We start from the raw sequence: 54579 nt of genomic DNA on the forward strand, positions 1-54579 counted from the left end.
TGCCGTGGTCGACGTGACCGATGGTGCCGATGTTGCAGTGCGGCTTGCTACGCGTAAATTTTTCCTTGGCCATGGCCAATCTCCTTAATGGTTGTCAGATGCCTCAGGCGTATTTCGCCTGAACCTTGGCGGCCTCGTTGGCCGGCACCTGCTCGTAGTGGTCGAACTGCATGGTGAAGTTGGCGCGCCCTTGCGTGAAGGACCGCAGCTGGTTGACGTAGCCGAACATATTGGCGAGCGGCACCATGGCGTTGATGACATTGGCGTTGCCGCGCATGTCCTGGCCCTGGATCTGACCGCGCCGCGAGTTCAGGTCGCCGATGACCGAGCCGGTATAGTCTTCCGGGGTCACCACTTCGACCTTCATGATCGGCTCGAGCAGCACGGAGCCGCCCTTCTGGAGCGCTTCGCGCATAGCGGCGCGCGAGGCGATTTCGAAGGCGAGCACCGAGGAGTCGACGTCATGGAAGGCGCCGTCGATCAGCGTGGCCTTGACGTCCACGACGGGGAAGCCCGCGAGGATGCCGGCGCCCATCACCGACTGGATGCCCTTGTCGACGCCGGGGATATATTCCTTCGGCACCGCGCCGCCGACGATCTGGCTCTCGAACGAATTGCCGGCGCCCTGCTCATTCGGCTCGAAGATGATCTTGACGCGGGCGAACTGGCCCGTGCCGCCGGTCTGCTTCTTGTGGGTGTAGTCGATCTCGACGCGCTTGGTCAGCTTCTCGCGATAAGCCACCTGCGGCGCGCCGATATTGGCGTCGACCATGTAGGTGCGCTTGAGAATGTCGACCTTGATGTCGAGATGGAGTTCGCCCATGCCCTTGAGAATGGTCTGGCCGGATTCCTGATCGGTCGACACGCGGAAGGACGGATCCTCCGCCGCAAGCTTCTGCAGGGCGATGCCGAGCTTCTCCTGGTCGGCCTTGGACTTCGGCTCGATCGCGATCTCGATGACCGGATCGGGGAATTCCATGCGCTCCAGGATGACGGGCTTCAGCGTGTCGCACAGCGTGTCGCCGGTGCGGGTGTCCTTCAGGCCGGCCAGCGCGACGATGTCGCCGGCATAGGCTTCCTTGATGTCTTCGCGGTCGTTGGCGTGCATGAGCAACATGCGACCGACGCGCTCTTTCTTGTCCTTGGTCGAGTTCAGGACGGTCGTGCCGGATTCCACCTTGCCCGAATAAACACGGCAGAAGGTGATGGTGCCGACGAACTTGTCGTCCATGATCTTGAACGCGAGCATGGAGAAGGGTTCGGAATCCACGGGATTGCGGACCATTTCCTCGCCGGTGTCCATGTTGACGCCCTTGATCGCCTCGCGGTCGATCGGGGACGGCAGGTAGTGCACCACGGCGTCGAGCAGGGGCTGCACGCCCTTGTTCTTGAAGGCGGAGCCGCAGAACACCGGATGGAAGGCGATCTTGCGCACGGCCGCGCGGATCAGACGATGCAGCGTGGCCTCGTCAGGCTCTTCGCCGTCGAGATAGGCCGCCATCACGTCGTCGTCCATTTCGACGGCGGCTTCGATCAGCAGCTGGCGGTATTCGAGCGCCTTGTCCTTGAGATCCTCGGGAATCTCTTCGTCATGATATTTGGCGCCGAGACCTTCGTTGTCCCAAACCACCGCCTTCATGCGGACGAGATCGATGATGCCCTGGAAGTTGGATTCCGAACCGATCGGCAGTTGCACGCAGACCGGACGGCCGCCGACGCGGGTCTTGATGTCATCGACGCATTTGTAGAAATCGGCGCCGATCTTGTCCATCTTGTTGACGAAGCAGATGCGCGGCACGGCGTATTTGTCGGCCTGACGCCAGACGGTTTCCGTCTGCGGCTCCACGCCCTGGTTGCCGTCGAGCACGCAGACCGCGCCGTCGAGCACGCGCAGGGAGCGTTCGACTTCAATGGTGAAGTCGACGTGCCCGGGGGTGTCGATGATGTTCAGGCGCTTGCCGTTCCAGAAGGTGGTGGTCGCAGCCGAGGTGATCGTGATCCCGCGTTCCTGCTCCTGCTCCATCCAGTCCATGGTGGCGGCGCCCTCGTGGACTTCGCCAATCTTGTGCGACTTTCCGGAGTAGTACAGGATACGTTCGGTCGTCGTGGTCTTGCCCGCATCGATGTGGGCCATGATGCCGAAGTTACGGTAGTCTTCGATCGGATGACTGCGCGGCATGGTCGAGCTTTCCTAAACTTTGGCTTACCAGCGGTAATGCGAGAAGGCGCGGTTGGCTTCCGCCATCCGGTGCGTGTCTTCACGCTTCTTCACGGCGGCGCCGCGGTTGTTCGAGGCGTCGAGCAATTCGGCCGAAAGGCGCTCGATCATGGTCTTGTCGTTACGGCCGCGCGCGGCCGTGATCAGCCAGCGGATGGCGAGGGCCTGGCGGCGCTCCATGCGGACTTCGACGGGCACCTGGTAGGTGGCGCCGCCGACGCGGCGGGAGCGCACCTCGATGGCCGGAGCGACGTTTTCAAGCGCCTGCTTGAACACGCCGAGCGGCTCGACCTTGGCCTTGGCTTCGATGATGTCGAAGGCGCCATAGACGATCTGTTCGGCGGCCGACTTCTTGCCGTCGTACATGATCGAGTTCATGAACTTGGCGACGATGACGTCGCCGAACTTGGCGTCCGGGATGACTTCGCGCTTTTCCGCGCTGTGACGACGAGACATATCCGCTCCTAAATCTTACTTCGGACGCTTCGCGCCGTATTTCGAACGACGCTGCTTGCGGTCCTTGACGCCCTGGGTGTCGAGCACGCCGCGCAGGATGTGGTAGCGCACGCCGGGAAGATCCTTGACGCGGCCGCCGCGGATCATCACCACGGAGTGTTCCTGAAGGTTGTGGCCTTCGCCCGGAATGTAGCCGATGACCTCAAAACCGTTGGTCAGGCGAACCTTGGCCACCTTGCGGAGCGCCGAGTTCGGCTTCTTCGGCGTGGTGGTGTAGACGCGGGTGCACACGCCACGCTTCTGCGGCGAGGCCTGCAGATGGCGGGCCTTTTCGCGATAGGTTTTCGGTTGCCGCGGCTTGCGGATCAACTGGGAAATAGTGGGCATCCTTCGCCTTTCCGGACGAAATAGTTGAACTGGTGAACAAGGCGAAACTTGCGCTCCGCCTCGCCCCGCGACCGACCTTGGACTCCTCGAAGGACTCTTCAGCCAATAGCGAAACGCATAAACGCCTTCGGCCATGATCCGGCCTCCGGCGCTTCCGAAGACAGAGGACCAACGCGGATAAACGCCAGTCGTGTCGATGGACGATCTCGCGTGAGATCGATTGACTCTTCAGTCGAAAAGCTGGTCCGACAGCGTTTAGTCCGCCTGGGTCTCCAGCGCGGCGCCGGAGACATGCTGGGCTACAGCCTGTCTGAGTGGCCGTCGTATAGGCGGCGGAGTCGCAAACGTCAAATGAAATTTGCGTTTTTCGCTGCAAAACTCGGGATCTCCCCCCGTTCCGCTTGCGCCGCTCGCCTTGAATCGAACCTGTGACTGGACTAATTTTGTTGTGTTGGGAGAAAAGACATGCGCATTGCCGTGTCGGAAGCCAAGGCGCAACTGACGGAACTGGTGCGTCGCGCGGAATCGGGCGAGGAAATCATCCTGACCCGCCACGGCGCGCCCGCCGTGCGACTCACGCCGGTGCGCCCCCTGCCCGACGCCGCGGAGACGCGCGCAGCGCGACTGAAGGACTTGCAACGCCGCGCCGCCGCGAAGGCGCTCCCTGGCCCCAGCGCCGCGCGCAGCCAGGATTTTCTTTACGGCGACGACGGTCTGCCGGAATGATCGCGGTCGATACGTCCGCTCTTGTCGCCATAGTTTTGAACGAACCCGAATCGGAGCGATGCGCGTCGATTCTCACGTGCGCGCCGCGCCGCCTGATCTCGGCGGCCAATGTCGCGGAGGCGCTGATCGTCGCTAACCGCCGCGCGGTGGTCGATGAGATGCAAGAGATGTTCGAACTCTGGACGTTCGACATTGTCGATGTCACGGCCTCCGTCGCGCATCGCGCGGCTGAAGCCTATCGGCTTTGGGGCAAGGGGTTCCACGCCGCCGCGCTCAATTATGGAGATTGTTTCGCCTATGACTTGGCGAAAAACCACGCCTGCGCCCTCCTCTACGTGGGCAAGGATTTTGCCCTGACCGACGTGTTGCGCGCACAGGAGAGCACGCCATGAAATCGTTTCGAAAAGAACTCTGGTTCGAGGTCCGGGGCCGCCGGGGTTTTGTCAACATCACCCCGCAGGTCGAATCGGCGCTGCGCGAATCCGGCGTGCGCGAGGGGCTGTGCCTCGTCAACGCCATGCACATCACCGCGAGCGTGTTCATCAACGACGACGAGAGCGGCCTGCACCACGACTACGAGCTCTGGCTGGAGAAACTGGCGCCGCATGAGCCGGTCTCCGGCTACCACCACAACCGCACCGGCGAGGACAACGCCGACGCCCACATGAAGCGCCAGGTGATGGGCCGCGAGGTCGTGGTCGCCATCACCAATGGCAAGCTCGACTTCGGCCCGTGGGAGCAGATTTTTTACGGCGAGTTCGACGGCGGCCGCCGCAAGCGCGCGCTGATCAAGATCATCGGCGAATGAGCGCGAGGGGACTGGATCGCATTGCGCGCCCGGTCTTTCCGGCTTGTCGCGCCCCAGGGGACGCGATGCGTTCCTGTCCCCGCTTGACATCACAGGGCCGGGGACAGGAACGCATTGCGCGTCCACATGTCGCCTCCGTCGGCGCACGACTCACGCGCAATTCGATCCAGTTCCCTTCTCACCCGAATCGATTGTTCCGTGGAAAATTCTTCGGCGGCAGGCGGCCGGCGTCGGCGCGGGTTCCCAGCCACTCGGTCAGCGCGTCCTTCGCCACATTATAGACGCGCCCCGAGGAATCGGTCCACGACAGCCCCGCGTCCAGCGCAAACGTTTTGATGTCCGAGAGGCCGCCATCCTTGTAGCGTTGCAGGCGCACGCCTTTGCCGCGCGTCATTTCCGGAATTTCGACGAGCGGAAAACACAGCAATTTGCGATTCTCGCCGATCGCCGCCACCGTGTCGCCCTCGACCGGCACGATGAAGCGCGCCTTGCCCGGCCCTTCGACATTGAGCAACATTTTGCCTTTTCGCGTGTTGGCGATCATGTCGTTTTCGGTGGCGACAAATCCGCGCCCGTCGCTCGACGCCACCAGCATTTTGCCATTGGGCCGATGCACGAACACGCTCGCGACATCCTCGCCGTCGTCGATTTCCGCCAGCAGACGAATCGGCTCGCCCGCCCCGCGCCCGCCCGGCAGTTTTGAGGCGTCGAGCGTAAAAATCTTGCCGTCGGTCGCCAGCACCATGATTTTCGATGTCGTCTCGGCGAAGAACGCCACATGCAGCGCATCGTCGCCCTTGTATTGCAGGTTGGCGAGGTCCGACACCTGCCCTTTGAGCGCCCGAATCCATCCCTTTTGCGTCACCACAACCGTAATGGGCTCGCGCTCGACCAACACATCGGTGAGATCGAAATTTTCGGACACCGCCGGCGGCGCCTCAAAGGTGGTGCGCCGTTTTCCCAGCGCGGTGAGCGGCCCCCATTTCTTCTTCATCTCGCGAATCTGCGCGACGATCGCCTTCCACTGCCGCGCCTCCTCACCGACCAGCAGTTCCAGCTCGCCCTTTTCGCGCGTCAGTTCCGCATGTTCGCCACGCAGCTGCATTTCTTCCAGGCGGCGCAGCGACCGCAGCCGCGTGTCCAAAATATAGTTCGCCTGGTTGTCGGTGAGTTCGAAGCGCGCCTTGAGCACGTCCTTGGGCTCGTCCTCCTCGCGGATGATGCGGATCACCTCGTCGAGATTGAGGAAGGCGATGATCATGCCGGCGAGCACTTCGAGCCGGCGCTCGATCTCCGCCAACCTGTAGCGCGAACGGCGCAGCAGCACGTCGCGACGATGGTCGAGCCATTGCCGCAAAGCCTCCGGCAGCGACAGCACTTTGGGCACCACGCCGTCAGCGAGCACGTTCATGTTCATCGCAAAGCGGCTTTCCAGCTCGCTCATGCGGAACAGGCTCTCCATCATCACGGAAGCATCGACGTTGCGCGCCCGAGGCTCCAGCACGATGCGCACGTCATCAGTGGATTCGTCGCGCACGTCGGCGAGCAGCGGCAGCTTCTTCTCATTGACCAGTTCGGCGAGCTTTTCGATCAGCCGCGATTTTTGCACCCCATAGGGAATCTCGGTGACGACCGCGTTCCAGGCGCCCCTCGCCCCCTCCTCCTTGGTCCAGCGCGAGCGGATGCGGAACGAGCCGCGCCCGCTCGCATAAGTCTCGATGATCGCGTCGCGCGAATCGACAACGATGCCGCCGGTGGGAAAATCCGGCCCCTGCACGAAGGTGCACAAATCCCGCGCCGACGCCTTGGGATTGGAGATGAGGTAGAGCGCGGCATCCAGGAGTTCGGAGACATTGTGCGGCGGGATCGAGGTCGCCATGCCGACCGCAATGCCCTGCGCGCCATTGGCGAGCAGGTTTGGGAAAGCGGCCGGCAGCACCACCGGCTCCTTCAGGTCGCCGGAATAATTGTCGCGAAAATCGACGGCGTCTTCGTCGATGCCTTCGAGCAGCGCCCGGGCGACCTCCGTCATGCGCGCTTCTGTGTAGCGATAGGCGGCGGCGCCGTCGCCGTCGATATTGCCGAAATTGCCCTGCCCGTCGACCAGAGGAAAACGCGAGGAGAAATCCTGCGCGAGCCGCACCAGGGCGTCGTAGATCGACTGGTCGCCATGGGGATGGAACGAGCCCATGACGTCGCCGACGATCTTCGCACATTTCTTGAAGGACGCGCCGGGGTCCAGCCGCAGAATGTGCATGCCGTAGAGAATGCGGCGATGCACGGGTTTCAAGCCGTCGCGGGCGTCCGGCAGGGCGCGGCCCATGATGGTGGACAGCGCATAGGCGAGATAGCGTTCTTCCAGCGCGTCGCGCAGGTTGACGGGCTGGTTGATCTCGTCCGGAGGCGGAAGATGAGCGCGGGCCATAGGCTCCAGAATTCATGTAAGGTTTGGGTTCGCGCCGCCCATGCGGACGCGGTTTTGCGTTCTTGACCTGTAGAGCAGGCGCCGACTCAGTTCAAGTTCGTGCTTCGTTCCTTTGCAGGAATTTTCCCGGATTGTGGCGATTTCGCACTAGCCTCGCCGACGCGCGGCGATTAGAAAACGGATGCTTCGCAGTTGCGAAGCGTTTTGAGCATCGCTTCAAGGCGATAAAGCCAGACCGTATGCGTATCGGCAGAGGCCCAGATGAAAATTTCGCAAGCGCTTGCGCCGGCAGTTGTGCTGCTGGCGTTTGGCGTCGGAGTCGGCGCGGCGTTCCTCGTGCAACGCACGGCGACCGCTGAACCCAACGCGCAGCAAACTGTCCAGATCGACTCCTCCAGCGTCTCCTCGATCTGCGAGGACCGCGAGGTGGAGATGGACGAAGGCTACGCGCTCACGCGCAAGGAAAAGCGCCGCGTTTGCCATTGAGGCGCGCGACGACAGTCAAGAGCGGCCCTCCGGGGCCGCTTTTGATTCGCCGGGTCATCCGCGCTTCGCCTGAAGGATTTCCGCGCGATTTCGTTTTCGCGGATCGCGAAGCGATCTTGCGGAAACCGTATCAGAGCGTCGCGAGATAGGCGGCGCGCGAATCGGGCGGCGTCAGCCCGCGCGGCGCGAAAACATCGCGGTCGAGGAAAAAGCCGGTGAGACGCAGGGCGGCGCGCACATCCTCGACGGACGCCGGCGCCTCCACGCCCCCGCGCAAGAAACCCGGCAGCGGCAGCAGTTTTGTCGCCCACGGCGCGCCGGCCTCGCGACAGACCGCGCGGCCGCTTTTCGGCGAGACATAGATCAGGTCGGCGGTCGCGCCCGTCGCCGCGCAGGTTTCCAGATCGAGCCCGAATCCCAGTTCCGCCAGCAAAGCGAGTTCGAAGCGCACGAAAAGGCTCGGCGCCAGCGGATCGCCCAAATGGACGAGCAGCGCCGAGGCCATCTCGAACAGGTTTGGATGCGGATCGCGCTCGGGCAGCAGCCGCAGCAACCCGCCCAGCCAGTTCACCCCATGCAGGGCGCGCACATCGCCCAACAGCAGATGCGTGCGCAGGGTGAGCGGCTCCACGGCGAAGGCGCCGATATGCTCCTCCAGCCGCGCGCGCCAGGTGACGGCGACTTCATTGCCGGCCTGCAGCACCGGCTGCATGGTTTTCGAACGGCCCGAGCGGACGACGCCGACATGGCGGCCATGGCCGCGCGTCATCACCTCAAGGATGACGCTGGTCTCGCCATGTTTCTTCACGCCCAGGACAAGGGCGCGTTCGGACCATTCCATGTTGCCGCCGCCGTCCCCGCCCCTCTTTGTGAGGCCGAAAAACTGAAGCCGTCATGGCCGGGCTTGTCCCGGCCATCCACGCGGCGCCGCAACGCGAGCTGTCGCAGAAACTTGCCCTCGCGGGTCGGCGTGGATGCCCGGGACAAGCCCGGGCATGACGTGCGTGGGCGCCTATTTCTTCGGAAACTCCAGCCCCATTTCCCGGTAACGCTCGGGGTCGTCGCCCCAGTTCTCGCGCACTTTGACAAACAGGAACAGGTGGACCTTCTGTTCCGCCGCTTCCATGATCTCTTTGCGCGCGGCGGACCCGATGCTCTTGATGGTCTTGCCGCCCTCGCCGATGACGATCTTCTTCTGGCCCTCGCGGGTCACATAAATCGTCTGCTCCACGCGCGCGGAGCCGTCCGGCTGATCCTTCCACAGCTCGGTCTCGACCGTGGACTGGTACGGCAGTTCGTCATGCAGGCGCTCGAACAGTTTTTCGCGGGTGATTTCCGCCGCCAGCGACCGCAGCGGCGCGTCCGAAACCTGATCTTCGGGATAGAGCCACGGCCCCTCCGGCATCAGCGCCGTCAGCTTGCGCAAAAACGTCTCGCAGCCGTGGCCCTTGAGCGCTGAAATCATGAAGGTTTCGATGAATTCGGCCTTGGCGTTCAGATCGGCGGCCAATCCCAACAACTTTTCATGGGCGATGGTGTCGATCTTGTTCAGCACCAGGATTTTCGGCGCCTTGATCTGCGCGAGACGGGCAAAGATCGCCTCGTTCTCCTCGTCAAAACCCTTTCGCGCGTCGATGAGCAGGCAGACGACATCGGCATCCCCCGCGCCGCCCCAGGCGGACGTCACCATGGCGCGGTCGAGCCGCCGCTTGGGCGCGAAAATGCCGGGCGTATCGACAAAGATGATTTGCGTCTGCTCCTGCAGCGCGATGCCGCGCACCAGCGCCCGCGTCGTCTGCACTTTTCGCGAGACGATCGACACCTTGGCGCCGACCAGCTGGTTCAACAGGGTCGATTTTCCGGCGTTGGGAGCGCCGATCAGCGCGGCGAAGCCGCAACGTGTTTCCGTCATGTCGGGTCCGTCACGCCTTCGCGGGCGAGGAAAGATTGGGCCGCCGCCTGTTCGGCGGCGCGTTTCGATCCGCCCCGCGCCTCGACGGAGTCGAAACCGGGGATGACCACTTCAATGATGAACTGCGGCGCGTGATCCGGCCCAGAGCGCGCCGAGAGCTTGTAAAGCGGCGGCGTCAGGCCGCGCGCCTGTGCCCATTCCTGCAACATGGTCTTGGGGTCGCGCAAGGGGCGCGTGGGGTTGCGCATCTTTTCGAGAAACGCCCGCTCCACCAGCGCCTGCGCGGCGTCAAAACCGCCGTCGAGATAGACCGCGCCGATGATGGACTCGCAGATGTCGCCAAGCAGCGCCGACTTCTTCTTGCCGCCGCTTTGCGCCTCGCCGTCGCCCAACCGCAGGAAATCGCCGGCGCCCCATTCGCGGGCGATGTCGGCGCAGGTCTCCTTGCGCACCAGCACGGCGAGGCGGCGCGACAGCTCCCCCTCCTCCGCGTCGGGAAAGTTCGCGCAGAGCATCCCGGCGACGGCGAGGCCGAGAACGCGATCGCCCAAAAACTCCAGCCGCTGGTAAGAATCGGTGCGGCGCACCGACGGCGACGGCGCCAAGGCGCTGATGTGGGTGAGGGCGCGGGTGAGATGCGACGCATCGGCGAATTCATAGCCGATGCGCGCCTCAAGTTCGGACAAATCCTTGCCTTTGCTCATCTGACCGCGTGGAACATCCGGTTCACCCGCAGGGTCCAAGGCCAGCGCCAGAATTCATAAGCCGCGGCCCCGTCGCCCACCGAGAAGAAGGTCACTTCGGCGCGGCCCTCGAGATTTTCGAATGGCACATAGCCGACGCCGCCCTGGTCCGGCGGCACGCGCGAATCCGTGGAATTGTCGCGATTGTCGCCCATCATGAAATAGTGGTTCGGCGGCACCACGAACGGGCCGGCGTTGTCGTTAAAACCGTCGTCGCCCTGGATTTCGATGATCGTATGCGAGACGCCGCCGGGCAGCGTCTCCTTGTAGGTCGGCACGGGGCCGAAATGGCCATAGAGGTCTTCGGTCTGCACCTTGTCGACCGGCTCGCGCGGCACGAGTTCGTCGTTGATGTAGAGCCGCCCCTTCTTGATCTCGATCTTTTCGCCGGGCAGGCCGATCACGCGCTTGATGTAGTCGGTCTCATTGTCGCGCGGCAGTTTGAACACCACGACATCGCCGCGCTTGGGCGGCGACGAGAGCACGCGGCCATTGAACAGCGGCGGACCGAAGGGCACGGAATAGCGGGAATAGCCATAGGCGTATTTCGACACGAACAGGTAGTCGCCGATCTCCAGGGTCGGAATCATCGAGCCCGAGGGAATGTTGAAGGGCTGGAACAGGAAGGTGCGCACCACCAGCGCGATGGCCAGCGCCTCCAGGATCACGACGATGGTTTCGCCGAGTCCCTCTTTCTTCTTTGCGTCAGTCATGGCTCCGCCCGTATTGATGCTTTCTCGCCGGTATTGCGGGTTTTCGTGCGGAAACGCAAGCGCCCATGGCGCCGCGCAAGCCGGCTCAGCGCGCCTCGATCAGAACCTGCGCCTGCGCGTATGGGTATTCGTCGGTCAGCGTCAGATGGATATAGGGCGTCGCGCCGGGCGGCGCCAGCCGCGCGCACATATCGGCGAGCAGCGCCGCCGCCGCGCCGGTGAGCACCACCCCGGGCTTGCCGGCCGCGTCATTGACGACGCCGATGTCATGGAACCAGACGCCGCGCGCGAGTCCCGTGCCCAAAGCCTTGGCGCAGGCCTCCTTGGCGGCGAATCGCTTGGCGTAGGTTTCCGCGCGCCGCGCCCGCCCGTCGGCTTTTTCGCGTTCGATCTCGGTGAAGCAGCGGCGGGCGAAGCGATCGCCGTATTTTTCCAGCGTGCGCTCGATCCGCCTGATGTCGCAGAGATCGACGCCCAGTCCCAAAATCATACGCCCCGCGCTCCTTCAACCCCTTGCGCGATGGCCGCGATCATCCGCCGGATCGAGGCGTCGAGCCCGATGAACACCGCTTCGCCGATCAGGAAATGGCCGATGTTCAGTTCGGCGATCTGCGGCAAAGCGGCGATGGTTCTGGCGCTGTCGAAATCGAGTCCGTGGCCGGCGTGGCATTCCAGGCCCAGCCTTTCGCAGGCCGCGGCGGCCGCGCGCAGCCGGTCAAATTCGGCTTGCGCCTTGTCGGTTTCCCCCAGCATCAGCGCATGACACCAGGCGCCGGTGTGCAGCTCCACCACGGGCGCCCTGATCTCGACAGCCGCCTCCAGCGCCGCGATCGAGGGCTCGACGAACAGGGACACGCGCACGCCCTCGCGATTCAGCTCGTCGACGAAGGGAATCAGATGCTTTTTGCCGCCGATGACGTCGAGCCCGCCCTCGGTGGTGCGCTCCGTGCGCTTTTCCGGCACCAGGCAGCAGGCGTGCGGTTTTGTGCGCAAAGCGATGTCGAGCATCTGCTCGGTCGCCGCCATCTCGAAATTGAGCGGCGCCGGGAGTTCGCGCAGCCGGCGCATGTCCTCGTCGACAATGTGGCGGCGATCCTCGCGCAGATGCGCCGTGATCCCGTCGGCGCCGGCCGCCAGCGCCATTTCGGCCGCGCGAACCGGATCGGGAACGAAACCGCCCCTCGCGTTGCGCAAGGTGGCGACGTGATCGACATTCACGCCCAGCCGAATTTTTCGCGCGCTCATCGCCACCCCTTTCACCCCTGGTCCATATCGCGTTGTCATAGGACGGACCGAGCGGATCGACAACGCGCCAGGCGCGATTCCCGCACGCGGCCTTCACACCTCGAGCCTCCCCGGACCCGCACGGGCGGCCATCGCTCTTGAAGACGCGCTATCGAGCTGGCGCCGGTTGGAGTACGGACGCATTCAATTACGTAAAGTACGCACTTGCCGATCAGCAAAGCTAATATATAATGAAAGCGCAATTTCATTTTAGTCGACGCGGCGAAATAGACGCGCCAATATTTGGACTGGCGACCGGCCAGAATTGTCTGCTAACTCGGTCTCCCCGAAGGATCGCTGCGTCATTCATTCCGCGCCGTCGCTCTAGCCATTGAGTGCGAGACGATGAACTCTATTGATTTGCACGTCGGCGCCCGAGTGAGGGCGGCGCGGTTTCAGGCGGGCTTGACGCTCGGATCTGTCGCTTCTCTCATCGACACGAACGCCGCCCAACTTCTTCTATACGAGAGCGGCAAAGAGCGAATTCCGGCTAAAACCGTCAATCAACTTTGCCGCATCCTCAACGTGTCCCCTCACTATCTCTTCGAACTCCCGTTGAGCAGCGACGGCCCTGGGCGTCGCGGCGCGCGCGACGCGGATGCTCACGCGCCCGCAACAGCCAAGGCGGGATCGCCTGAACACCTCGCCCGCGCGGAAGACATGGTCATGCGGCATGACAGGCTTGCCGCGATCCAGGTGGACATTGGCGAAAGGCTTGAGCGTTTGGGTATCTGTTTAAATCGGTGGAAATGCGATCATGAATGATTGATCCATCCCCGCCCAAGTTGCGGAGCCGCTCCATGCAAGAAAGGCAAACAGCCATGTTGCTTGGCGGCGGCATGTAGCCATCTTCGAACGGAAGATCCAGGCTCGGGGCGCCCGGAGATAACATGCCGAGGCAATTGTCGCATGCGATCCTCTTGCGCAATTTGCTCTCTCTTGCCGATTTTCATCTGCAACGCCTTCGCCGCTGGTGGGCGCGGGCTGCGCTACCCGATCACCCGCTCGACCCGGTTGACCATGGGCAGCGCCCGAATGCGCGCGATGATGTCGCTCAGATGCTTAAGGTCGAACACTTCGACCTTAAACGTCATCTCTCGGCTTAATCCCTGTCTACGTCGCCCACGTCCGCCGCGTGGCGCCAGCCGCCGGTGTGGTGTGCAGCTCCACCACCGGCGCCCTGATCTCGACAGCCGCCTCCAGCGCCGCGATTGACGGCTCAACGAACAGCGACACGCGCACGCCCTCGCGATTCAGCTCGTTGACGAAGGGAATCAGAGGCTTCTTGCCGCCGATGACGTCGAGCCGCCCTCGGTGATGCGCTCCGTGCGCTTTTCCGGCGCCAGGCAGCAGGCGTGCGGTTTCGTGCGCAAAGCGATGTCGAGCATCTGCTCGGTCGCCGCCATCTCGAAATTGAGCGGCGCCGGCAATTCGCGCAAACGGCGCATGTCCTCGTCGACAATGTGGCGGCGATCCTCGCGCCGATGCGCCGTGATCCCGTCGGCGACGGCCGCCAGCGCCATTTCGGCCGCGCGCAGCGGATCGGGGACGAAACCGCCCCTCGCGTTGCGCAAGGTGGCGACGTGATCGACATTCACGCCCAGCGGAATTTTTCGCGCCGTCATCGTGCCTTGCTTTCCTGGATGCGCCTCCCTCGTCATAAGACGACCCGGCCGGATCGACACCGCGCCATTTCGCGACGGCGGATGCAAGGGTCTTGTGGCGCGCGCGGACGCAGACTTAACCTTAGGTAATGACCGCAAGTTGACGTTTTATATGAACTCCTCCACGTTCAGCAGCCGTTCAGGTATAAACGTGTTTAATTGCTTCAAATTCAAGCAATCCATTGAGTTGAGCCCAGCCATGAGCGATATCGATCTTCTTGTTGGCGCAAGATTGAGAGAAAAACGGTTTCAAGCCCGGTTGAGCCTTTCCGAGCTCGCCGCCCGCATCGGCGCGCCCCCCGCCCGCCTGCTGCGCTTCGAGGACGGGCAGGAACGCGTTCCAGCTCAGATCCTGGCCGCATTCTGCCGCGCCCTGGAGGTGAAACCCGCCGAGATTTTTGCGCTGAAGACCAACAAGCCGGAGCAAGCCGCTGTCGTCGACGACGACGGGCGCGTCGCCCGGGGCTTGAGCGCCCTCTCGGCTCTGAGGACGCAAGCCAACGCCCGCCGCGCCCCGGAGACTTGATCGCTAGAGCATTTTCAAGCGAAGCGGATGCCGGTTCGCGTGAAGAAAATGCGTCAAAACAAGACTCTAGAGCTTTTTCATATTTCCATGAAACGTGAAAAAGCTCTAGCCGATCACCCGCTCGACCCGGTTGACCATGGGCAGCGCCCGAATGCGCGTGATGATGTCGGTCAGATGTTTGAGGTCGAACACCTCGACTTCAAACGTCATCTCGCGGAAATCCGGGGAGATCTTGTTGAAGGTGACCTCGTCGATATTGGCGCCGGTCTCGCCGATCAGATTGGCGACCGCGCCGAGACTCCCCGGCTCGTTGATGGCGGCGACGACGATTTTCGCCGGGAACAGCTCCGGCGCCCCCTCCATGTCCCAGCGCACGTCGAGCCAGCGCTCCGGCTGATCGTCGAATTGCTCCAGCGCCGAGGCCTGGATCGGATAGATGGTCACGCCCTCGCCCGGCGTGAGGATGCCGACGATGCGGTCGCCGGGCACCGCGCCGCCATCGGGCGCGAAACTCACCGGCAGGTCGCCGCGCAGGCCCCGGATCGGCAGCGCCGAACCGCCCGCGCCCGGCGACTTGAACTGCATGCCCGAAGCCTTCTGCATCTTGAACCAGCCTGGATCGGGCCGGCGCCCCGCCGCCGCCTTGCGCTCCTCCTTGAAGTCGGGATGGACCGCCTTGACCACGTCGCCCGAAAACATTTCGCCGCGTCCGACCGCCGCCAGCACATCCTCGATGTTTTGCCGCGCAAGCCGAGGCAGCGCCAACTTGAGCTTGTCGTCGGAGAACGGCTTTCCGGCCCTTTCGAAAGCGCGTAAAACGATCTGGCGGCCGAGCCCGGCATATTGCGCGCGCACCGCCTCGCGCGAGGCGCGGCGAATGGCGGCTCGCGCCTTGCCGGTCACGGCTATGCTCTCCCAGGCGGCCGGAGGGGTCTGGCTTTCGGCGCGGATGATCTCGACCTCGTCGCCATTGGACAAAGGCGCGAGCAGCGGCGCCAGCCGTCCGTTGATCTTCACGCCCACGGCCGAATTGCCGACGCTGGTGTGGACCGCATAGGCGAAATCGATCGGCGTCGCCCCACGCGGCAAAGCGATCAGGCGGCCGTTGGGGGTGAAGCAGAACACCTGGTCATGGAACAGCTCCAGGCGCGTGTGCTCCAGAAACTCCTCGGGACTGTCGCCTTCCGCCAGCATGTCGATGGTGCGCTTCAGCCACTGGTAGGCGCTGCTCTCCTGCGACAGCGCCGGGGCCACCCCGTCCTTGTAAAGCGCATGGGCCGCGATGCCGTTGCGGGCGATGTTGTGCATTCCGTGGGTGCGCACCTGCAATTCGACGCGCTGGCGCCCGGGGCCGACCACGGTGGTGTGGATCGAGCGGTAATCGTTCTGCTTCGGCGTCGAAATATAGTCCTTGAAGCGGCCGGGCACCATCGGCCACTTGGTGTGAACCACGCCGATCACCCGATAGCAGTCCTCGACTTCGTCGACGACGACGCGAAAGCCGAAAATGTCGGACAATTGCTCGAAGGCGACGGACTTGCGCTCCATCTTCGACCACACGGAATAGGGCTGTTTCTGCCGTCCGCGCACCACCGCCTTGATGCCGCGCTTGCGCAATTCCTCGGACAGCTCCGCCTCGATGGCGCCGATCAGCTCGCTGTGTTCGCTGCGCAAATCCGCGAGCCGGGTCGAGACCAGGGCGAAGGCTTCGGGGTTGAGATGCTTGAACGACAGGTTTTCCAGCTCGTCGCGCATCACCTGCATGCCCATGCGGCCCGCGAGCGGCGCATAGATGTCCAGCGTCTCCTGGGCGATGCGCGCGCGCTTCTCCGGCTTGACGAAATGCAGCGTGCGCATGTTGTGCAGCCGGTCCGCGAGCTTGACCAGCAGCACGCGCACGTCCTCGGCGATCGCCAGCAGCAGTTTTCGAAAATTTTCCGCCTGCTCGGCTTTTTTCGACACGAGGTCGAGTTTTTTGAGCTTGGTCAGGCCATCGACCAGCGCGCCGATTTCCGGGCCGAAAATATCGTCGATCTCGGCGCGCGTGGCGGCGGTGTCCTCGATCGTGTCATGCAGCACGGCGGCGACGATGGTGGCGTCGTCGAGCTTCATCTCCGTGAGGATGGCCGCGACTTCGAGGGGATGGGTGAAATAGGGGTCGCCGGAGGCGCGGGTCTGCGCGCCATGGGCGCGCATGGCGTAAACATAGGCGCGATTCAGCAGATCCTCGTTGGCGCCGGGATTGTATTTGCGCACGCGGTCGACGAGTTCGTACTGACGCATCATTTCGGGGAAATTCTCCGGGAATTCCCAAATGGTAGCGACCGCAATGCGGTGGGCGCAACAAAAAAGCGGAGACCGCGCGCGATCTCCGCCAAATCTGTCCGTTCCCGACGAAAGCCTATTCCGAGTCGTCGTCGGTTTCGGCGGGCGGCACCAGGCCTTCGAGTCCGCGCAAAAGATCTTCCTCGGTCATGCGGTCGAACTGCACGTCGCCGGCGAGATCGCTCGACGGCGTGACCAGCGCCGGCACCACCTCCGCCTCGGGCTCGTCGACTTCGACGTGCTTCTGCAACGAGTGGATGAAGTCTTCCTTCAAATCTTCGGGAGCTATGGTCGAATCCGCAATTTCCCGAAGCGCGACGACCGGATTTTTGTCATTATCCCTGGGCACGCTGATCTGCGCGCCGGACGAGATCATCCGGGCGCGGTGGCTGGCGAGCAAAACGAGATCAAATCGGTTGTCGACCTTGTCGATACAGTCCTCGACAGTGACGCGAGCCATGCTGGCGCTCCTAAGGCAAAGGTAAAATGGGGACTCATCGTTCCTGTTAGTGTGGGAAGGACGGGAAAGCAAGTTTTATCGAAGCCCGGTGCGACGCCCCGCCGCAACCGACGGCTTCATGGAGCAAATGCTACAAATATGTCGAATTTGTAACAATTCCTCTTGCCATGGAACCACAATTCGGACTTTTTTGTTCCTTATCGCACTCAACAGGTCTGGCGCAGACGCCGTGCTTGCGCCAGATTGCATCAATAGCTGGAATGGGCCGCGTCGGCGCGAACGACGATGCCGCTTGTGGCCTCAAGCCCTTCGATTCTTTGGCGCTGAGGATCTTTTGACAGTTTGCTTTTTTCGCGATTTGCAGTAGTCACGGCCCAGCAGGTGACGATCTCCTGCCGGCAACGGCACAAACTTATGAATAGGAAACGGAATTCTATAATGGCTGACCCAGAACGCATCGCCCTGTTTATTGACGGCGCGAATCTGTACGCGACCGCAAAATCCTTGGGGTTTGACATAGATTACAAACGCCTGCTGAAGGAGTTCCAGGGCAAGGGTCGCCTGTTGCGCGCCTTCTACTACACCGCCTTGGTGGAGGATCAGGAATATTCCTCCATTCGCCCGCTGATCGACTGGCTCGACTACAACGGCTACGCCGTGGTGACCAAGCCCGCGAAGGAATTCGTAGATGCTCTGGGCCGCCGCAAGGTCAAGGGCAACATGGACATCGAGCTCGCCGTCGACGCCATGGAAATGGCCGACCACATCGACCACATGGTGCTGTTCTCCGGCGACGGCGACTTCCGCTCGCTGGTCGAGGCCGTGCAGCGCAAGGGCGTGCGCGTCTCCGTGCACTCCACCATCACCACGCAGCCGCCGATGGTCGCTGACGAGCTGCGCCGCCAGGCCGACGAATTCGTCGATCTCGTCCATCTCGCCAACAAGATCGGCCGCGACCCCACCGAACGCACCGACCGCATGCAGCGCTTCCAGGAGCGCCGTCCGGCCGCGCCGATTCCGACGCACGCGCACCAGGAAGAGACGACCGAAGAATGATCGGTCGTTTTTGAGCCACATCTTGCGAAGGCGGGCCCATGTCCCTGACTCCGCCCGCCTCGCCAAATTTCGATTGTCCGCTTTGCCCGCGCCTCGCGGGATTTCGTTTTGAAAACAAGCGTCTGCTGCCGGACGGTTTTAACGCGCCCGTGCCCAGTTTTGGCGACCTCGCCGCCCCCCTGCTCATCATCGGTCTCGCGCCCGGATTGCGTGGCGCCAATTTCACCGGACGCCCGTTCACCGGAGACTACGCTGGCGATCTGCTTTACGCGGCGCTGCTGAAATTCGGCTTCGCGTCGGGCGTTTATGGCGCGAATTCGCGGGACGGATTGCAACTGTCTCATTGCAGGATTTCAAACGCGGTTCGCTGCGTTCCCCCTCAAAACAAGCCGACGCCGCAGGAGATTGCAACCTGCCGTTGCTTCCTGTCGCAGGAAATCGCCGCCATGCCCGCCCTGCGCGCCCTGCTCTGCCTCGGCCGCATTTCGCATGACAGCGCGGTGAAGGCCCTGGGCCTGCGCGCCAAGGACGCCCCCTTCGCCCATGGCGCGGCGCATCCTCTCGCCAACGGGCTGACGCTCTACGACAGCTATCACTGCTCCCGCTACAATACCAATACGGGCGTGCTGACGTCACAGATGTTCGATGCGGTGTTCCAGCAGATCGTCACGGATTTGAAGATTTCGTCCTGTCGGTCTGAACCCGCGCAGACTTGAACCCGCGCCATTCCACCGTCACTGCGAGCAAAGCGAAGCAATCCAGGACTCACGCAAGCGACGAATGCATGACGCGCTTGCTCGTTTCGAGAGACTCGGCCTCGCCTTACTGGCTTGACGCCACCTTCTGCCGCAGGTCGGCGCTGTAAAGATGGGCGCGCTCGCCGAGCAGAGCGCGGTACATGTGCAGGTTCTCCACCACGCGCTGCACGTAATTGCGCGTTTCCGTGAACGGGATGCGCTCGACCCAGTCCACCGGATCGACATTGTCCGCGCGAGGGTCGCCATAGGCGCTCATCCATTGCGCGACATTGCCGCCGCCGGCGTTATAGGCGGCAAACGCCAGAATATGCGAGCCCTTGTACTCCGCCAGCAGCTCGCCGAGGTGAAAGGCGCCGAGCTGGGCGCTGAACGTGGCGTCGCCGCGCAGTTTGCCTTCGTCATAGGTGATTCCGGCGCGCTTGGCGGCGCCGCGCGCGGTCGGCTCCATCATCTGCATCAGACCCATGGCGCCGACGCCGGAACGGGCGGTGGCCTTGAAGGCGCTCTCCTGCCGCGCGATGGCGAGCACGGTGGCGCGCGGCGCGGATTTTTCCGCCAGCGGTCGAAAATCGGGCGCGCCATTGGTCGGCCACGCCAGCGTCGGCAGCTTGACGCCCCGGCTCAGGGCGGACTTTCCGGCGAGCAGGGCCAAGTTCGGGTCGACCTGCGCGTCCAGGATTTTGGCCAGGGCGGCCATCTGCTCGGCAGGCAGGCTGGCGCTGGCTTCAAGGGCGAGCTGCCGCGCCGCGTCCTTTTCGCCGATGGCGAACAGCAGTTCGGCGGCGCGCACCGGCTCGGCGCGGGCCTCGCCGACCGGCGGCTCGAGCGGGATCGCCAGCGCGAGCGGCTCCTCGCCGAAACGGGCGCGCGCCAGCTGGCCGTAATAGGTCTCGCTCTCGCCGGCCGCGCGGGCGAACAGCGGCCGGGCGTCGCCGCCGCGCGCCTCTTCGACGCGGCCGCGCCAATAGGCGGCGCGGGCGATGCTCGAGGGCGTGCGGGCGATTTTCGCCATGGCGTCGAAATGCGGCGCCGCCAGCGCGGGATCGTCAAGGAAGCGCAAAGCGATCCAGCCGGCGTGGAATTCGGCCTCCAGCCGCGCCTCGTCGCCGCTGGCGGCATGCGCCGCCGCGATCTCGTAGGCGCCCCTGAAATCCTTGGCGTCCAAAAATTTTCGCGACAACAGCCGGCGTTCGATCCACCAGTCGTCGCCGCTGCGCGCCTCGGCGTCGCGGGGAACGGCGCGCAGCAGCTTTGAGGCCTCGGTGATTTTCTCCGCTTTCCGCAAAGCATGGACGCGCGCGAACAGCAGAATGGGATCGTTGCGGTCGCTTTCGGCGATTTTCGCGGCGGCCTTCGACGACGCCGCCCCGCCCGCAATGTCGGCGGCCGCGTGTAAAACCGCCTCGCCCGACTTGCCGGAGAGAACGGCCGCGCGGCTCGCCGCGGCCTTTTGGTCGCGCAGCCACATGCGTCCGGCGCGGTAGAGATGATCCTCGTGGGTCAGCGCCGCTCCAAAACGCTTCAACAAACGCTTCTCCAGCGCCGGCGTCAGATCGGCGGTGCGCCAGAGTTTTCGCCCAAGCTCCGCCCCGCCCTGGTCCTGAAGCAGCGCCATGGCGAGATCGCCCACTGGGCCGGTGGAGGGATAAGCGGCGAGATAGGCCCTGGCCCGCTCTGGATTGATGTCTTCCGCGCCGGCCAGCTCCTCGGCATGGCGGCGCAAAGCGGCGGAAGGCCAGTCGGGATGGGCATTGAGAAAATCGCGGTGACGGGTCAGCCCGGCCTCGGCGGGTTTCGTGCGCAGGAAAACCCATTCGACGGCGGCGCGGACCAGCGGATCGCGGGTGGCGAGCGCGGCGTCGCCGGCGACGCGGTCGCCGTCATGATAGGCGCGCAAGGCCGGGGTCACGCCGGCGAGATCATGGCTCGGCTCGCCCGCGGCGGCTGGAATGACCTGGATCGGCGCGGCGTCCGAGGCAGACGCCTCCACCACGGCCGGCGCGTTTTGTTCGGGCGCGGCGACAGGGGCGTTCGAGGGCGTCGCACTTTGAGGCGCGTGGGCGACCTGCGCCGGCTTGCGCAGCACGATGGTCAGCAGAGAGGGAACAGCCGCGCCCACCAAAAAGGCCGCCGTCGACAGAGCCGTCAATTTCCAGACTTGCGCGTTTCGCATGGGTTGCGCCGCTCCTTGTGGCGCAGCCTGCGCGCGCGAGGTTAACGAAGTCTTAAGACGGCGCGCCCCCTTTTCGCCGGGACGCTCACGGTCTATGACAAGCCTTTAACGACGAAAAGCGGCGCGGATGAGGCGCCGTTCACAGGGACGTGATCATGACCAAGGCGAGTGTTCTGCGTGGATGGATGACGGCGCTGGTGACGCCCTTCAAGGACGGCGCCTTCGACGAAGCCGCCTTTCGCGCCCTGATCGACTGGCAGATCGACAGCGGCATCCACGGCCTCGTCCCGGTCGGCACCACCGGGGAGTCGCCGACGCTCTCGCACGAGGAGCACAAGCAGGTGGTGGAAGTGGCGGTGGCGCAGGCGGCGGGCCGCGTTCCCGTGATCGCCGGCGCCGGCTCCAACAATACGGCGGAAGCCGTCGATCTCGCCCGCCATGCGGAAAAGGCCGGCGCCGACGCCATCCTGGTCGTCACGCCCTATTACAACAAGCCCAACCAGGAGGGCTTGTTCCAGCATTTCAAGGCGATCGACGACGCGGTGGGCCTGCCGATCGTGATCTACAACATTCCGCCGCGCTCGGTGATCGACATGTCCGTCGACACGATGAAGCGCTGCCGCGACGAGTTGCGCAACATTGTCGCCGTCAAGGACGCCACCGGCAATCTCGCCCGCGTCTCGCTCCAGCGCGCCGCGCTCGGACCGGATTTCATCCAGTTCTCCGCCGAGGACATGACGGCGCTCGCCAGCCTCGCCGCCGGCGGCCATGGCTGCATCTCGGTCGTCTCCAACATCGCCCCGGCTTTATGCGCGCAATTGATGAACGCGGCGGCGGCGGGCGACTTCGCCAAGGCGCTGTCGATCCAGGACAGGCTCGTGCCGCTGCACGGCGCCACGTTCATGGAAGCCGGCGTCACCGGCGCCAAGACCGGCCTGTCCTTCCTCGGCAAGGCGCGCGAAGAGGTGCGGTTGCCGCTCGTTCCCTCCACCGACAAGACCCGCGAGGCGATCAAGGCGGCGATGCATTTCGCCGGTTTGCTGGACGGCTGAAACATTGGCAGAGAAACCCCACAGCAATTTCAAGGTGGTGGCCGACAACCGCAAGGCCCGCTACCACTATGAAATCGGCGAAGTTTTCGAGGCGGGGCTTGTCCTCACCGGCACGGAGGTGAAGAGCCTGCGCACCGGGCGCTCGACCATCGCCGAGTCCTATGCGAGCGTGGACACCCACGGCGAGATCTGGCTGATCAACGCCAACATTCCCGAATATCATTCGGGCAACCGTTTCAATCACGAGCCCAAGCGCCATCGCAAGCTGCTGTTGAAGCAGCGCGAAATCGCCAAGCTGTCGCAGGGCGTGGCGCGCGAGGGCATGACCATCGTGCCCCTCAAACTGTTTTTCAACAACAAGGGCCGGGCCAAGATCGAAATCGCGCTGGCCAAGGGCAAACAGGTCCACGACAAGCGCGAAACCGAGAAGCAGCGCGACTGGAATCGCGAAAAAAGCCGGCTGATGAAACAACGCGATTAAACTTTCGCGTTTTCGGGCGCATACTCGGCCCGACCGGACACGGGAGGTTTGAGTGGACGGCGAATTGCGCAGCCATTTCATTGCATCCGCCGACGGCTTGCAGCTTCACGCCCTGACGCTGGGCGCGGCCAATGCCCTGACGCCCGTGGTCTGCCTGCCCGGCCTGTCGCGCCCCGCGCGCGATTTCGTCGTTCTGGCGCGGCATCTGAACCGCTCGGGCGGCCGGCGCATCGTCTTAATGGACTATCGCGGGCGCGGCGGCTCCGACTGGGACCCCGACTGGACCCATTACACCATGGCCGTCGAGCACGGCGACCTCGTGCGCGTGCTCGACGCGCTGGAAATTGCGAAGGCGATCTTCATCGGCCTGTCGCGCGGCGGCTTGCATGCGCTGACGCTGAGCGCCGCCCAGCCGCATCGCGTCGCCGGGATCGTCCTCAACGACGTCGGCCCGCAGCTTGAGGCGCAGGGCCTCGCCCACATCAAGAATTACATCGGCAAGCTGCCGCTGCTGCGCGACATCGACGCGGCCATCGCCCATTATAAACGCGCGATGGGCGCGCGCTTCCCCGCCGTTTCAGACGAGGACTGGCGTTTTTACGCCAGCAATTCGCTCAACATCACGCCGGAGCGCCTGCGGCTGTCCTACGATCCGCAACTGGCGCGCACGCTGGACTCCTTCGATCCCAGCGCCCCCCTGCCCGACATGTGGCCGTTGTTCGAGGCGATCGAGGCGCCGATTCTGGCGCTGCGCGGCGAGAACTCGGACCTGCTGTCGCCGAAAGCGCATGAGCAGATGGCCAGACGCAATCCGAGGTGTGAACTGCATGTTGTGCCCGGCCAGGGCCACGCGCCGCTGCTGCTGGACGCGCCGACGCTCAACCGCATCGGCGCGTTTATCTCAGGAATAGCGGGTTAGAGCGTTTTCGAGCGAAGTGGATACCGGTTCGCGTGAAGAAAACGCGTAGAAACAAAAGACTAGAGCCCGTTCGGTGAACGGGCTCTAGGCCTGGCGCACGCCGGTCAGCGGCGTCGAGCCGAGCGGCGTCTTGAATTTGCCGCTGAGCGCGTCGCCGCTCGCCTTGACGTCGAAGCCGATATTGAAACTGCCCATGGGGGTGGGCACCTTGGCGTGGAATTCGGCGGCATCGCCGCTGATCTGGAGGTCGGTGAGCGGCACTTCGCCGGCGTGCGAGCCAAGGCCGCCGGCGCCGTCCGCCTCGATGCGCAAGGTCGGGGTCTGCACGCCGAAGGGCGTTTCAAGCGTGAGTTTCCAGCTTCCGACAATGCTCATGGATGGTCCCTTCCAGAAATTTTCCGCGCGTTGTCGCGGCGGCTCCAACATAATGCGTGCGCGACCCGACCGCCAGCCTCCATTGGTTTAAATATGAACTAATTTTGCAGCGGCGTGTCAAACTCTCCGGATCGGGCCAGGATAGGCCGCGACCAGGCTGTCGCTGGTCAACAGCGTCAGACGCTCGGCCATCGCCTGCGCCACCAGAATTCGGTCGAACGGGTCCTTGTGCAGCGGCGGCAGTCCATCGAGCATCACGGCATGGTCGCCGGTGATCGCCAGTTCCTCATAGCCGTTTTCCAAAAGGCCTTTCCGCAACAGACGCGGATCGACCCGAAAGTCCGGTCGCCCCAGCCCCCGTTTGATGGCGATCTCCCAAAGACTGGCGGCGCTGAACCAAAGCGTGTTGCCGGTGTCTTCGATCGCCGCCCGCGCTTCATCGGACATGAGCTCCGGCGCCCCCGCCGCCCAGAGCAGCAGATGGGTGTCGAGCAGAAGCTTCATGACTCGCCGTCGAACAGCCGTTCGATGTCGGCGCGGCCCATCCGGTCGAAGTCGTCGGGAACCGAAATCTGCCCGGACAGAAAGCCGGTGCGCCGCATAGCCGCCGGTTCGGGCGCGCCGAGCGGCACGACCTTCACCAGGGGCTTGCCCGCCTTGGCGATAATAAAAGCCTCTCCCGCCGCGGCCTGTTCGACGAGGCGCGACAAGTGGGTTTTGGCTTCGTGGATGTTGATCTTGCGCATGCAGGGACCCAATCGGACCAACCCAAGTTAGTTCAATTCGCCACACAAACCAAGCGTCGCGTGCAAACCTGCGCCGCACTTGTCGCATGGCCCGCCGATTGCTAGCGTCAAAGCCAAGCGAATCCGGCGGACTCAATGGAAATCTTCCTGCAACAGCTGATCAATGGCGTGACGCTCGGCTCGATCTACGGGCTGATCGCCATCGGCTATACGATGGTGTTCGGCATTATCGGCATGGTCAACTTCGCCCATGGCGACGTGTTCATGCTTTCCGCCTTCATCGCTTTGCTGCTCCTGCTGCTGCTGACGCAAATGCTCGGGCTCGCCGCCGCGCCCGCCTTCGTCGTCGCGCTCGTCGCCTCCATGGCGCTCACGGCGCTGTGGAATTTCGCCATCGAGCGGGTCGCCTACCGCCGCCTGCGCGGCTCGTTCCGCCTCGCGCCGCTGATTTCCGCCATCGGCATGTCGACCTTTCTGGCAAATTTCGTCACCGTGACCCAGGGCCCCAACAACAAGAGCATCCCGCCCATGTGGGATCAGGTGATCGCCATCACCTCGGGCGGCGCCTATGACGTCACCCTGTCCTACAAGCAAATCCTGATCGTCGCGGTGACCGGCGCGCTGCTCGCCGCCTTCTGGTTCGTGGTGCAAAAAACCCCGCTGGGCCGCGCGCAACGCGCCTGCGAGCAGGACGCCAAAATGGCGGCTTTGCTCGGCGTCGACGTCAACCGCACCGTCGCGCTCACCTTTGTCATCGGCGCGGCGCTGGCGGCGGTGGCCGGCTCGCTTTACCTCCTGCAATATGGCGTGGTCAAAAGCTCGGACGGTTTTGTGCCGGGCGTCAAGGCGTTTACGGCCGCCGTGCTGGGCGGCATCGGCTCGCTGCCCGGCGCCGTGCTCGGCGGCCTGCTGATCGGGCTGATCGAGACGATGTGGGGGCAATATTTCGGCAGCGACTACAAGGATGTCGCGGCCTTTTCGGTGCTGGCGATCACCCTCATCTTCATGCCCTCCGGCCTGATGGGCCGCCCCGACGTGGAAAAGGTCTGATGCCCGCCGAACGATTTGTGCGCGCCTTGCGCGAGGCGGGCTGGGCGACGCTGGTGGTGGCGGGCCTGAGCTTTCCCATCATCGCCTATCGCGCCGAGCCCGATTTCAACAATCTCCTGGCGCTCCAGCCGCGCTGGCCGCTGTTTTGGCAGTTTTGCGCCGCCGCTTTCCTCCTGCGGTTCTTGCTCGCCTTTTGGAGCGGCGACGAAACCAAGGCGAAAGCCCCGCGCGAAAAAAATTGGCCCAAGCTGCCGTGGCTCGGCCCGCTCGCCCTCGTCTTTCTGACCATCTACCCCCTGGCCGTGGTCGCCCTGCTCGGGCCGCAGGCGGCGCTCAAATGGGTCGACACTTACGGGGTGCAAATCCTCATCTACGTCCTGCTCGGCTGGGGCCTGAACATCACGGTGGGCCTCGCCGGCCTGCTCGACCTCGGTTACGCCGCCTTCTACGCGGTGGGCGCCTATGCCTACGCCCTGCTCGCCCCCGCCACCGGCCTCGGCTTTTGGGCGCTGCTGCCGGTCTGCGGCCTGCTCGCCGCGTTTTGGGGGTTTTGCATCGGTTTTCCGATCCTGCGCCTGCGCGGCGATTATCTCGCCATCGTTACCCTGGCCTTCGCCGAAATCGTGCGCATCGTCCTCATCAACTGGGATGTGGTCACCCATGGCGAGGCCGGGCTATTCGGCTTCCCCGGCCTGAATTTTTTCGGGCTGCCCTTCATTCCGGGCCCGCGCGGTTTTGCGGCTCATTTCGGCCTGCCGTTCCAGGGCATCCAAAAACAGATTTTTCTTTACTATCTGGTTCTTGTGCTGGCGCTGCTGGCGAATCTGGTGTCGCTGCGGCTGCGTCGCCTGCCGCTCGGCCGCGCCTGGGAGGCGCTGCGCGAAGACGAAATCGCCTGCCGCGCGCTCGGCCTCGACACCCGCAACATCAAACTCACCGCCTTCGCGCTCGGCGCCTTTTTCGCCGGAATCGCCGGCTGCCTGTTCGCGCTGCGCCAGGGTTTTGTCTCCCCCTCCGCCTTCACCTTTTCCGAGAGCGCGCTGATTCTCGCCATTGTCGTGCTCGGCGGCGGCGGCTCGCAATTGGGCGTCGCCGTCGCGGCCGTGTTTTTGGTGGGCGCCTCCGAACTTTTGCGCGAACTCACCTTCCTCAAAAGCGTGTTCGGCGAAAACTTTGATCCCGCGCAATACCGCATGCTTCTGGTCGGCCTCGCCATGGTGGCGATGATGAATTTTCGGCCGCGCGGGCTGGTGTCGACGCGGGCGCCGACGATAAAACTCGGAGCCACGTCATGAACTGGCTCGACGACCCGATCCTGCGCGTCGATCACCTCACCATGCGCTTCGGCGGGCTGCTCGCGGTCAACGATGTCTCCTTCGCCGCCGGGCGTGGCGACATCACCGCGCTGATCGGCCCCAACGGCGCCGGCAAAACCACCCTGTTCAATTGCCTGACCGGTTTTTACCAGCCGACCGCCGGCCGCATCGCCTTTTCGTCCGAAAAACTCGACGCGGAAAAAATCGAGACGCTGACCCGCTCGGCGCGCAAGCATGACGGCGAGACTTTTCTTCTCGAACGCATGGCCGACCACGAAATCGTCCGCAAGGCGCGCCTCGCCCGCACGTTCCAAAACATTCGGCTGTTCCAGGGCATGAGCGCGCTGGAAAACCTGATGATCGCCCAGGACGAGGCGCTGTCCCGCGCCGCCGGCCTGTCCTTCATCGGCCTGCTCGGCCTGCCCTCCTGGCGGCGCGCCGAACAGGCGGCGGTGGACCGCGCGGTGGCCTGGCTCGACCGCATCGGCCTGAAAAAGCGCGCCGACGATCCCGCCGGCTCTCTCCCCTATGGCGACCAGCGCCGTCTCGAAATCGCCCGCGCCATGTGCACGAAACCCGCCCTGCTCTGCCTCGACGAGCCGGCGGCGGGCCTGAACGCGGCGGAATCGCATGGGCTGGCGGAACTCCTGCGCGGCATACGCGACCAGGGCGAAACCTCGATCCTGTTGATTGAGCACGACATGTCCGTGGTGATGCGCATTTCCGACCATGTGGTGGTGCTGGACTATGGGCAAAAAATCGCCGACGGCTCGCCGCGCGAGGTGCGCGAGGACCCCGCCGTGATCGCCGCCTATCTCGGCGTCGAGGAGCAGGAAGAAGCGGTCGAGGAAGCCGTGCTTTCAGGGGGCGGCGCATGACGGCGCTGCTTTCCATCACCGGCGTCACCGCCTTCTACGGCGCGGTGCAGGCCCTGCGCGGCGTCGATCTCGAAGTGGGAAAAGGCGAGATCGTCGCGCTGATCGGCTCCAACGGCGCCGGCAAATCCACGCTGATGATGTCGATCTTCGGCGCCCCGCGCGTGCGCGACGGCAAAATCCTGTTCGACGGGCAGGACATCACGCACATGCCGACCCACGAGATCGCGCGGCTGTCGATCGCGCAATCGCCGGAAGGCCGGCGCATTTTTTCGCGCATGACCGTCTACGAAAACCTGCAAATGGGCGCGGCGGTCGCCGGTTACGCCGGTTTCGAGGCCAATCTCGAAAAAGTCTTCGCCATTTTCCCGCGCCTGAAAGAGCGCCTGAAGCAGCGCGGCGGCACGCTGTCGGGCGGCGAACAGCAGATGCTGGCCATTGCCCGCGCGCTGATGAGCAACCCGAAACTGCTGCTGCTCGACGAGCCCTCGCTCGGCCTGGCGCCGCTGGTGTGCAAGCAGATTTTCGAAACGGTGAAGCGGCTCAACGAGCAGGAAGGCCTGTCCGTGTTCCTGGTCGAGCAGGACGCCCACCATGCGCTGAAACTGGCGCATCGGGCCTATGTGCTGGTCAATGGCGCCGTAACCATGAGCGGACGCGGCGCCGATCTGCTGCGCGACCCGAAAGTGCGCGCCGCCTATCTCGAGGGGGGCGCGCATTGACGGACTTTTGGATCGGCGACTGGCGCGTGTTTGTCGGCGTGACGCTGGTTCTCGGCGGTCTCGCCAGCCTCGCCTCCGGCCGCGCCGTGGCGCGGGCGTGGCGCCCGCCGACGCTGCTGCTGCTCTACGGCCTGTTCCTGGCGGCGGCGATGCGGTTTCTGCATTGGTCGCTGTTCCAGGAGCCGCTGTTCGCCCCCTATGCCGCGCTGCTCGCCTACGCCTGGAGCCTTTTCGCGCAAGGGTTGTCGTGGCTGGTCGCCCATCGCGCGCGGATGCGGCGCCAATATCCCTGGATCGCCTGAGTTTCTTGCCAATTTGACGGCCGCGCCGGAACTTCACCGCGCCGCCGCGCTTGTTTGAGTCACGAACAGCATTGGAGAATGCCATGCGCGTTTTCACCACCCTTCTGGCAGCGCTGCCGCTCGCTTTTCTGCAACCGGCGGAGGCTGCGCCCATCGCGCCGACCGCCATCGAACGCCCGGCCGCGCCGATCGAAGCGACGCACTATCGTCATGGCTGGGGCCATCATCACCACCGCCACTGGCGGCATCACCACCATTGGCGTCATCATCGCCACTGGCGCCGACACCATTGGCATCACCACCACTGGCGCCATCGGCACTACGGCTACAATCCCGGCGCGGCGCTGTTCGGCGCGGTGGTCGGCGGCGTCCTCAGCAATCCCTGCATTTATGGCGGCTGTTCCGACTACGGCTATTACGGCCCGGCCTATTACGGCGGCGGGCCCTATTACGGCGGCGGGCCCAATTACGGCGGATGGGGCGGGCGGCGTTTTGGCGGTTGGCGCGGCGGAGGATTCCACCACGGCGGCTTCCACGGCGGCGGTTTTGGCCATGGCGGCTTCCACCACGGCGGTCTTGCCCATGGCGGCGGATTTCATGGCGGCGGCTTCCACGGCGGCGGCTTCGGCGGGCATCATCGCTGACGCCAGACTATCGACAATCGTGCGGGCAGACGGCAAGATCGGAAAGAAATTTCCGCCCGGAGTTCCCGCATGAAAAAGCATGTTTTGACCGGCGTCGCCGCTGGCCTTCTGGCCGCCTTGCTCGCCAGCTCGGCTTACGCCCAGATCAAGGTCGGCGTCGGCAGTCCGATCACCGGATCGGACGCGGCTTTCGGCGCCCAGATCCGCAATGGCGCGGAGCAGGCCGCCGCCGACATCAACGCCAGCGGCGGCGTGCTCGGGCAAAAACTGGAGCTGTCTGTCGGCGACGACGCCGGCGACTCCAAGCAGGGCCGCTCGGTCGCCAACAAGTTCGTCGGCGAGGGGGTCACGTTTGTGGTCGGCCACTTCAATTCGGCCGTCACCATGCCGGCGTCCGACGTCTACAACGAGGCCGGCGTGCTCGAAATCTCGCCCGGCTCCACCAATCCGCAGATCACCGAGCGCGGCTATCCCCTGCTGTTCCGCACCTGCGGCCGCGACGACCAGCAAGGCGCGGTGGCCGCCAAATTTTTAGTCGAACACGCCAAGGGCAAGAAGATCGCCATCATCCACGACAAGTCGACGTACGGAAAGGGCCTCGCCGACGAAGCGCGAAAAGGGCTTGCCGCAGCCGGCGTGAAAGAAGTGATGTACGAGGGCCTGAACAAGGGCGAAAAAGATTTTTCCGCCATGGTCTCGAAGATCAAGTCGGTGGACGCCGACATCATCTTCTTCGGCGGCTATTTCACCGAAGGCGGCCTGCTGGTGCGGCAGATGCGCGACCAGGGGGTCAAGGCGATCATCATGGGCGGCGACGGCATCGCCTCGCAGGAATTCGCCTCCATCGCCGGTCCGGGCGTCGAGGGCTCGCTGATGACCTTCCCGCCGGACCCGCGCAAGCGCCCGGAGGCCGCCGCCGTGGTCAAGGCGTTTGAATCCAAGGGCTACAACCCCGAGACTTACACGCTTTATTCCTACGCGACCGTGCAGGTGTTGAAGCAGGCGATCGAGAAGGCGAAATCCACCGACCCCACCGCCGTCGCCAAGGCTTTGCGCGAAGCCGGACCATTCCAGAGCGTGATCGGCGACCTCGCTTTCGACGCCAAGGGCGACGTCACCCGCGCCGATTACACGGTCTATGAATGGCGCAAAGGGCCCGACGGCAAGGTGACCTACGTGCAGATCGGCGACTAGCGGGAATCGAAGGGGACTGGATCGCATAGCGCTCCCGCTGCTTCCCGCTTGAGACGAAACGGCGGGCGCGATGCGTTCCTGTCCCCGACCCGGGGCCAAGAGCGGCGCGGGGGACAGGACCGAATTGCGCAGCCCAAAACCTTGACTTCGCCAGGAGGACTGGGCGCAATTCGATCCAGTCCCCGACTGCGGCTACCCCGCCCGTTTCGCCGCCCGCAACGTGTTCGACATCAACAGCGCAATGGTCATCGGCCCCACGCCGCCGGGAACCGGGGTGATCGCGCCCGCGACCTCAAGCGCCTCCTGCAAGGCGACGTCGCCAACCAGCCGAGTCTTGGGCTGGCCCTGAGCGTTCAGCCCCTCGGCGGGAACCCGGTTGATGCCGACATCGATCACCAGCGCGCCCGGCTTGATCCAGTCGCCGCGGATCATTTCGGGGCGGCCGACCGCCGCGACCAAAATGTCGGCGCGGCGCGCCACCGCCGGCAGGTCCTTTGTGCGCGAATGCGCCACCGTGACCGTGGCGTTGCGGCTCAGCAGCAATTGCGCCATCGGTTTCCCAACAATGTTGGAGCGGCCGACGATCACGGCCTCGGCGCCCGAAATGTCCCGGCCGAGCGCCTTCGCCGCTTCCTCGATCAGCAGCATCGCCCCCGCCGGCGTGCAGGGAACCAGGGCGCGATCGGTCAGGCCGGTCGCCAGCAGCCCGACGTTCACGGGGTGGAACCCGTCGACATCCTTCTCCGGCGCGATGGTCTCCAAAACCTTGCTCGAATCGATGCCCTTGGGCAGCGGCAATTGCACGAGAATGCCGTGAATCGCCGGATCGGCGTTCAGCGCCTTCACCAGCGCGATCAGTTCGGCTTCGCTGGTGGTCGCCGGGAGGTCGTGCTGGACGCTATGAAATCCGCATTCCTTGGCCGCCTTGCCCTTGGATTTCACATAGACCTGGCTGGCCGGGTCCTCGCCGACCAGCACGACGGCGAGGCCGGGATTTTTCGCCAGCAGCGCCGCTTCAGCCGCGACCCGCGCCAAAACGGCGGCGGAGGCCGCCTTGCCGTCGATGAGCAGGGCCTTTTTTCCCGAGGGTTTGATGATTTCGCTCATGTTTTCTCCTCGATGGGGTGGAATGTATCGGCGCGCCGCAATTCCGGGAACAGGACCGCCCAGACGCCGACGACGACCACGGCGGCGACGCCTCCGAACAGAGCCGCGCCGACCGCGCCGAGCAGGGCCGCCGCCACGCCGGATTCGAATTCGCCCAATTGGTTGGAAGCGCCGATGAACAGGAAGTTCACCGCCGAAACCCTGCCGCGCATAGGATCGGGCGTGGCGATCTGCGACAGGGTTTGCCGCACCACCATGCTCACCACGTCAAAGGCGCCCAGAGACGCCAGCGCGGCGGCCGACAGCCAAAAGTTTTGGGAGAGCGCGAACACCAGAGTCGCAACCCCGTAAGCCGCGACGGCGGCGAACATTTTGGCGCCGACATGCCGACGCAGCGGAAAGACCGACAGCAGCACGCTGACGGCGATCGCGCCCACAGCCGGCGCCGCGCGCAAAAAACCAAGACCTTCGGGACCGACGTGCAAAATGTCGTGGCAATAGATCGGCAGCAGCGCCGTCACGCCGCCAAACAGCACGGCGAACAAATCGAGCGAGATCGAACCGAGCAGCACCTTGTTCGACCAGATGTAGCGCAAGCCGTCGAGCGCGTTTTTTTCGCCGGTCGGGGCAATCGCGGCGGGGGCGTTCGGAAGCACGATTTTGAAGGCAATCGGGGCGGCGGCGGCGGCGAGCAGCGCGCAAGCGAAAAAGATCTTTTCGGAGCCGAGCGCGTAAAAAATCCCGCCCAAAGCCGGGCCGGCGATGGTCGCCGCCTGGAACATGGTGGTCGACAGCGCGACGGCGCGCGGAAAATGCGCGGCGTCGACGATTTGCGGCAGCAGCGACGAATTGGCCGGACCGGAAAAGGCGCGCGCCGAGCCGAGCGCGAACAGGGCGAGGTAAATCCAGGGAATCGGCGCGTCGAAAATCGCGATCAGGAAAATGGCCAGCGACGCCCCGCCCTGCCCGAGCGCGGCCAGCGCCGAAATTTTTCGGCGGTCGTAGCGATCGGCGGCGGGGCCGCTCCAGCGCAGCAGCAGCACCAGCGGCAGGAATTGCGCAAGGCCGACCAGACCGAGGCTCAGAGCGCTTCCGGTGCGCGCGTAAACGTGCCAGCCGATGGCGACATCGAGCATTTGCGCGGAAAAGGCGCCGAGCCCCCGCATCAGCAGGAACAGGACGATGTTGCGCCCGGCGGAAAACGAGACCATGCCGGTGTCCTACAGAGTTTTAGGGGGCCCGCCAAGAAAATGTGGCGGCGTGCCGGGCCTTTTCTCCGGGTACGAGCAGGCGCATCGACGGCTTTTCGCTAAGGTCGCCATCAAAGCCGACGGGGTCGCCATGGCCCGTCCAGGCCTCGAGGCAAAGGAATTTTGCGCCCGGCAGGCTCCAGAGCGCGATGTGGCGAAAATTGTCGAGCGTCATGCGCAAGACTTTTTCGTCGCTGCAAAAGTCCAGCCCTCGGCTGTTGGCGTCAAGGAAGCACAGGGCTTCGCTGAACAAATTTGGGGTCAGATCGAGGCGGCGGCCGTGCAGCGGAACGGCGCGCTTCTCTTGCGAAAACAGGCCGCCGGGGGCGATCACCGGAACCTCGGCTGCTTCCACCGAATCGAAAATGACGGCGTGCGCGCGGGTGGCGCCGGGCAGCGGCCAGCGAAAGCCGGGATGCAATCCCACGGCATAGGGCATGGGCCGAGAGCCCTCGTTCACGACATGCAAAACCTGACGCAACTTATTGGTTGTGATTTGATATTCGATGTTCATGTGAAAGTTGAACGGGAACAGGGTTTTCGTTTGCGCATCGGCGCTGGTCGCGAGCGTGACCCGGTCGGGCGCGGCGGCCACAACAGCAAAAATTTGATGACGGATAAAACCGTGCAGGCCCAGGGGGTAGCGCCGCCCGTCCACGCGAATCCCGTCGCGGGTCCAGCCCACCACCGGAAACAGCAGCGGCGCCGAGTCGGGCCAGCTCGCGGGATCGCCGGGCCACAGCAGGTCGTCGCCGCCCACAACCCAGGACTTGAGTTCGGCGCCGCGCAGGTTTACGCGCGCAATGGCGTCGCCGCAGGAAATTTGGACGAAGTCGGTCATGATGCGACCGCTCGCCGAGCGTCTCCCCGCGCTGCTTGCGGGGTGAGGGACACGCGCCGCCGCTCATCGCGCAACCGGAGAGTCCCCCTCACCCCAACCCTCTCCCCGCGCGCGGGGAGAGGGAGCGCGCCTCGCCGATTGGAGCGGCGGCCAAAGTGTTTTACGCTCGAATGAAGGGAGTTCGGCATGACGCAACCCGAAAAAGCGATTCGCATGGTGGGCGTGAACAAATGGTACGGCGCCACCCACGTGCTGCGCGACATCGATCTTGAGGTCGCGCCCGGCGAAAAGCTGGTCCTGTGCGGGCCCTCGGGCTCCGGCAAATCCACCCTGATCCGCTGCCTCAACCGTCTCGAAACCCATCAGGCCGGACACATCGTCATCGACGGCGTGGAGCTGACCGACGACGTCAAATCCATCGAGGAGGTTCGGCGCGAGATCGGCATGGTGTTCCAGCAGTTCAACCTGTTTCCGCACCTGTCCGTGCTCGACAATTGCACGCTGGCGCCCGTGCAGGTGCGCAAGACCGCGGCTGCGGAGGCGCGCGATCTCGCGCTGACCTATCTGGAGCGGGTGCGCATCGCCGAACATGCGCACAAATTCCCGAGCCAATTGTCGGGGGGACAGCAGCAGCGCGTCGCCATCGCCCGCGCGCTGTGCATGAAGCCGAAAATCATGCTGTTCGACGAACCCACCTCCGCGCTCGACCCGGAAATGGTGCAGGAGGTGCTGGACTGCATGGTGGAGCTGGCGCGCGAAGGCATGACCATGCTGGCGGTGACGCACGAAATGGGGTTTGCCCGGCAGGTCGCGGATCGCGTGGTGTTTTTGGATCAGGGGCAGATTGTCGAGATCGCCGCGCCCGAACCATTTTTCGGCGCCCCCCGGCATGAGCGGACAAAGGCGTTTTTGCAGAGGATTTTGCATTGATACGGTTTCCGCAAGATCGCTTCGCGATCCGCGAAAACGAAATCGCGCGGAAATCCTCCAAGCGAAGGGCGGATTTCCGCGCGAACGGAATACGATTTCCGAACTGATCGTTCGGAAATCGTATGAGAGCTTGAGGCCGCCGTGGCGCGCCCTCGTGCTTCGAGACGCCGCCTGTCGGCGGCTCCTCAGCATGAGGGCTCCCTGTGGCGCAGGTCTGCATTGTGACGCTTTTTGGTATGGCCTGGAGCGGCGCGCGGCGGAGGATTTTCGCGATTTTCTATCTCAGGTTGAGACAAGAACGCAAAAAGTGATCGAAATTGCGCGATTTTTTGTAATTTCGTGCAAAAAGTCGGTCAAAACACGTCGGTTTTAGCCTGGACAACCTTGCGGTTGTGGCGGCGAGGGCGCGGACCGGGCATGCGGTGGGACTAAAAACTTCCTTTTTGAATCAGCGCCTTCACCCTGAAATGTTTCACGTGGAACATAACAAGAACAAAAGAACTGTTTTGTCAAGCCCCCGATTCCATTTTCACTTTTGACGTTTATCCCTCTTCCGCCAACAGCCCCGCGACAAACTCGCCCATCCCGGCGGCGATGCGCGGACGGCGCAGACGCTCGGCGCGCACGATCGCGGTGAGATCGTCAAACGTCGTCTGGATGTCCTCGTTCACCAGCACGTAATCGTAGTCCGTCCAGCGGTCGATCTCGTTGCGGGCGGCGGCGAGGCGTTTTTCAATCGTCTCCGAACTGTCCTCGGCGCGGCGCTCCAGCCGCGCGCGCAACTCCCGCATCGACGGCGGCAGAATGAAAATGGTGACCACGTCGCGCGGCGCCTTTTCGCGAACCTGGCGTGCGCCCTGGTAGTCGATGTCGAACAGCACGTCGCGCCCCTGCGACAGCCGCTCCTCCACCCATTTGCGCGGGGTGCCGTAGAAATTGCCGTGGACCTCGGCCTGCTCCAGCAGGTCGCCGGAGTCGCGCAGGCGAAAGAACGCCTCCTGGTCGATGAAATGGTAATGGATGCCGTCGGCCTCGCTGCTGCGGCGTTTGCGCGTCGTCACCGAAATCGACAGCTTTAGGTCGAGGTCCGGCTGTTGCAGCAGCATGCGGGTCAAGGTGGTCTTGCCCGCCCCCGAGGGCGAGGACAGGATCAGCATCAGGCCGCGGCGGTGGTCCATGGTCATCACTCGATATTCTGCGCCTGTTCGCGCAATTGCTCCACCTCCACCTTGAGGTCGAGGCCGATGGCGGTCAGCGCGGAATCGTTCGACTTGGCGCAGAGCGTGTTGGTTTCCCGACCGAATTCCTGGGCCAGAAAGTCCAGGCGGCGGCCGATGGCGCCGCCATCCGCCAAAAGCTTGCGCGCGGCGGCGACGTGCGAGTAGAGCCGGTCCAGCTCCTCGCGGATGTCGGCCTTGGCGGCGAGCAGGATCGCTTCCTGGTGCAGCCGCGCCTCGTCGAATCGGCCGAGGTCGCTCAATTGCGCCAGCGCCGCCCGCAACCGCTCGCGCACGGCGTCAGGCTTTCGCGCCGGACAGGCGTCGGCGGCGGCGGTGAGCCGCTGGATGGCGTCGAGCCTGGTCGAAAAGATCTTGTGCAGCGCCGCGCCCTCGGCGGCGCGCATGGCGACGAGATCGGCGAGCGCCTTGTCGAGGCTCTTCAGAATCGCCGGCTGCGCGGCGGCCACAGCCGATTCGTCCTCGTCCTCGCCGGTCTCGACCACGCCGCGCACGGCCAGGAGCCCGTCGAGGGTCGCGGGTCCGACATTGTCGCCGCGCGGCAGGGTCGCCGCCAGCTCCAACAGGTGCGACAGCAATTCGCGGTTGATGCGCGGCGCGCTGGCGACGCTTTCGCGGACCACCGAGAGATTGATCTGGCAGGCGCCGCGCGTCAAAGCCTTGGAGATGGCGGCGCGCGCCGGCAGATCGAGCGCATCGAACCCCGGCGGCAGCCGCAGACGCAGATCGAGTCCCTTGGAATTGACGGTCTTGATTTCCCAAGTCCAGCGGAAAGGGGCGGCGGCGCCGGATTGGCGGGCGAAGCCGGTCATGCTGGCGAGGGTCATGGCGCGTCCGGGGTTGTTGGGGTCCGCACCTGCCATAATGCAGGACGGCGGCGAAATAAACCCCGCTGCCGGTCAAGCCTGACCGATCACTTGCCCTTCTTGCCCGTGGCCGGGCTGATGTCCACGGTCTTGGCGCTGTTGAGATCCCAAGTTTTGTCGAGCAGCGGATCGAGCGCCGTGCCGGCTGAGGCGTCATAGATGCGCGGCTTGCCATTGGGCGCCATCTTGCCGGGCGCAGGCTCGCCCGCATAGGCCATCGCCGAGGAGTCCACCGGCTCCGCCGGTCCGTCGAGCATATTGGCGGTCGCGCGCGCCGGAGGCGAAGCCATATCGTCTGACGGCCCATCGAGCAGGTTTTCCGCTTTGGTCACGCCGCCCATCGGCGTGTCCGCCAGCACGTCGCCGGCCAATTGCGGCGCCGCGCCGCGCGCCGGTTCGTAATCGGCGATGCGCGCAGGCGCGGGCGGGCAATCCGGAAGGCCAGGCGCCAGACGGACGAGGGCGCCGGCCTCGCGCTTCAGGCTCGGCGTCCATCGCGCCGCCTCGACCGGCCCGACGGGCGGGGCGCCGAACGGCGAACGCATCAGCAGGCTGCGATTGTCGCGTTTCTTCGCCGGGTCCAGCTGCCGCCAGCGCTGCACATTCTTGTTGTGCGCGTCCAGCGTCTCGGAGAATACGTGGCCGCCGGTTCCGTCGGCGACGAAATAGAGGTCCGCGGTGCGCGAGGGATTGGCGACCGCCTCCAGCGCCGCGCGGCCGGGATTGGCGATCGGTCCGGGCGGCAGACCGTCGATGACATAGGTGTTGTAGGGGGTGCGCGATTCCAGGTCGTCGCGGGTCAGCGAATGGCCGAGATAAGGCTGTCCGGGCGCGAGCCCATAGACCACGGTCGGATCGGATTGCAGGCGCATGCGCTTCTTCAGCCGGTTCAGGAACACCGAAGCCACGTGCGGCCGCTCGTCGGCCTTTCCCGTCTCCTTCTCGACGATCGAGGCGAGCGTCACCATTTCGGTCGGCGAAGACAGCGTCAGGTCGGGGCTGCGCCGCCGCCAGATCTCGTCCACCAGCGCCTTCTGGTCGCGCGCCATTTTTTGCAGCAGCTTGTCGCGGCTGTCGCCGCGCTGGAACTTGTAGGTTTCCGGCAGCAGCGCGCCTTCGCGCGGGATTTCCCGGATGTCGCCGGCCAGCGACTGGTCCTCGCGCAGTTTTTCCACGATCTGGCGGCTGGTGAGGCCCTCGGGGATCGTCACCGCATGCAGGATGGCGCGGCCCTGAACGATTTCATCGATCACCTCCTGCAAGGAGGCGTTCTGCTTGAACAGATATTCGCCGGCCTTGAGCTTGCCGCGCAGGCCCTCGACGAACATGGCGACGGCGAAGGACAGCCGGCTGTCGATCACGCCCTGGTCGACCAGGATCTGGGAAATGTCGTCGGCGTCGGACCCCGGCGGAATCACCACGGTCTTGTCGGCGGCGAGCGGCCCCGGCAGCCGTGCGCTGCGGGTGGCCATGACGACGCCGAGACCGGCGACCACGGCGGCGACCAGCAAGAACGTCAGCACGCCGGAAATGGCCGCGAGCAGGCCGGGGCGTTTTCTTCGCTTGGGCAGCGGCGGCGGCGCCGCATCGGGCGTCTGGCTCCGCGCGGTCCGTCGCGCCTCATCGGAGCCGCGACGGGAAAAGCGGCTCAACACGCCGCCGGTTTGCCTGTCGTCGCTCATGGGGTCATTCTCGCTCATCGACACGCTTGCCGCAAACCACGCTTGCCGCCTTTCCCGGCGAACCGGAGTTCCGGTTCGCCGGGAAAGGCTCAGGCGGGAAAACCGCCTTTGGCATCATAGCACAGTCGTCGGTTAATGTGGCGAAAACGAGAAAGCCTCTCAGGCCTCGTATCGCCGCAGAACCAGCGTGGCGTTGGTTCCGCCGAAGCCGAAGGAATTCGACAGGGCGACATCGATCTTGCGCTTGCGCGGATTGTGCGGAACGAGGTCGATCGCGGTCTCGAAGGCGGGATTGTCGAGGTTGAGCGTCGCCGGGGCGATCTGGTCGCGAATCGCCAACACGGAGAAAATCGCCTCGACCGCGCCGGCGGCGCCGAGCAGATGGCCGACCGAGCTTTTGGTCGAGGACATGGAGACCCCCGACGCGGCGTCGCCCAGCACGCGCTCCACCGCCCGCAGTTCGATGCCGTCAGCCATGGTCGAGGTGCCATGGGCGTTGACGTAATCGATGTCCGAAGGCTTGATCCCCGCGCGCTTGAGGGCGGCTTGCATGCAACGGAAGGCGCCATCGCCGTCCTCGGAGGGCGCGGTGATGTGATAGGCGTCGCCGGACATGCCGTAGCCGGTCACTTCGGCGTAGATTTTGGCGCCGCGCCGCTTGGCGTGTTCGAGTTCCTCGAGGACCACGCAGCCGGCGCCTTCGCCCATGACAAAACCGTCGCGGTCGCGGTCATAGGGGCGCGAGGCGGCTTTCGGATTGTCGTTGAAAGCGGTGGCGAGCGCCTTGCAGGCGCAGAAACCGGCGATGCCGATGCGGTTGAGCGCCGATTCGGCGCCGCCCGCCACCATCACTTCCGCATCGCCGAGCATGATCAGCCGCGCGGCGTCGCCGATGGCGTGGGTGCCGGTCGAGCAGGCCGTGACCACCGCGTGATTCGGGCCTTTGAGCTGGTGTTCGATGGAGACGTGACCGCCGATCAGATTGATCAGGCGTCCCGGCACGAAGAACGGGGAGACGCGGCGCGGCCCCTTCTCCTGCAGCAACAGCGAGGTTTCGTTGATGCCGCCCAGACCGCCGATGCCGGAGCCGATCAGCACGCCGGTCTCGATCTGGTCCTGATAGGTCTTGGGCGCCCAGTCAGCGTCTTTCAGCGCCTGGCGGGCGGCGGCGACGCCGAAGATGATGAAATCATCGACCTTGCGCTGCTCCTTGGGCTCCATCCACGCGTCGGCGTCGAAGGAATCCTCGTGGCCCTCGCCCTTGGCGCGGCCGGGGCGCGGCACCTGCATGGCGACCTGGCAGGCGAGGTCCGAGGCCTCGAACCCTTCGATCCGCGCCGCGCCGCTCTCGCCGGCGAGCAGACGTTTCCAGCTTTGCTCCACGCCGCAGGCCAACGGCGACACCATGCCCAATCCGGTAACGACGACCCTGCGCATTGCTCCCTCGGAATTCTTTCATCCGCCACGATCAAACTGACGGCAGCCGAACCGTTGACCGCTGCACTGTTTACAGCTAAACTAACGTAGGCGTGGCGTGTGGCCTTCATACCTACGGAACGAGTGCGGCCCTTCAAATTGCAGCAAAACGCCGATCGCGCGCGAGCGGGGTTGATCCGTCGCGCGCGCAAATGCTGCGAGGCGTTCCCCGATCAGGCCTTGGCGGTGGCCTTTTCCAAAAACTTCACCGCATCGCCGACGGTCACGATGCCCTCGGCGGATTCGTCGGGGATTTCCACGCCGAATTCTTCCTCGAAGGCCATCACGAGTTCGACGGTGTCGAGCGAATCCGCGCCCAGATCGTCGATGAAATTCGCGCTGTCGACCACCTTGTCGGCGTCGACGCCGAGGTGCTCGATGACAATCTTTTTCACGCGCTCGGCGACATCGCTCATTTTTTGCTTCCCTGTTGTACTCTGATAGGGGCGCCCGGGTTCACCCAGGCGCTGGACGGGTCCTTGGACGCGAATTCCGTGGACGAGATCTTTGCGGCCGAGCATTTCCGGGCTGGACGCGGTTTCACGCTGGAACGCACAAACCGAGGCTTGCTAACATACTTCCGTTGCGATTGCGAGGCCCATTCACCCTTTTGAAGCCGCAGACCCAACCGCACCGTAAGTCTTTTAAATCATTGCCATTCCGCCGTTCACATGCAGGGTCTGTCCCGTGACGTAACCGGCCTCTTCGCTGGCCAGATAGACGCAGGCTGCGGCGATGTCGTCGCCCTTGCCCATTTCGCCCCTGGGAATCGCGCCAAGGATGGACTCCTTCTGCTTGTCGTTGAGGACGTCGGTCATCGGGCTGGCGATGAAGCCGGGGGCCACGCAATTCACGGTGATTCCGCGCGCCGCGATCTCGGCGGCCAGCGCCTTGCTCATGCCGATCAGGCCGGCTTTCGAGGCGCAATAGTTCGCCTGTCCGGGATTGCCGGTGACGCCCACCACGGACGTGATGTTGATGATGCGGCCGTGGCGGCGCTTCATCATGCCCTTCACCGCGGCGCGGGCGAGGCGGAAGGCCGACTCGAGGTTCACGGTGAGCACCGTGCTCCAGTCCTCGTCCTTCATGCGCATGAACAGGCCGTCGCGGGTGACGCCGGCGTTGTTGACGAGAATGTCGAGCGGCCCGGCGAGGGCTTCCGCCTCAGGAACCAGCTTTTCCACCGCCGCCGCGTCGGAAAGGTTGCAGGGGACGACGAAGGCGCGCTCACCGAGTTCGGCCGCCAGCGCATCGAGCGCCTCGCGACGGGTGCCCGACAGCACGACCTTGGCGCCCTGCTTGTGCAAAGCGCGGGCGATGGATGCGCCGAGACCGCCGGAGGCTCCGGTGACCAGCGCCACGCGATGATTCAGGTCGAACATGAAAAACTCCCGAAACCTTAGGACAGGCTGAAATTCTCGACCTCGGCGGGAACGCCGACATTGAGCGCGCGCGCGCCTTCCGCGGTGCGCTTGACCAGACCAGCCAAAACCTTGCCGGCGCCCACTTCCACGAACAGGTCCACGCCCGCCTTGTGCATGAAACCCATGCATTCGCGCCAGCGCACCGCGCCGCAGACCTGGGCGACCAGCAGTTTTCTGATCTCGTCAGGGTCGGAAACCGGCGCCGCCGTGACATTGGCGACCACTTCGACCACGGGTTTTTGAATGACCGTCTCGGCCAGCGCCGCCTGCATGGCCTCGGCGGCCGGCTGCATCAGGGCGCAATGGAAGGGCGCGGACACCGGCAGCAGCATGGCGCGCTTGATTCCATGCGCCTTGGCGATCTCGATGGCCGCCTCCACCGCCTTTTTCGCGCCGGACACGACGATCTGGCCGCCGCCATTGTCGTTGGCGACCTGGCACAGTTCGCCGGTCGCCGCCTTGGCCTCGCCCGAAATGGTTTCGGCCTGCTCGGGCTCGGCGCCGAGCAGCGCCGCCATGGCGCCCTCGCCCACCGGCACGGCTTTCTGCATGGCGGAGCCGCGCAGGCGCAGCAGGCGCGCGGCGTCGGCGATGTTCAGCGCGCCGGCGGCGGCGAGCGCGGAATATTCGCCCAGCGAATGCCCCGCGACATATTTGGCGTCCCGGGCGAGGCTCACCCCCTTCTCGCTTTCGAGCGCGCGCAGGGCGGCGAGGCTCACCGCCATCAGCGCCGGCTGCGCATTTGCAGTTAATTGCAATTGCGCCGCATCGCCCTCGAACACCAGCGCCGAAAGCTTTTCGCCCAGCGCCTCGTCCACCGCCTCGAACACCGCGCGGGAGGCGGCGAAGGTTTCGAACAGGGCCTTGCCCATGCCGATGGCCTGGGACCCCTGGCCGGGAAACACGAATGCGACGGACATCGACGACTCCTGAGGAATCCGGGAACGCGGGCATTTGGCGCCCGCTGGCCAGCCTGTCAAGGCGCGGGACCCGAGCCGGATTGACGCAAGGGCGCTGGGATCGCGCGAGAACGAGGCGCGAGAAGCGGCGCCGCGCGCCTCGCGCGGCGGGAGGCGGAGGCGGGACGTTGATGCAATCGCGTACACCCAATCTTCACCTGTCGCGGGCAAGCTCGCGCGAGAGCGTCGCGCAATCATGAGGATCGCCGCCGCTCCGGGGGTCTCCCGCCTGTTTCGCTTCATGTCAGAAGCTTCGCAGCGCCGCTGGCGCGAAGAGCATCCGGATTCCGCATGAGCGCCTTCTTCAGCTTTTCCAGCAGCGCCAAAAGAGACAGGGATTTGCCCCTGCCCGTCTATCGGGCGCTGATCGTCTCGCTGTTCGAGGGCGCCGCGCGCAACGCGGCCAATGTGTTCGCCTATACGGTGCTCGGCGCCTTCATGATGATCCGCGCCGACGACCTCGCCATCAGCTTGAGCAGCGGGCTCCTGATGGCGGCGAGCGTCTTTCGGGCCACAGTGGAAATCTCCTGCTGGCGGACGATCAGCGCCAAGGGCGCCGACGCGCTGGCGACGGCGGAGATGGTCGAGGCCGAGGAGATGCGTTATGTCGCGGCCGTCGGCCTGTTCGGCGCGGCGCTGACGCTGTTGCAAGGGCTGGTTCTGGTGCTGCCCAGCGGCGAGCCGTTTCGGCTGCTCACCATCGCCGGCGTGCTGATCTTCCTGGTCAGCGCGCCCGCGCGCGCCTGCGGGTCGCCGCGCGCCGTCGTCCTCCAGACCAGCGTGATCAACGTCGGCTTCTGCGCGGCCATGCTGGTCACCGGCGGCGCCAACGCCTATCTGGGCATCATGATGAGCCTGGCGCTGTTTCGCCACTTGCGCGACACCACGCGCTCGCTGCACGGCACGATGGTGTCGATGCTGCTGGCCCGCCGCCGCGCCGAGGATGTCGCGCAAAAGCTCGACACGGCGCTGAACAATATGGCGCGCGGCCTGCTGATGATTGACGACGGCAAGCGGGTGCAGGTGTCGAACCGGATCTTCGCCGAAATGTTCGGTCTCCCGGCGACGCCGGTCGGCCTGAGCGTCCGCCGGCTGGTCGGCGCGCTGATCGCGCCGACCCTGAACGGCGACCGCGCGCGGGCGGCGCTGACCGAATTCTTCGATGGCGAGGGCGGCTCGGAGGGGCAATGGCGCCTGACGGACGGCCGCATCCTCGCCTTCTCCCGCCAAATCGTGGCGCAGGGCGCGGTGATCACCGTCGCCGACGTCACCGCCGAGCACGAAGCCGAGCAGAACATCCAGCGCATGGCGCGGTTCGATCCGGTCACCGGCCTCGCCAATCGCGCCTTCCTCGCCGAAATGCTCGACAAGACCATTGCGTCGGCGGCCGGCGGCGACGGATTTTCGCTGCTGTCCATCGACCTCGACCGCTTCAAGGAGGTCAACGACGCCCATGGCCATCACGTCGGCGACCTCCTCCTCACCCAGGCGGCGTCGCGCATGCGCGACGTGATCGGCGCCAGGGGATTCGTCGCGCGGTTCGGCGGCGACGAATTCGTCGTGCTGCTCGAAGCCGCGCGGCGCGAAACCGTGGTCAAGATCGGGACCGCGCTGGTGCGCGCGCTCAGCGCCCCCTGCAAAATCGAGGGCAAGGCCGTCCGCATCGGCGCCAGCGTCGGCGCGGCGGTCTTTCCCGACGACGCCCCTGACGGCAAGGCCGCGACCCTGCTCAAGGCCGCCGACATGGCGCTTTACGACGCCAAGGCGTCCGGCCGCGGGGCCATCAAATTCTTCGTCGAGGACATGGCGCTCTCCGTGCGCCGCCGACGCCGGCTGGGCGCCGCCCTCCGCGACGCGCTCGGCCACAACCAGCTCACCCTGGCCTACCAGCCCATCGTCGACATCGACGGCGGGCGGGTGATGGCCGTCGAGGCGCTGCTGCGCTGGACCCATCCGGAATTCGGCTCGGTCTCGCCGGCCGAATTCATTCCCATCGCCGAAGAAATCGGCGCGATCATCGAGATCGGCGCCTTCGTGCTGGAAAACGCCTGCCGCGACGCCCTCGCCTGGCCCGCCCATGTGCGCATCGCCGTCAACCTGTCGGCGTTGCAGTTCGAGGGCGGCGACCTCGAGGCGACCGTGCGCGGCGCGCTGGAGCGGACCGGCCTCGCCCCGGACCGCCTGGAGCTGGAGATCACCGAATCCATCCTGATCGGCAATCACGCGGCGGTCCTGGAAAAACTCAATCGCCTGAACGCGCTCGGCGTCCATATCGCGCTCGACGATTTCGGCACCGGCTATTCCTCGCTGAGCTATCTCAACGATTTCAACTTCGACAAGGTGAAGGTCGACCAGAGTTTCATTCGCGACATGACCTCCGCGCGCAATTCCAAAGCGGTGAGCATCATTCGCGCCGTCAACGCCATTGGCGCCGACCTGAACATGACCGTGGTGGCGGAGGGCGTCGAGACGGAGCAACAGCTCTCCGCCCTGCGCGCGCTCGGGGTGTCGGGCGCCCAGGGCTATTACTTCAGCAGGCCGGCGCCGGCGCGGGAGATCGGCGTGATGCTGCTCAAGGAGATCGCCGACAGGACGAGCGCCAAGCGCCCGGGCGAAAAGAAAACCGCATGAACGGCAATGGAAAAGCCCGGCCGCAAGGGCCGGGTTGAAGTCGGGCGTTTCGCAAACAAGATCGGCGCCCCGCTCGCGGGGACCGGAGCGCCGGGGCAGGCTCAGTATCTGGCGACGACCGGCTCCGCCACCGGCCCGCCGAACTTGTACATGATGGCGCCCATGACCTGGTTCGAGGTCACGTTGACGCCGTCGTGCACGAATTCGCCGTAGTTGTAATAGCCGCCGGAGCCGAGATCGACATAGCGATATTCGATGCGGGTGATCCAGTTCGGGGTGAAGGCGTAATCGACGCCGGCGCCGATGGTCCAACCGGTGCGCGAGGTGGTGTACGACGCCGGAAGCAGGATGCCGTTGTTGTATCCGACCTTCACATCGCCGAAGGCGACGCCGCCCGCCACGTAAAGCAGCGCGCGATCCCAGACCGCCATGCCGAGGCGGCCGCGAATGGCGGCGGCGTAGGTGCTGTTGAGCGTGTTGTTGTAGATCAGGTTGCCATTGTAGGTGTAGGCCTGATCGCCGCCGAGCACGGCCGCGGCGTCGCCTTCGAGACCGACGACGAACTGGTTGAACTGCCAGTTGTAGCCAAGCACGCCGCCGATCAGGCCGGCGTCCTTGTAAATGCCGTTGCCGGTCCAATTGTCGTGGAAGTTGCGGAAGTCGCCGCCGCCTTCGACACCGATATAAAAGCCCGTCCAGCTGAAGACGGGCGGCGGCGGCACATAGACCGGCGGCGGAGCCTTGATCGAAGGCAGATCGGCGGCGAAAGCCGAACCGGCCATCGCCATCAAGGCGACGGTAGAGAGAAGAACTTTTCTCATGGGAAACCCTTCCTGAAGCTCGTTAAGAATGCGGTGGTTACGCGTTCTATACTTTGACCTAACCTCAGGATTGACGATTCCGCAAGCGCCTGAAATCATTATTGATAGCACTGTTGCCTTTTCATCTCAGCGGTTCTACGTAATGGCGCCACAATTACTTAAGCGTCGCCATTGGCCCGTTCGCCACGCTGTGCGGCAAGGACCTGAAACAGAGGGAAAAAAACCCCAGCCGCCGTCGCCGAGGTCGGCGCGCCGCTCGGGGCAACCCCGCATCAGCCGCCAAAAAGACCGCCCCGCGCTTGCAATCGCCGAGATTTCCCCTATAAGCGCCGCTTCATGCTCCGGCCGGGGGCTGAACGGAGGGCCGATTTCGGCTGGCTTGTCTCAATCAGGGATTTGCCGACTTCCCGTGTTCCCGCCTTCGATTTGCTAAGTCTGTCGGGCCTTTCTCCGGGCTCGAAGGGCTCCGCGCCGGGGTAGAAACAGAGAAAGGTATCCCAAATGGCTCTTTACGAGCACATCTACCTTGCTCGCCAGGATCTCACCGCCCAGCAGGTCGAGGCCCTCAACGAGCAGTTCAAGGCCACCATCGCCAGCCTTGGCGGAACCGTCGGCAAGGTCGAATACTGGGGCGTGAAGTCCCTGGCCTATCGCATCAAGAAGAACCGCAAGGCGCACTTCACCCTGATCAACGTCGACGCGCCCCCCGCCGCTCTGGCGGAAGCCGAGCGCCAGTGGTCGATCAACGAAGACGTGCTGCGTCACCTGACCATCCGCGTCGAGGCGCTGGAAGACGGCCCGTCCGCCATGCTGCGCAAGCGTGACGACGACGAGAGCCGCGAGCGCGGCGATCGCCCGGATCGCGGCCCCCGTCTGCCCAGCGGCCGCGCCCCGCGCCCGCGCCGTGAAGACGCCACCGAGGGAGGAGCTTTCTGATGTCCACCGCCGCCGCCGGCGCTCGCCGCCCCTTCTTCCGCCGCCGCAAGACCTGCCCGTTCTCGGGCCCGAACGCGCCGAAGATCGACTACAAGGACACCCGTCTGCTGTCGCGCTACATTTCCGAGCGCGGCAAGATCGTGCCCTCGCGCATCACCGCGGTTTCCGCCAAGAAGCAGCGCGAACTGGCCCAGGCCATCAAGCGCGCCCGCTTTTTGGGATTGCTGCCCTACGTGATCGTCTGAGCCCTCTGGATCATCCTTCGAGACGCGCCCCTGCCGGGGCGCTCCTCAGGATGAGGGTTCGGTTTCATCATTAGCCCTCATGGTGAGGAGGCGCGCAGCGCCGTCTCGAACCACGAGGGCGGTCCACGAAATCATTCAGACGCCGGACAATCCGGCGCCTGATAGCTGGGGCGGACTCGACCCGCCTCTAACCGGGACATCCGGGACAGCGCAGGCATGAACGACAACAATCCTCCGACAGACTGGTCCGACCGCCTGGTCGGCTTCGGCGCCGGCCTTGCCAGCGCCCTGCTGTTCGCCGCCTCGACGCGGGGGACCGGGCTCGCCATGGCGCTGGCCTATGTCTGCATCCTGCCGCTGCTGATCGGGGCCATCGGCTTCTCCGCCCTCGCCTCCCTCGCCGGCGCCGGCGCCGGCGCGCTGTTCCTGGCCTATGCCGGCGAACCCCTTCTCGGAATCGCGTTCTTCCTCGGCTTCGGCGTTCCCGGTTTCCTGCTGGGCCTGCTGGCGGGCTGGACCTATCGGCTGCAAACGCCCGACGACGCGTCCGGCTCGTCGACAAAATTGCTCGCCTATCATTTGTCGCCGGGCGTGCTGCTCGCCGGCGCCGTGCTGGTGTCCGCCTGCGCCGCCTGGACGCTGACCGGCGCGCTGATCTGGAGCGAAGGCGGTTTTCACGCGGCGCTCGACGCGGCGCTGGCCGAATATGGCCCCGCGCTCGACCCGACGCTGCAAAAGCTCGCCAAGGTCGCGCCCGACCTCGATCTGGCGCAGGCGAAAAAGATCATCGTGCTCAGCTTTCCGGGCGCCGTCGCGGCCTCCCAGACCCTGCTGCTGACCTTCAATCTCTGGCTCGCCGCCCGCGCCATCGACATTTCGGGGCGGCTCGACCGCCCCTGGCCGCCGCTTCCGGAGATGACCGTGCTGCCGCGCGGCCTGGGCCTGGCTTTCCTTCTCGCCGTCGGCCTCTGCTTTGCCGGCGAATCCGTCGCGGTGTTCGCCGGCGCCTTCGCCGCGAGCGCCGGCGTGGCGCTCGCCCTGCAAGGGCTGGCCGCCGCCCACGCCCTCACGCGCGGTCACAGCCAGCGCGGCGCCATTCTGGCGTCGGTCTATGCCGTGACCCTGGTCGGCGTCGCCGTCGCGCCGCCGCTGCTCATCGCGCTTGTCGCGTGCGGACTCGCCGAGTCCGCTTTGTCCCTGCGCGCGCGAAAAGCCGCGCGCGCCAAAATCGCAAAAATCGAAGAAACAGGAGAGTAAAGATGGAAGTCATTCTGCTTGAACGGGTCGCGAAACTCGGCCAGATGGGCGAAGTCGTGCGCGTGCGCGACGGCTACGCCCGCAATTTTCTGCTGCCGCGCGGCAAGGCGCTGCGCGCCACCGAAAACAACAAGAAGCATTTTGATGGCCAGCGCGCCCAGCTCGAAGCCCGCAACCTCGAGCGCAAGTCGGAAGCGGCCGCCGTCGGCGAGAAGCTGAACGGCCAGGTGTTCGTGATCCTGCGCCAAGCGGGCGAAGCCGGCCATCTCTATGGCTCGGTCGCCCCGCGCGACATTTCCGACGCCGCCACCGCCGGCGGCTTCTCGCTGGAGCGCCAGCAGATCGTGCTCAACACGCCGATCAAGACCCTCGGCCTGCACAAGGTGCCGGTGCACCTGCATCCGGAAGTGGACATCACCATCGAGGTGAACGTCGCCCGTTCCGCGGAAGAGGCGGAGCGTCAGAGCAAGGGCGAGTCGGCGGTGGTGCGCGAAGAGCACTCTCTTGCCGACCTCGGCCTCGAAATCGGCGCGGCGCTGGCCGAAGCCGGCCCCGACGTGGAAATGTAAGTTTTCGGTTTTTTGGAACCGAAGCCAACGGGGCGCGATGCGCCCCGTTTTTTTTCGTCACGCGATCGCCTGCGCCTTCCCGCGCAACATTTCGGCATAGACATGCTTGCGCCGCTCCGCGCATTCCGCAAGCAGGGTGCAGACGCCCAGCACAGCCATGGTCGCGGCCACGGCCATGGTGACGCGCGATTCGACCGGCTCGATCAGGGCCGAGGCGAGCAGCAGCAGCAGCGGCTGGTGGACGAGATAAAGGGTAAAACTGCCGCCGGCGAGCCAGCGAATGACCCGGGTCGCGGCGGCGCCGAGCGGCGGCAGAGCGTCGAGCACAAGCGCGGCGCCGACGATCTGCATCGCCACGGACAGGCCGATCAGCGAAATCCCCCAAAACCGTCTTCGCCATCAGGAACCGCACAATGGCCAGGAGCGACAACAGCGCGCCGACGCGCGGATTGGGCGCGCGCTGTTGCAGCACGATTCGCCGCGCCAGCACGCCCATCAGCCAGATCGGCAGGTCAAGCAAAATTTTTGGACCGAAGAACACGGCCCAGGCCAGCGTCAGCGCCACCCGGCGCCGCCCCGACGGTGATCCATCGCAGTTTACCGGCGGCGTCTTGGCTTTCGCTTAACGCACGGGCGAACGCTCACGTCTCCGACCCGTCCAGCGGAAACAGCCGGATCGGAATCGGGCCGGCCTCGCGCAGGATCGAATCGACGACCGGATCGGCGGCGAACATCTGGTGGACCAGCACGAACGGTTTTGTCCGCGGCCAGCGCCGCGCACGGGCGACGCCAAGCCCCCGCACCAGAGCCCACATGGCGGCATGGCCGACGACGCCATCCGGATCGCAGGCCAGACGTCCCGGACAGGCGTCCGGGGCGATTCCGATCAGCTGCGGACCCATGGCGGTCCGGTCCAGCAGATAAGCGAGCCCGCTCAGGCGGTGGCGTATGAAAATTTCGGCGCCGGAGGCGTCGACATGCCATTCGGAAAAAAGCAGGCAGCTCTCGACCCAGTCGAAATCGGCGGCGCCGAGGTCGCCCAGCCGGTATTTTTCGGCGCGGAGCAGCAGCACGCCGCCCGCCGGGGCCGCGGCCCACGGGGCAAGGCCAGCCGCCGTCGCGCCCAGACCAAAACCCTTCAGAACCATGCGCCGCGTGACATCCATGGCTCGACCCCGAATCGTCTGGCCCGAGCCGACTATGGGGCGCCGCGAGTCCCGGGTGAATCGGTGGTCGCGCAAGGGAAACGGCCGACGGCTTTCCCGGGCGCCAACGGGCGCTTGCGGATGCGAACTTTGCTCGTGACGTCGCCGGCGCCATGCTGGATGAAAGGGAGACTCATCATGAAACTGCTGCGCTACGGACCTGCCGGTGAGGAAAAGCCGGGCCTTTTGGACAGCCAGGGCCGAATTCGCGACCTCTCGGGCGTGATCCCCGATCTGGGGCCGGCGCAAATCTCGCCCGAGGGGCTGGCGAGGCTCGCGGGCGTGAACGTCGAAACCCTGCCGCTGGTCGAAGGCGAACCCCGGCTGGGCCACCCGGTCGCGGGAATCGGCCAGATTCACGCCATCGGCCTGAACTATCGCGACCACGCCCGCGAATCCGGCATGGCGATCCCCCAAGAGCCGATCCTGTTCACCAAGGCGACCTCCAGCCTGTCGGGGCCCAACGACGACATCGTCATCCCCAAAAACGCGCAAGCCGTGGACTGGGAGGCGGAGCTTGGCGTCGTGATCGGCAGCGCCGCCTACCAAATCGCCGAAGCGGACGCCCTCAGCCATGTCGCCGGCTATCTCGCCGCCAATGACGTTTCGGAACGCGACTTTCAGGCCAAGCGCGGGGGACAATGGGTGAAGGGCAAGAGTTCGCCCGGTTTCGGCCCGCTCGGCCCCTGGCTGGTCACCCGCGACGAAATTCCCGACCCGCAGGCGCTATCGCTCAAACTCTCGGTCAACGGCGCGATTCGCCAGGACGGGCACAGCTCGAACATGATTTTTCCGGTGGCGCGGCTGATCGCCTATGTCAGCGGTTTTCTGAGGCTCATGCCCGGCGACGTCTTGATCACCGGCACGCCGGCCGGCGTCGGCATGGGCATGAAGCCGCCGGCCTACCTGAAGCCCGGCGACGTGGTCACGGTTGAGGTTGAACGCCTGGGAACCCAGATTCAGCGGGTGCGGGCGCAGTAATCAGGCGCCGCGCAGCACGCGAAAGGCGACGAACGCCTCCGCCTCCGCCGCGTCCGCCGCCTCCGTGCGCAAATCCATCACGGCGGACAGCGGCGGTCCCGCGCGCATCTCGCGCAACAGCGCCGCCACGTTCTCGGCGTCGCCGTTGATCATGGCCTCGACGGCGCCGCCGGCGCTGTTGCGCACCCAGCCGGTCACATGGAGCCGCGCCGCCGCCCGGCGCACGAATTCGCGAAAGCCGACGCCCTGGACGCGGCCCTCGACAATCACATGCAAGGTCTTCGCCACATCGAACCCCTTTCAGGCGGAGCGCAGGCCCGCGCCGAAAACCGTCTCGACTCAGGCGAAGGCTTCGCCTGTGATCCCGCAGGTCTCCAGAAACTTGCGCACGTGGACCACGTCTTCCTTGCTCAGCGTGTGGTGGCGGTGGAGCGTGGTCTTCTTGCCGTGCAGCGTCACTTCGACCTTGTTGCCGCCCTTGGTTTCAAGCTCGCCCCCCAGCGCCGTCAGCGCATGTTCGGCGTCCTTGAAGTCGATGTTGTGGGCGATCGGATGCGAGAAGAAGGCGTGCAGGATTTTCTTGGCGTGTTGATGCACTTTAATAAATCTCCTCATTGCGACGAACGCGGCCATGCTAGCGGGAAGCGCAAGAAAGTCCATGACGCAAGTCAGTTAAGGCAAATCGTCGCCGTCATTTCGAGGGGAGTCGCTGTCCCCGCCGCCGCGTCGCCACCATGTCCGCGACGATCGACAGCGCGATTTCCTCCGGCGTGACCGCGCCGATGTCGAGCCCGGCCGGCGAGCGGATCGTGTCCAGCACAGGTGGGGCGACGCCGGCGCGCGCCAGCGAGCGCTTCAGCGCCGCGAGGCGGCGGCGCGGCCCCACCACGGCCAGATAGCGGGCGGGAAGGCGGGCCATGGCCGACAAGGCCGCCGCCTCACCCTCCCCCTGGATCGCGACGACGAGATAGAGATCGCCGCACAGGTCGTCCGGCGGTCGAAAACCGTTCACCAGACGGTCGGCTTCGGCGAAGCCGGCATGGCTATTTGCGGACGCGCAGACGGTGACGAAAAAGCCCAGGCGGCGCGCGAGATCGGCGAGGGCCACGGCGACCGGCGTCGCCCCGGAGATCACCAGCGTCGGGCGCGGCAGCAAGGGCTCGACGAGCAGGTCCACCGCGCCCGTCTTCATCCGTGTCCGCAGGAGCCGCGGCCGTCCGTCCTCCAGGGTTTTCTTCGCGGTTCGAAAAGCCTCGCGGGCCGCCGCGCCCGTCAGCCAGCCGGTAAACCCGTCCGCCGCGATGACGGCGCGCGCGCCCGCCGGCGCCGCCCGCGCCCGCACGGAGCGGACCACGGTCGCGACCGCCACCGCCTCGGCGTCGGATGTGACCGCGCCGACGAGATCGAGAATGTCCTTGGGAGCGCCCATGGATTTGAAATGGGAACGGGGGCGTTGCGGCGCGAGTGTGACCGAATCATCAAAACTTCGTGATTGCTTGAACGATACAAACTTTACTTGAGCTTTGCTTTGCAAATATTGTGGACAGCGAGGCAGCATTTATATCTTCGGGAAGGGCGCGAAAACCAAGGGAGAAAACCATGAATGTTGCGACGGAAAACCCGAGCCAATGTCCCATGCACGGACGCGTCGGCAGGGGCAACAAGGACTGGTGGCCCAACCGCCTCAGCCTGCACAGGCTTCATCAGCACGCGCCCCGCTCCAACCCCATGGGCGAAAGCTTTGATTACAAAAAAGAATTTGAAAAACTCGATCTCGACGCGGTGATCACCGACCTGCGCGCGCTGATGACGGATTCGCAGGACTGGTGGCCGGCCGATTTCGGCCATTACGGCGGCTTGTTCATCCGCCTGGCCTGGCACAGCGCCGGCACGTATCGCATCGCCGACGGGCGCGGCGGCGCCGGCGGCGGCCAGCAGCGTTTCGCCCCGCTGAACTCCTGGCCGGACAACTGCAATCTCGACAAGGCCCGCCGCCTGCTGTGGCCGATCAAGAAGACGTATGGCAAGCAATTGTCCTGGGCGGACCTTTATGTCCTCGTCGGCAATGTCGCCCTGGAATCGATGGGTTTCAAAACCTTCGGCTTCGCCGGCGGGCGTGTCGACACCTGGGAGCCGGAAGAACTCTATTGGGGTCCGGAAGGCTCCTGGCTCGGCGACGAGCGCTACAGCGGCGAGCGCCAACTGGCGAACCCTCTGGCCGCCGTGCAGATGGGCCTCATCTACGTCAATCCCGAGGGCCCCAACGGCACGCCCGATCCGGTCGCCGCCGCCCGCGACATCCGCGAAACCTTTGCCCGCATGGCGATGAACGACGAGGAGACTGTCGCCCTGATCGCCGGCGGTCACACGTTTGGCAAGACGCATGGCGCGGGCGACCCCTCGCTGATCGGCGCCGAACCGGAAGGCGGCGCGATCGAGGAGCAGGGCCTGGGCTGGCGCAGCAAATTTGGAACCGGCGTCGGCGCCGACGCCATCACCGGCGGCCCCGAAGTGATCTGGAGCCAGACGCCAACCCGCTGGAGCAACAAGTTTTTCGACAACCTGTTCAATTTCGAATGGGAGCTGACCAAGAGCCCGGCGGGCGCCTGGCAATGGGAAGCGAAGGACGCGCCGGCCGATGTGCCGGACGCCCACGATCCCGCAAAGAAGCACCGCCCGCGCATGCTCACGACCGACCTGTCGCTGCGCTTCGACCCGGCCTATGAAAAGATTTCGCGCGACTTCCACCAAAACCCGCAAAAATTCGCCGACGCCTTCGCCCGCGCCTGGTTCAAGCTCACCCACCGCGACATGGGGCCGAGACCGCGCTATCTGGGAAAACTGGTCCCGCGGGAAATCTTCATCTGGCAGGACCCGATTCCGCCGGTCGATCACCCCTTGATCGACGCGCGCGACATCGAAGCGCTCAAGCAAAGCGTTTTGGCGTCCGGCCTGAGCGTCAAGCAACTGGTGTCCACCGCCTGGGCGTCCGCGTCCACCTTCCGGGGCTCGGACAAGCGCGGCGGCGCCAATGGCGCGCGCATCCGGCTCAGCCCGCAAAAGGACTGGGAGATCAACAACCCACCCGAACTCGCGCGCGTGCTGCAACAGTTTCAAGCGATCCAGCAAGACTTCAACGCCTCGGCGGACAATGGAAAAAAGGTCTCGCTGGCCGACCTGATCGTGCTCGCCGGCTGCGCCGGCGTCGAAAAAGCCGCGCGCGACGCGGGGGTGGCCGTGCAAGTCCCGTTCACGCCGGGACGCATGGACGCGACCCAAGAGCAGACCGATGCGGACTCGTTCAAGCCGCTGGAGCCGGTCGCCGACGGTTTTCGAAATTATTACGTGCGCGACAAATCGCTGAT

59 protein-coding genes and 1 pseudogene (1 of these 60 only partly in view) are annotated in these 54579 nt (G+C 64.9%); 26 read left to right on the forward strand and 34 right to left on the reverse strand.

Features of this window, described 5'->3' with window-relative positions:
* Positions 1-103 precede the first annotated feature (103 nt).
* From fusA to rpsL, 3 genes are read right to left on the reverse strand one after another with little or no spacing between them, the layout of a single operon-like run.
* Positions 104-2179, reverse strand: coding sequence for an elongation factor G (fusA, locus tag GJ654_RS07540; RefSeq protein WP_155445543.1), 2076 nt, complete (start codon positions 2177-2179; stop codon positions 104-106).
* A gap of 24 nt (positions 2180-2203) precedes the next feature.
* Positions 2204-2674, reverse strand: a complete 471-nt coding sequence (rpsG, locus tag GJ654_RS07545) for a 30S ribosomal protein S7 (RefSeq protein WP_155445544.1) — start codon at positions 2672-2674, stop codon at positions 2204-2206.
* Positions 2675-2689: 15 nt separating this feature from the next.
* Positions 2690-3061 (reverse strand): 30S ribosomal protein S12, encoded by a 372-nt coding sequence (gene rpsL / locus GJ654_RS07550; RefSeq protein WP_088520448.1) that lies wholly within the window; start codon positions 3059-3061, stop codon positions 2690-2692.
* A gap of 465 nt (positions 3062-3526) precedes the next feature.
* On the opposite strand from rpsL, the gene GJ654_RS07555 reads away from it, so the two are divergent.
* Genes GJ654_RS07555 through GJ654_RS07565 form a run of 3 tightly spaced genes read left to right on the forward strand, consistent with a single transcriptional unit; the run spans position 3527 to position 4595 of the window.
* The gene (locus tag GJ654_RS07555; RefSeq protein ID WP_155445545.1) at positions 3527-3787 is read left to right on the forward strand and encodes a type II toxin-antitoxin system Phd/YefM family antitoxin; all 261 of its coding nucleotides are present in this window, start codon (positions 3527-3529) and stop codon (positions 3785-3787) included.
* Complete coding sequence (locus GJ654_RS07560) at positions 3784-4179, forward strand: type II toxin-antitoxin system VapC family toxin (RefSeq protein ID WP_155445546.1); 396 nt, start codon at positions 3784-3786, stop codon at positions 4177-4179. The genes GJ654_RS07555 and GJ654_RS07560 overlap by 4 nt, the downstream gene beginning before the upstream one ends.
* Positions 4176-4595, forward strand: coding sequence for a secondary thiamine-phosphate synthase enzyme YjbQ (locus GJ654_RS07565; RefSeq protein WP_155445547.1), 420 nt, complete (start codon positions 4176-4178; stop codon positions 4593-4595). Before GJ654_RS07560 ends, GJ654_RS07565 begins: the two co-directional genes overlap by 4 nt.
* A 178-nt stretch (positions 4596-4773) precedes the next feature.
* Here GJ654_RS07565 and parC read toward each other — a convergent pair whose 3' ends face one another.
* Positions 4774-7020, reverse strand: coding sequence for a DNA topoisomerase IV subunit A (gene parC / locus GJ654_RS07570; protein ID WP_155445548.1), 2247 nt, complete (start codon positions 7018-7020; stop codon positions 4774-4776).
* A 261-nt stretch (positions 7021-7281) separates the two neighbouring features.
* Here parC and GJ654_RS07575 point away from each other — a divergent pair, with 261 nt between their 5' ends.
* Positions 7282-7506 carry a hypothetical protein gene (locus GJ654_RS07575; protein WP_155445549.1) on the forward strand — a complete coding sequence of 75 codons (225 nt, stop codon included), beginning with the start codon at positions 7282-7284 and terminating at the stop codon, positions 7504-7506.
* 130 nt (positions 7507-7636) lie between these two features.
* Here GJ654_RS07575 and recO read toward each other — a convergent pair whose 3' ends face one another.
* The 6 genes from recO to GJ654_RS07605 all read right to left on the reverse strand — a co-directional run bounded on the left by recO (position 7637) and on the right by GJ654_RS07605 (position 12119).
* Positions 7637-8347 carry a DNA repair protein RecO gene (recO, locus tag GJ654_RS07580; protein ID WP_155445550.1) on the reverse strand — a complete coding sequence of 237 codons (711 nt, stop codon included), beginning with the start codon at positions 8345-8347 and terminating at the stop codon, positions 7637-7639.
* A 171-nt stretch (positions 8348-8518) separates the two neighbouring features.
* Entirely contained in the window at positions 8519-9418 is a 900-nt protein-coding gene (era, locus tag GJ654_RS07585) for a GTPase Era (protein ID WP_155445551.1), read from the reverse strand.
* Positions 9415-10122, reverse strand: a complete 708-nt coding sequence (rnc, locus tag GJ654_RS07590) for a ribonuclease III (RefSeq protein ID WP_155445552.1) — start codon at positions 10120-10122, stop codon at positions 9415-9417. The genes era and rnc overlap by 4 nt, the downstream gene beginning before the upstream one ends.
* A complete protein-coding gene (gene lepB / locus GJ654_RS07595; protein WP_155445553.1) occupies positions 10119-10874 on the reverse strand; it encodes a signal peptidase I in 756 nt (251 codons plus the stop codon). Before lepB ends, rnc begins: the two co-directional genes overlap by 4 nt.
* 85 nt (positions 10875-10959) lie before the next feature.
* On the reverse strand, positions 10960-11364 hold the full coding sequence (gene acpS, locus GJ654_RS07600) for a holo-ACP synthase (RefSeq protein ID WP_155445554.1): 405 nt from the start codon (positions 11362-11364) through the stop codon (positions 10960-10962).
* A complete protein-coding gene (locus tag GJ654_RS07605) occupies positions 11361-12119 on the reverse strand; it encodes a pyridoxine 5'-phosphate synthase (protein ID WP_155445555.1) in 759 nt (252 codons plus the stop codon). Before GJ654_RS07605 ends, acpS begins: the two co-directional genes overlap by 4 nt.
* Before the next feature lie 384 nt (positions 12120-12503).
* Between GJ654_RS07605 and GJ654_RS07610 the strand changes: the two genes are divergently transcribed.
* Positions 12504-12923, forward strand: a complete 420-nt coding sequence (locus GJ654_RS07610; RefSeq protein ID WP_155445556.1) for a helix-turn-helix domain-containing protein — start codon at positions 12504-12506, stop codon at positions 12921-12923.
* A 224-nt stretch (positions 12924-13147) separates the two neighbouring features.
* Here GJ654_RS07610 and GJ654_RS21425 read toward each other — a convergent pair whose 3' ends face one another.
* A complete protein-coding gene (locus tag GJ654_RS21425) occupies positions 13148-13252 on the reverse strand; it encodes an ACT domain-containing protein (protein WP_155445557.1) in 105 nt (34 codons plus the stop codon).
* 61 nt (positions 13253-13313) lie between these two features.
* Positions 13314-13783: pseudogene (locus tag GJ654_RS07620) on the reverse strand (pyridoxine 5'-phosphate synthase); the annotation flags it as partial.
* A gap of 94 nt (positions 13784-13877) precedes the next feature.
* On the opposite strand from GJ654_RS07620, the gene GJ654_RS07625 reads away from it, so the two are divergent.
* Positions 13878-14348 (forward strand): helix-turn-helix domain-containing protein, encoded by a 471-nt coding sequence (locus GJ654_RS07625; RefSeq protein ID WP_155445558.1) that lies wholly within the window; start codon positions 13878-13880, stop codon positions 14346-14348.
* Positions 14349-14453: 105 nt separating this feature from the next.
* Here GJ654_RS07625 and GJ654_RS07630 read toward each other — a convergent pair whose 3' ends face one another.
* Positions 14454-16634, reverse strand: a complete 2181-nt coding sequence (locus GJ654_RS07630; RefSeq protein ID WP_155445559.1) for a RelA/SpoT family protein — start codon at positions 16632-16634, stop codon at positions 14454-14456.
* 115 nt (positions 16635-16749) lie between these two features.
* On the reverse strand, positions 16750-17133 hold the full coding sequence (rpoZ, locus tag GJ654_RS07635; RefSeq protein ID WP_155445560.1) for a DNA-directed RNA polymerase subunit omega: 384 nt from the start codon (positions 17131-17133) through the stop codon (positions 16750-16752).
* Between the two features lie 438 nt (positions 17134-17571).
* On the opposite strand from rpoZ, the gene GJ654_RS07640 reads away from it, so the two are divergent.
* Together GJ654_RS07640 and GJ654_RS07645 are read left to right on the forward strand one after the other, a co-directional pair.
* Complete coding sequence (locus GJ654_RS07640; RefSeq protein ID WP_155445561.1) at positions 17572-18189, forward strand: NYN domain-containing protein; 618 nt, start codon at positions 17572-17574, stop codon at positions 18187-18189.
* 38 nt (positions 18190-18227) lie between these two features.
* Positions 18228-18905 carry a uracil-DNA glycosylase gene (locus GJ654_RS07645; RefSeq protein ID WP_155445562.1) on the forward strand — a complete coding sequence of 226 codons (678 nt, stop codon included), beginning with the start codon at positions 18228-18230 and terminating at the stop codon, positions 18903-18905.
* A gap of 106 nt (positions 18906-19011) precedes the next feature.
* On the opposite strand, the gene GJ654_RS07650 is transcribed toward GJ654_RS07645, so the two are convergent.
* Entirely contained in the window at positions 19012-21120 is a 2109-nt protein-coding gene (locus GJ654_RS07650; RefSeq protein WP_155445563.1) for a lytic transglycosylase domain-containing protein, read from the reverse strand.
* A gap of 155 nt (positions 21121-21275) precedes the next feature.
* Between GJ654_RS07650 and dapA the strand changes: the two genes are divergently transcribed.
* The 3 genes from dapA to GJ654_RS07665 are packed head-to-tail and all read left to right on the forward strand — an operon-like array spanning position 21276 to position 23572.
* Positions 21276-22172, forward strand: a complete 897-nt coding sequence (gene dapA / locus GJ654_RS07655) for a 4-hydroxy-tetrahydrodipicolinate synthase (protein ID WP_155445564.1) — start codon at positions 21276-21278, stop codon at positions 22170-22172.
* A gap of 4 nt (positions 22173-22176) precedes the next feature.
* Complete coding sequence (smpB, locus tag GJ654_RS07660) at positions 22177-22653, forward strand: SsrA-binding protein SmpB (RefSeq protein ID WP_155445565.1); 477 nt, start codon at positions 22177-22179, stop codon at positions 22651-22653.
* Positions 22654-22705: 52 nt separating this feature from the next.
* Entirely contained in the window at positions 22706-23572 is an 867-nt protein-coding gene (locus GJ654_RS07665) for an alpha/beta fold hydrolase (RefSeq protein ID WP_155445566.1), read from the forward strand.
* A gap of 84 nt (positions 23573-23656) precedes the next feature.
* On the opposite strand, the gene GJ654_RS07670 is transcribed toward GJ654_RS07665, so the two are convergent.
* The 3 genes from GJ654_RS07670 to GJ654_RS07680 all read right to left on the reverse strand — a co-directional run bounded on the left by GJ654_RS07670 (position 23657) and on the right by GJ654_RS07680 (position 24693).
* A complete protein-coding gene (locus tag GJ654_RS07670; RefSeq protein WP_155445567.1) occupies positions 23657-23947 on the reverse strand; it encodes a hypothetical protein in 291 nt (96 codons plus the stop codon).
* Positions 23948-24064: 117 nt separating this feature from the next.
* Positions 24065-24451: a type II toxin-antitoxin system VapC family toxin gene (locus GJ654_RS07675; RefSeq protein ID WP_155445568.1), complete on the reverse strand. Its 387-nt coding sequence runs from the start codon at positions 24449-24451 to the stop codon at positions 24065-24067.
* A complete protein-coding gene (locus GJ654_RS07680) occupies positions 24448-24693 on the reverse strand; it encodes a type II toxin-antitoxin system Phd/YefM family antitoxin (RefSeq protein WP_155445569.1) in 246 nt (81 codons plus the stop codon). Before GJ654_RS07680 ends, GJ654_RS07675 begins: the two co-directional genes overlap by 4 nt.
* A gap of 135 nt (positions 24694-24828) precedes the next feature.
* On the opposite strand from GJ654_RS07680, the gene GJ654_RS07685 reads away from it, so the two are divergent.
* The 7 genes from GJ654_RS07685 (at position 24829) to GJ654_RS07720 (ending at position 30796) form a co-directional block, all read left to right on the forward strand.
* Entirely contained in the window at positions 24829-25743 is a 915-nt protein-coding gene (locus GJ654_RS07685) for a branched-chain amino acid ABC transporter permease (RefSeq protein WP_155445570.1), read from the forward strand.
* Positions 25743-27038 (forward strand): high-affinity branched-chain amino acid ABC transporter permease LivM, encoded by a 1296-nt coding sequence (gene livM / locus GJ654_RS07690; RefSeq protein WP_155445571.1) that lies wholly within the window; start codon positions 25743-25745, stop codon positions 27036-27038. Before GJ654_RS07685 ends, livM begins: the two co-directional genes overlap by 1 nt.
* Positions 27035-27937, forward strand: coding sequence for an ABC transporter ATP-binding protein (locus GJ654_RS07695; RefSeq protein WP_155445572.1), 903 nt, complete (start codon positions 27035-27037; stop codon positions 27935-27937). Before livM ends, GJ654_RS07695 begins: the two co-directional genes overlap by 4 nt.
* Positions 27934-28656 carry an ABC transporter ATP-binding protein gene (locus GJ654_RS07700; protein WP_155445573.1) on the forward strand — a complete coding sequence of 241 codons (723 nt, stop codon included), beginning with the start codon at positions 27934-27936 and terminating at the stop codon, positions 28654-28656. The genes GJ654_RS07695 and GJ654_RS07700 overlap by 4 nt, the downstream gene beginning before the upstream one ends.
* Positions 28653-28958, forward strand: coding sequence for a DUF6867 family protein (locus tag GJ654_RS07705; RefSeq protein WP_155445574.1), 306 nt, complete (start codon positions 28653-28655; stop codon positions 28956-28958). Before GJ654_RS07700 ends, GJ654_RS07705 begins: the two co-directional genes overlap by 4 nt.
* Positions 28959-29041: 83 nt before the next feature.
* Complete coding sequence (locus tag GJ654_RS20760) at positions 29042-29602, forward strand: hypothetical protein (RefSeq protein ID WP_196305467.1); 561 nt, start codon at positions 29042-29044, stop codon at positions 29600-29602.
* Positions 29603-29671: 69 nt separating this feature from the next.
* Positions 29672-30796, forward strand: a complete 1125-nt coding sequence (locus tag GJ654_RS07720; RefSeq protein ID WP_155445575.1) for a branched-chain amino acid ABC transporter substrate-binding protein — start codon at positions 29672-29674, stop codon at positions 30794-30796.
* 192 nt (positions 30797-30988) lie between these two features.
* On the opposite strand, the gene GJ654_RS07725 is transcribed toward GJ654_RS07720, so the two are convergent.
* Genes GJ654_RS07725 through GJ654_RS07735 form a run of 3 tightly spaced genes read right to left on the reverse strand, consistent with a single transcriptional unit; the run spans position 30989 to position 33994 of the window.
* Positions 30989-31903, reverse strand: coding sequence for a bifunctional 5,10-methylenetetrahydrofolate dehydrogenase/5,10-methenyltetrahydrofolate cyclohydrolase (locus GJ654_RS07725; protein WP_155445576.1), 915 nt, complete (start codon positions 31901-31903; stop codon positions 30989-30991).
* The gene (locus GJ654_RS07730; RefSeq protein ID WP_155445577.1) at positions 31900-33114 is read right to left on the reverse strand and encodes an MFS transporter; all 1215 of its coding nucleotides are present in this window, start codon (positions 33112-33114) and stop codon (positions 31900-31902) included. Before GJ654_RS07730 ends, GJ654_RS07725 begins: the two co-directional genes overlap by 4 nt.
* A 19-nt stretch (positions 33115-33133) precedes the next feature.
* Positions 33134-33994 carry an aldose 1-epimerase family protein gene (locus GJ654_RS07735; protein WP_155445578.1) on the reverse strand — a complete coding sequence of 287 codons (861 nt, stop codon included), beginning with the start codon at positions 33992-33994 and terminating at the stop codon, positions 33134-33136.
* Positions 33995-34180: 186 nt separating this feature from the next.
* Here GJ654_RS07735 and GJ654_RS07740 point away from each other — a divergent pair, with 186 nt between their 5' ends.
* Positions 34181-34924: an amino acid ABC transporter ATP-binding protein gene (locus tag GJ654_RS07740; protein WP_155445579.1), complete on the forward strand. Its 744-nt coding sequence runs from the start codon at positions 34181-34183 to the stop codon at positions 34922-34924.
* Between the two features lie 542 nt (positions 34925-35466).
* Here GJ654_RS07740 and gmk read toward each other — a convergent pair.
* From gmk to fabD, 7 genes are all read right to left on the reverse strand, one after another.
* Complete coding sequence (gene gmk / locus GJ654_RS07745) at positions 35467-36108, reverse strand: guanylate kinase (RefSeq protein ID WP_246664656.1); 642 nt, start codon at positions 36106-36108, stop codon at positions 35467-35469.
* Entirely contained in the window at positions 36108-36989 is an 882-nt protein-coding gene (locus tag GJ654_RS07750) for a YicC/YloC family endoribonuclease (RefSeq protein ID WP_155445580.1), read from the reverse strand. Before GJ654_RS07750 ends, gmk begins: the two co-directional genes overlap by 1 nt.
* An 86-nt stretch (positions 36990-37075) precedes the next feature.
* Positions 37076-38710, reverse strand: coding sequence for an endolytic transglycosylase MltG (gene mltG, locus GJ654_RS07755; RefSeq protein WP_155445581.1), 1635 nt, complete (start codon positions 38708-38710; stop codon positions 37076-37078).
* A gap of 159 nt (positions 38711-38869) precedes the next feature.
* The gene (gene fabF / locus GJ654_RS07760; RefSeq protein WP_155445582.1) at positions 38870-40147 is read right to left on the reverse strand and encodes a beta-ketoacyl-ACP synthase II; all 1278 of its coding nucleotides are present in this window, start codon (positions 40145-40147) and stop codon (positions 38870-38872) included.
* 212 nt (positions 40148-40359) lie between these two features.
* Positions 40360-40602: an acyl carrier protein gene (locus GJ654_RS07765; protein ID WP_088520584.1), complete on the reverse strand. Its 243-nt coding sequence runs from the start codon at positions 40600-40602 to the stop codon at positions 40360-40362.
* 228 nt (positions 40603-40830) lie between these two features.
* Complete coding sequence (gene fabG, locus GJ654_RS07770) at positions 40831-41568, reverse strand: 3-oxoacyl-[acyl-carrier-protein] reductase (protein ID WP_155445583.1); 738 nt, start codon at positions 41566-41568, stop codon at positions 40831-40833.
* Positions 41569-41585: 17 nt separating this feature from the next.
* The gene (fabD, locus tag GJ654_RS07775; RefSeq protein WP_155445584.1) at positions 41586-42530 is read right to left on the reverse strand and encodes an ACP S-malonyltransferase; all 945 of its coding nucleotides are present in this window, start codon (positions 42528-42530) and stop codon (positions 41586-41588) included.
* A gap of 330 nt (positions 42531-42860) precedes the next feature.
* Between fabD and GJ654_RS07780 the strand changes: the two genes are divergently transcribed.
* Positions 42861-45200 carry a putative bifunctional diguanylate cyclase/phosphodiesterase gene (locus GJ654_RS07780; protein ID WP_155445585.1) on the forward strand — a complete coding sequence of 780 codons (2340 nt, stop codon included), beginning with the start codon at positions 42861-42863 and terminating at the stop codon, positions 45198-45200.
* 101 nt (positions 45201-45301) lie between these two features.
* Here the strand turns inward: GJ654_RS07780 and GJ654_RS07785 are convergent, their stop codons facing one another.
* A complete protein-coding gene (locus GJ654_RS07785) occupies positions 45302-46021 on the reverse strand; it encodes an outer membrane protein (protein ID WP_196305468.1) in 720 nt (239 codons plus the stop codon).
* Positions 46022-46522: 501 nt separating this feature from the next.
* Here GJ654_RS07785 and rpsF point away from each other — a divergent pair.
* The 4 genes from rpsF (at position 46523) to rplI (ending at position 49028) form a co-directional block, all read left to right on the forward strand.
* A complete protein-coding gene (rpsF, locus tag GJ654_RS07790) occupies positions 46523-46957 on the forward strand; it encodes a 30S ribosomal protein S6 (RefSeq protein WP_155445587.1) in 435 nt (144 codons plus the stop codon).
* The gene (gene rpsR, locus GJ654_RS07795) at positions 46957-47202 is read left to right on the forward strand and encodes a 30S ribosomal protein S18 (protein ID WP_155445588.1); all 246 of its coding nucleotides are present in this window, start codon (positions 46957-46959) and stop codon (positions 47200-47202) included. The genes rpsF and rpsR overlap by 1 nt, the downstream gene beginning before the upstream one ends.
* Positions 47203-47418: 216 nt before the next feature.
* Positions 47419-48459, forward strand: a complete 1041-nt coding sequence (locus tag GJ654_RS07800; RefSeq protein WP_155445589.1) for a hypothetical protein — start codon at positions 47419-47421, stop codon at positions 48457-48459.
* 2 nt (positions 48460-48461) lie between these two features.
* Entirely contained in the window at positions 48462-49028 is a 567-nt protein-coding gene (rplI, locus tag GJ654_RS07805; protein ID WP_155445590.1) for a 50S ribosomal protein L9, read from the forward strand.
* A gap of 57 nt (positions 49029-49085) precedes the next feature.
* Here the strand turns inward: rplI and GJ654_RS07810 are convergent, their stop codons facing one another.
* Both GJ654_RS07810 and GJ654_RS07815 read right to left on the reverse strand, forming a co-directional pair.
* Positions 49086-49385 carry a hypothetical protein gene (locus tag GJ654_RS07810; protein WP_155445591.1) on the reverse strand — a complete coding sequence of 100 codons (300 nt, stop codon included), beginning with the start codon at positions 49383-49385 and terminating at the stop codon, positions 49086-49088.
* A 284-nt stretch (positions 49386-49669) separates the two neighbouring features.
* A complete protein-coding gene (locus GJ654_RS07815) occupies positions 49670-50194 on the reverse strand; it encodes a hypothetical protein (RefSeq protein ID WP_155445592.1) in 525 nt (174 codons plus the stop codon).
* A 177-nt stretch (positions 50195-50371) separates the two neighbouring features.
* Here GJ654_RS07815 and GJ654_RS07820 point away from each other — a divergent pair, with 177 nt between their 5' ends.
* A complete protein-coding gene (locus tag GJ654_RS07820) occupies positions 50372-51214 on the forward strand; it encodes a fumarylacetoacetate hydrolase family protein (RefSeq protein ID WP_155445593.1) in 843 nt (280 codons plus the stop codon).
* On the opposite strand, the gene GJ654_RS07825 is transcribed toward GJ654_RS07820, so the two are convergent.
* The 3 genes from GJ654_RS07825 to GJ654_RS07835 all read right to left on the reverse strand — a co-directional run bounded on the left by GJ654_RS07825 (position 51215) and on the right by GJ654_RS07835 (position 52643).
* The gene (locus GJ654_RS07825; RefSeq protein ID WP_264586146.1) at positions 51215-51502 is read right to left on the reverse strand and encodes an acylphosphatase; all 288 of its coding nucleotides are present in this window, start codon (positions 51500-51502) and stop codon (positions 51215-51217) included. It lies immediately after the preceding gene.
* 51 nt (positions 51503-51553) lie between these two features.
* The gene (locus tag GJ654_RS07830) at positions 51554-51811 is read right to left on the reverse strand and encodes a hypothetical protein (protein ID WP_264586145.1); all 258 of its coding nucleotides are present in this window, start codon (positions 51809-51811) and stop codon (positions 51554-51556) included.
* Between the two features lie 94 nt (positions 51812-51905).
* Positions 51906-52643, reverse strand: coding sequence for an XdhC family protein (locus GJ654_RS07835; protein ID WP_155445595.1), 738 nt, complete (start codon positions 52641-52643; stop codon positions 51906-51908).
* A gap of 170 nt (positions 52644-52813) precedes the next feature.
* Between GJ654_RS07835 and katG the strand changes: the two genes are divergently transcribed.
* Positions 52814-54579 carry the 5' portion of a catalase/peroxidase HPI gene (katG, locus tag GJ654_RS07840; protein WP_155445596.1) on the forward strand. It continues 412 nt past the right edge of the window, so only the first 1766 of its 2178 coding nucleotides appear in the window; it begins with the start codon at positions 52814-52816; its stop codon lies beyond the right edge, outside the window.

This window comes from Rhodoblastus acidophilus, from assembly GCF_009720655.1.
GTDB classification, from domain to species: domain Bacteria; phylum Pseudomonadota; class Alphaproteobacteria; order Rhizobiales; family Beijerinckiaceae; genus Rhodoblastus; species Rhodoblastus acidophilus_A.

Coding starts and splice junctions, on each gene's coding strand:
- fusA (WP_155445543.1), bottom strand. CDS start 2,179: ATGCCGCGCAGTCATCCGATCGAAGACTACCGTAACTTCGGCATCATG.
- rpsG (WP_155445544.1), bottom strand. CDS start 2,674: ATGTCTCGTCGTCACAGCGCGGAAAAGCGCGAAGTCATCCCGGACGCC.
- rpsL (WP_088520448.1), bottom strand. CDS start 3,061: ATGCCCACTATTTCCCAGTTGATCCGCAAGCCGCGGCAACCGAAAACC.
- GJ654_RS07555 (WP_155445545.1), top strand. CDS start 3,527: ATGCGCATTGCCGTGTCGGAAGCCAAGGCGCAACTGACGGAACTGGTG.
- GJ654_RS07560 (WP_155445546.1), top strand. CDS start 3,784: ATGATCGCGGTCGATACGTCCGCTCTTGTCGCCATAGTTTTGAACGAA.
- GJ654_RS07565 (WP_155445547.1), top strand. CDS start 4,176: ATGAAATCGTTTCGAAAAGAACTCTGGTTCGAGGTCCGGGGCCGCCGG.
- parC (WP_155445548.1), bottom strand. CDS start 7,020: ATGGCCCGCGCTCATCTTCCGCCTCCGGACGAGATCAACCAGCCCGTC.
- GJ654_RS07575 (WP_155445549.1), top strand. CDS start 7,282: ATGAAAATTTCGCAAGCGCTTGCGCCGGCAGTTGTGCTGCTGGCGTTT.
- recO (WP_155445550.1), bottom strand. CDS start 8,347: ATGGAATGGTCCGAACGCGCCCTTGTCCTGGGCGTGAAGAAACATGGC.
- era (WP_155445551.1), bottom strand. CDS start 9,418: ATGACGGAAACACGTTGCGGCTTCGCCGCGCTGATCGGCGCTCCCAAC.
- rnc (WP_155445552.1), bottom strand. CDS start 10,122: ATGAGCAAAGGCAAGGATTTGTCCGAACTTGAGGCGCGCATCGGCTAT.
- lepB (WP_155445553.1), bottom strand. CDS start 10,874: ATGACTGACGCAAAGAAGAAAGAGGGACTCGGCGAAACCATCGTCGTG.
- acpS (WP_155445554.1), bottom strand. CDS start 11,364: ATGATTTTGGGACTGGGCGTCGATCTCTGCGACATCAGGCGGATCGAG.
- GJ654_RS07605 (WP_155445555.1), bottom strand. CDS start 12,119: ATGAGCGCGCGAAAAATTCGGCTGGGCGTGAATGTCGATCACGTCGCC.
- GJ654_RS07610 (WP_155445556.1), top strand. CDS start 12,504: ATGAACTCTATTGATTTGCACGTCGGCGCCCGAGTGAGGGCGGCGCGG.
- GJ654_RS21425 (WP_155445557.1), bottom strand. CDS start 13,252: ATGACGTTTAAGGTCGAAGTGTTCGACCTTAAGCATCTGAGCGACATC.
- GJ654_RS07630 (WP_155445559.1), bottom strand. CDS start 16,634: ATGATGCGTCAGTACGAACTCGTCGACCGCGTGCGCAAATACAATCCC.
- rpoZ (WP_155445560.1), bottom strand. CDS start 17,133: ATGGCTCGCGTCACTGTCGAGGACTGTATCGACAAGGTCGACAACCGA.
- GJ654_RS07640 (WP_155445561.1), top strand. CDS start 17,572: ATGGCTGACCCAGAACGCATCGCCCTGTTTATTGACGGCGCGAATCTG.
- GJ654_RS07645 (WP_155445562.1), top strand. CDS start 18,228: ATGTCCCTGACTCCGCCCGCCTCGCCAAATTTCGATTGTCCGCTTTGC.
- GJ654_RS07650 (WP_155445563.1), bottom strand. CDS start 21,120: ATGCGAAACGCGCAAGTCTGGAAATTGACGGCTCTGTCGACGGCGGCC.
- dapA (WP_155445564.1), top strand. CDS start 21,276: ATGACCAAGGCGAGTGTTCTGCGTGGATGGATGACGGCGCTGGTGACG.
- GJ654_RS07670 (WP_155445567.1), bottom strand. CDS start 23,947: ATGAGCATTGTCGGAAGCTGGAAACTCACGCTTGAAACGCCCTTCGGC.
- GJ654_RS07675 (WP_155445568.1), bottom strand. CDS start 24,451: ATGAAGCTTCTGCTCGACACCCATCTGCTGCTCTGGGCGGCGGGGGCG.
- GJ654_RS07680 (WP_155445569.1), bottom strand. CDS start 24,693: ATGCGCAAGATCAACATCCACGAAGCCAAAACCCACTTGTCGCGCCTC.
- GJ654_RS07685 (WP_155445570.1), top strand. CDS start 24,829: ATGGAAATCTTCCTGCAACAGCTGATCAATGGCGTGACGCTCGGCTCG.
- livM (WP_155445571.1), top strand. CDS start 25,743: ATGCCCGCCGAACGATTTGTGCGCGCCTTGCGCGAGGCGGGCTGGGCG.
- GJ654_RS07695 (WP_155445572.1), top strand. CDS start 27,035: ATGAACTGGCTCGACGACCCGATCCTGCGCGTCGATCACCTCACCATG.
- GJ654_RS07700 (WP_155445573.1), top strand. CDS start 27,934: ATGACGGCGCTGCTTTCCATCACCGGCGTCACCGCCTTCTACGGCGCG.
- GJ654_RS20760 (WP_196305467.1), top strand. CDS start 29,042: ATGCGCGTTTTCACCACCCTTCTGGCAGCGCTGCCGCTCGCTTTTCTG.
- GJ654_RS07720 (WP_155445575.1), top strand. CDS start 29,672: ATGAAAAAGCATGTTTTGACCGGCGTCGCCGCTGGCCTTCTGGCCGCC.
- GJ654_RS07725 (WP_155445576.1), bottom strand. CDS start 31,903: ATGAGCGAAATCATCAAACCCTCGGGAAAAAAGGCCCTGCTCATCGAC.
- GJ654_RS07730 (WP_155445577.1), bottom strand. CDS start 33,114: ATGGTCTCGTTTTCCGCCGGGCGCAACATCGTCCTGTTCCTGCTGATG.
- GJ654_RS07735 (WP_155445578.1), bottom strand. CDS start 33,994: ATGACCGACTTCGTCCAAATTTCCTGCGGCGACGCCATTGCGCGCGTA.
- GJ654_RS07740 (WP_155445579.1), top strand. CDS start 34,181: ATGACGCAACCCGAAAAAGCGATTCGCATGGTGGGCGTGAACAAATGG.
- gmk (WP_246664656.1), bottom strand. CDS start 36,108: ATGACCATGGACCACCGCCGCGGCCTGATGCTGATCCTGTCCTCGCCC.
- GJ654_RS07750 (WP_155445580.1), bottom strand. CDS start 36,989: ATGACCCTCGCCAGCATGACCGGCTTCGCCCGCCAATCCGGCGCCGCC.
- mltG (WP_155445581.1), bottom strand. CDS start 38,710: ATGAGCGACGACAGGCAAACCGGCGGCGTGTTGAGCCGCTTTTCCCGT.
- fabF (WP_155445582.1), bottom strand. CDS start 40,147: ATGCGCAGGGTCGTCGTTACCGGATTGGGCATGGTGTCGCCGTTGGCC.
- GJ654_RS07765 (WP_088520584.1), bottom strand. CDS start 40,602: ATGAGCGATGTCGCCGAGCGCGTGAAAAAGATTGTCATCGAGCACCTC.
- fabG (WP_155445583.1), bottom strand. CDS start 41,568: ATGTTCGACCTGAATCATCGCGTGGCGCTGGTCACCGGAGCCTCCGGC.
- fabD (WP_155445584.1), bottom strand. CDS start 42,530: ATGTCCGTCGCATTCGTGTTTCCCGGCCAGGGGTCCCAGGCCATCGGC.
- GJ654_RS07780 (WP_155445585.1), top strand. CDS start 42,861: ATGAGCGCCTTCTTCAGCTTTTCCAGCAGCGCCAAAAGAGACAGGGAT.
- GJ654_RS07785 (WP_196305468.1), bottom strand. CDS start 46,021: ATGAGAAAAGTTCTTCTCTCTACCGTCGCCTTGATGGCGATGGCCGGT.
- rpsF (WP_155445587.1), top strand. CDS start 46,523: ATGGCTCTTTACGAGCACATCTACCTTGCTCGCCAGGATCTCACCGCC.
- rpsR (WP_155445588.1), top strand. CDS start 46,957: ATGTCCACCGCCGCCGCCGGCGCTCGCCGCCCCTTCTTCCGCCGCCGC.
- GJ654_RS07800 (WP_155445589.1), top strand. CDS start 47,419: ATGAACGACAACAATCCTCCGACAGACTGGTCCGACCGCCTGGTCGGC.
- rplI (WP_155445590.1), top strand. CDS start 48,462: ATGGAAGTCATTCTGCTTGAACGGGTCGCGAAACTCGGCCAGATGGGC.
- GJ654_RS07815 (WP_155445592.1), bottom strand. CDS start 50,194: ATGGATGTCACGCGGCGCATGGTTCTGAAGGGTTTTGGTCTGGGCGCG.
- GJ654_RS07820 (WP_155445593.1), top strand. CDS start 50,372: ATGAAACTGCTGCGCTACGGACCTGCCGGTGAGGAAAAGCCGGGCCTT.
- GJ654_RS07835 (WP_155445595.1), bottom strand. CDS start 52,643: ATGGGCGCTCCCAAGGACATTCTCGATCTCGTCGGCGCGGTCACATCC.